Below are 53,905 nucleotides of genomic sequence, written 5' to 3' on the forward strand. Positions count from 1 at the left end.
CAGTTTCTTCCTTTCCACCCACAGGAGTGGGGTGGGCCCTCCCCCCCGCCCCCACCCCCGCCCCCGGCCAGTGGGTCAGTAGGCCGCTGGGCCGGTGGGCCGGTGGTTCAGTAGCCGTAGCCGGAGTCGCTCGCGCCGGGGCTGGGGGCAGCGGCGGCCGCGGCGGCCTTCCCGCCGGTCGCGGTGGAGGCGAACCAGGTGCCGCCGACACCCTGGCCCTTGGTGTCGCCGGGCTTGGTGTCGGGCGCGTAGCGGTACAGCGGCCAGCCGTTCAGGGTCAGCTGCTTGCTGCCGTCGGCCCGGGTGACGGTACCGACCAGCTTGGCGTCGATGCCCTTGAGCTGCGGGGTGTCGGTGGCGACGGCGGGCGGCCAGGTGGTCGCGCAGGCGCCGTTGCAGTTGGACATCGGCGGCTTGGCGGTGTCCTTGTCGAAGCGGTACAGGGTGAAGCCGGCGCCGTCGGTGACGATCGTGCCGAGGGTGGCCGAGGTGGCGGTCTGCAGCGCGCTCTTGCCGCCGTCCGCCGGCGCGGGGTTCTGCGCGCCGCCCGACGAGGCGGCGGGGGCGGGGGCGGACGAGCCGTACGAGCTGCCCGACCCGGAGGTCTCCGGGTCGCAGGCGGTGACGAGCCCGACGACGGCGAACGAGGCGACGGCGAGAGCGGCGGTGCGGCTGAACTTGGGCATGGCAATTCCCCCACGTGGCGTTTCGGATTGAGGATTCGGGCGGCTGTGGTGCCCCCGGGGGCACCTGTCCCGGTGCCCGCTCATCCAGGGATACGAGCGATTCGGGGTCCGTGTTCAACGGGTCGGAAAGTTTTTTCGGAATAGACCGGGCAGGCTCTCCGTTGACGCCACCGAGTCACTACCGAAGGGCAGGGAGAAACCGATGAGCACGGTCGAACTGACCAAGGACAACTTCGACGAGCTGGTCCAAGGGGCCGAGGGCAAGGAGTTCGTCCTCATCGACTTCTGGGCGGGCTGGTGCGGCCCCTGCCGGATGTTCGCGCCGGTGTACGAGCGCGCGGCGGAGCGGCACAGCGACCTGACCTTCGCCAAGGTGGACACCGAGGCGCAGCAGGAGCTGGCGGCGGCCTTCGACATCCAGTCGATCCCGACCCTGGCCATCATCCGGGAGGGCGTGCTGGTCTTCGCGCAGGCCGGGGCGCTGCCGGAGCCCGCGCTGGAGGACCTGATCGCGCAGGCCCGCAAGCTGGACATGGCCGAGGTGCACGCCAACGTGGCGGAGCAGAAGGCGCAGGCCGAGGCGCAGGGCTGACCGGGGGCCGGGTACCGGGGTACCCCGGGTAGGACGGAGCGGCGGAGGCCGGGGCGAGAGCCGGCCTCCGCCGCTCGGGCGTTCCCGGGCCCGGGCCGCAGGCGCGGGAGCGGTGGGAGGGGCGGGACGGATCAGGGGCGGGAGGCGGCGGCGCGGGCCGCGAGTCCGTCCAGCAGCAGCCGCAGGGCCAGCTCGAATCCGCGGTCGTCGAGGCCGGGGCCGCGGTCGGCGGCGGCCTCCAGGGCGCCGGCCAGTGCCGGGTAGCGCGGGCGGTAGGCGGCGCCCTCGCGGGTGAAGCCGGCGCTGAAGGTCTCCAGGGCCGAGCCGAGCACCAGGTAGTCCAGTGCGGCGGCGGCCTCGGCCGCGTCGGCGGGGGTGAGACCGGCCCGGGTGAGCGCGGCGAGCAGGGTGTCGTAGGTGAGCAGCTGGCGGCCGGCCTCGACCCGGCGGCGGGCGAGCAGTGCGATGGTGTTGGGGTGGCGCAGGAACACCGCGCGGTAGCCGCGGGCGTACTCGGCCAGGCCCGCCGGCCAGTCGGTGCGGGCCAGCGGGGTGAGGTCGATCTCCTCGTTGACGAGTTCGGCGAGGGCGTCCAGGAGCTCGTCCTTGCCGGTGACGTGGTTGTAGAGCGAGGCCGCCTTCACGCCGAGGCGGTCGGCGAGGGCCCGCATGGTGAGGCCGTCGGGGCCGTGTTCGTCGGTCACCTCCAGGGCGGCCCTGGCGATGATCTCCCTGCTCAGCAGTGTCCTGCTCGGTCGCCCCACGCCCCGCCCGTCCTTCCGCCGCTTCCGTCGACGCGGTCACGTTACATCCTGGTGTCGGCCTCTTCCCTCCCCCGCGTGGAGCCGCTACCGTCCCCGACTAACAAAGTTAGTTTTAGTCGACGGCAAGGTGGCCCGGACATGACCGAGAACCCTCCCAGCGCGCACGCCCCGAACCCGGCGGCCGACCGCGACCAGTTGGCCGCCCTCGGTTACCGGCAGGAGCTGCGGCGCAGCCTCGGCGTGCTCGGCAACATCTCGATGGGCTTCGCCGTCGTCTCCCCCGTGGTCGGCCTCTACGCGGTCGCCCAGGTCGGCATGGGCGTGTTCGGCGGCGCCTGGGTGTGGGCCCTGCCGATCTGCCTGCTCGGACAGCTGCTGGTGGTCTGCGTCTACTCCGAGCTGGCGTCCCAGTGGCCGCTGGCCGGCGGCGCGTACCAGTGGAGCCGCCGGCTGGCCTCACCGTCGTTCGCCTGGATGACCGGCTGGATGTGGCAGTTCGCGGTGATGTTCGCCAACACCACGGTGGCGTACCTGGCCGCGCCCTGGTTCTTCGCACTGTTCGGCGCCACCCCGACGCCGGCCCGGCTGGTGCTGGTGTCCGCGGCCTTCCTGCTCGTCTGCACCCTGGTCAACGCGTACGGGATCAACCTGCTGCGGCGGATCGTCTCGCTCGGCATCGCCGCCGAGGCCGTCGCCTCGGTGCTGGTCGGCCTCGCGCTGGTGCTGTTCCACCGGGAGCACGGCCTCGGACTGCTGACCGACACCCTCGACGCGCCCGCCGCCACCGGCACCGGCGGCCTGATGTCCTTCCTCGCCGTGGTCGCGGTCGGCGGGTGGGCCTTCATAGGCTTCGACGCCTGCGTGTCCACCGCCGAGGAGACCAAGGACGCCGCCCGCCAGGTGCCGCGCGCGATGCGCTGGGCCCTGCTGAGCGTCGGCGCGGCCGTGATCCTGAACGCCGTCTCGGTGGTGCTCGCCCACCCCGACCCCGCCGCCGTGGTCGCCGGGAGCGACCTCGACCCGGTGACCACCGCCGTCACCGCCGGCTTCGGCTCCTGGGCCGACAAGCCCTTCGTGGTGGTGGTGCTGGTCAGCTTCACCGCCTGCCTGATGGCCTCACAGGGCGGCGCCGCCCGCGGCCTCTACTCGCTCGCCCGCGACGGCGTCTTCCCGTTCGCGTCCCGGGTCCGCAAGGTCAACCGGCACAAGGCCCCGATCGGCGGCCTGGTCGCCGCCACCCTGATCAGCGCCGCCGCCCTGCCGCTGGGCCTGGAGTCCACCGCGATCGGCAGCCTGATCACCTTCGGCACCGCCGCCACCTTCCTGCCGTTCTTCCTGCTCAGCCTGGCCGCCCTGATCGCCCGGCTGCGCGGCACCTGGCGCCCGGCCGGCGCCGTCTCGTACGGCCGCTGGGGCACCCCGCTGAACGCGCTCGCGGTGCTGTGGACCGGCCTGGAGGTGCTGAACATCTGCTGGCCGCGCGCCATCCTGACACCGCCCGGCGCCCCCTGGTACCAGATCTGGGCCGCGCTGCTGGGCACCGGCGTGGTGACCCTGATCGGGACCGGCTACCTGCTGGTACGCCGCCCGCAGCGGCTGATGCGGGACGCCGCCGCGGAGCGTCCCGGCACCGACGAGCTCGCGCCCGCCGTGCTCTGACGCCCGCTCGCCCGGGGCGGCACCCCGACGCAGGATGAAGGCGGGGTCCGGGGTCCGACGTCGAGGGAGCGCAGATGTCCGCACAGGCCGGGTCGGTGGCGGCACAGGCCGACGAGTACGACGTGGTGGTCCTCGGCGGCGGTCCGGCCGGTGAGAACCTCGCCGACCGGACCGCCGCCGCCGGGCTGCGGACGGTCCTGGTGGAGGGCGAACTGGTCGGCGGCGAGTGCTCGTACTGGGCGTGCATGCCCAGCAAGGCACTGCTGCGCCCGGGCAGCGCGCTCGCCCACGCCCGCGCGGTGGCCGGGGTGGCCGACCCGGGCCCGCTGGACGCGGCGGCCGTGCTCACCCGGCGGGACGACGCCGCCGACGAGTGGAAGGACGACGACCAGGTCGCCTGGCTCCGCTCGGCCGGGATCGAACTGGTCCGCGGCCACGGCCGGCTGGCGGGCGAGCGGGCGGTGCGGGTCGGCGACCGGCTGCTGACCGCCCGGCACGCCGTCGCGGTCTGCACCGGCACCCGCGCCGCACTGCCCGAGGTCCCCGGCCTCGCCGACGCCCGGCCCTGGACCAGCCGGGACGCGACCAGCGCCGAGCGGGTACCCGGACGGCTCGCGGTGATCGGCGGCGGCGTGGTCGCGGTGGAGATGGCGACCGCCTGGAACGCGCTGGGCGCCCGCGTCACCCTGCTGGTACGCGGCGGCGGGCTGCTGGGCCGGATGGAGCCGTTCGCCGGCGAGCTGGTCGCGGACGGGCTGCGCGCCGCGGGGGTGGACGTCCGCACCGGGACCGTGGTCACCGCGGTCCGCCGGGTCGACGGAGCCGCCGAACTGCGGCTCGGCGACGGCGGGTCGCTCACCGCCGACGAGGTGCTGTACGCCGTCGGACGGACCCCCAACACCGGCGACCTCGGGCTGGAGACGGTCGGCCTCGAGCCCGGCGGCTGGCTGGCCGTGGACGACGGCTGCCTGGTCGAGGGGGTGCCCGGCGGCTGGCTGTACGCGGCCGGTGACGTCAACCGGCGGGCGCTGATGACCCACCAGGGCAAGTACCAGGCCCGGATCTGCGGCGCGGCGATCGTCGCCCGGGCCCGCGGCGAACGGACCGACACCGGGCGCTGGGGCGCGCACACCGCGGCGGCCGACACGGCCGGCCCGCCGCAGGTCGTGTTCACCGAGCCGGAGGCCGCCGCGGTCGGACTGACCGCGGCCGAGGCGGCCCGGCGCGGGATGGACGTCCGCACCGTCGACCACGACCTCGGCGCGGTGGCGGGCGCCTCGCTGTACGCGGACGGGTACACCGGCCGGGCCCGGATGGTGGTCGACCGGGCGCGCGGCGTGGTGGTCGGCATGACCTTCGTCGGCCCCGCGGTGGCCGAACTGCTGCACTCGGCGACCGTCGCCGTGGTCGGCGAGGTGCCCCTGGAGCGGCTCTGGCACGCGGTGCCGTCGTTCCCCACCGTCAGCGAGGTGTGGCTGCGCCTGCTGGAGGGCTACCGGGACCAGGACTGACGAGCGGTCCCGGTCCCGGCGCGCCGGGTCAGCCCAGCTGCACCGCGGCGTCCATCTCCCACTGGAGCACCTCCGCGCCCTCGGGACCGGCGGTCACCCGCTGGCCCTCGGCCCCGGTGATCCGCAGCGCGTCGCCCTCCCCCAGCAGGCCCGCGCCCTCGACGGACAGCTCCCCGCGCGCCACGTACAGGTGGACGAACGGCGCGGTGGCCAGTTCCAGCGTCTCGCCGGCCCTGACCCGGGCGACGTGCAGCGCGGCGTGCTTCTGCCGGATGCCGATCGCCCGCTGGGCGGAGTGCTTGGGCATGCCGGACGCCAGGGTGGTCCAACCGCCGCGGGCCAGCTGGTCGTTGATGTCCAGCTGCTCGTAGCCGGGCACCGTGCCGGCCGCGTCCGGGATGGTCCACATCTGGACGAAGCGCACCGGGTTGCGGTGCTCGGGCGAGCCGTCGAGGGTCCAGGAGTCGTTCTTCTCGCTGTGCAGGATGCCGGTGCCGGCGCTCATCCGCTGGGCCAGGCCCGGGTAGACGATGCCGTTGTGACCCTCGGAGTCCTGGTGCACCAGGGCGCCGTCCAGCACCCAGGTGACGATCTCCATGTCGCGGTGCGGGTGGGTGTCGAAGCCGGTGCCGGGCGCCACCACGTCGTCGTTGGAGACCAGCAGCAGCCCGAAGTGGGTGTTGGCCGGGTCCCAGTGCCGCGAGAAGGAGAACGAGTGGTGGGAGTCCAGCCACCCGGTCCTGGTGTGGAAGCGCTCGTCGGCGCGGCGCAGGTCGATCGTGGCAGCCATCTGGATCTCCTCCGGTGTTCCGTTGCTCTTGTTGAATCCTAAACTAAAGCGGCGGCCGAGTCATTCCCACGGCCGCCCGGATGATCCCGCGTCGCATCCGCCAGCCCCGGGCCGGACCCGGCCCGGCATCTGCGAACCGGCGCCGAACTGCGGCTCCGTCCCTGCCTACAGTGGCGGTGGCACGTCCGGAAACACCGGTTCACCCGACTTTCCCAGCGACGAAATCGAGGCACGGCATGAGCCTGAGCATCCGCAACCAGATCCCCGGCACCGTCACCGCCATCTCCGCCGGCGCCGTGATGGCCACCGTGAAGGTGGCCGTGGCCGGCGGGCAGGAGCTGACCGCCGCGATCACCGTGGACGCCGTCAAGGACCTCGACCTGCACACCGGGAGCGCGGTGCGGGCCCTGGTGAAGTCCACCGAGGTCGCCCTGGCGACCGCCCGGGTCAGCGGCGTCAGCATCCGCAACCAGCTGGCCGGCACCGTCACCGAGGTGGCCAAGGGCGGGGCGATGGCCGGGGTGAAGGTCTCGGTCGAGGGCGCCGAGCTGACCGCCGCGATCACCGCCGACGCCGCCGACGAGCTCGGCCTGCGGGCCGGCTCCCCGGTGGTGGCGCTGATCAAGTCGACCGAGGTCTCGCTCGCCTCCGCCTGACGCCCTTCCCCCGCCCGGTACCGCCGCACGGCGGCGGTACCGGCTGGGGCGACCGCCTCAGCGCAGTTCGCCCGCCAGCAGGCCCATGGTGAACATGTCGTACCACTCGCCGTCCCGGCGGAAGACCTGGCGCAGCCGGCCCTCCCGCACGAAGCCCAGCTTCCCGTAGAGGTGGACCGCGGCGTGGTTCTCGGTGACCACGGTCAGCTGGATCTTGTGCAGCCGCATCTGCTGAAAGCCGTACCGGCACATGGTGCGCATCGCGTCCTGGGCGTAGCCCTGCCCCCAGGCGTCCTTCTCGCCGAGGTAGACGTCGATCTCGGCGATCCCGGTCTCCGGTTCGGCGCCGTGCAGGCGCACCAGGCCGAGCAGGCGGGCGTCGGCCGCGGCCTCGACGCCGTAGAGGACGTCCTGAAAGCTGTTGCGGGCACGCTCGGCCAGCGAGGCGGCGACCCGGGCGAGGGTCTGGCGGTAGCCGTCCTGCATCCAGCGCATCACCTCCGGGTCGCTGTTCCAGCGCCACAGCGCCTCGGCGTCCGACGGTTCCATCGGGCGCAGCCGCACCAGCTCTCCCGGTATCACGGGCCCTCCTCGGGGTTCGGTCCGGCGGGTGCCCGCGGGGCCGCGGAGGTGCCGGTCGTCCGGGCCACCCAACACCGGGCGGCTCCCGCGCTCAACCGGCTTGCCGGCGGGCCCGCCGGGCGTCGGCCGGGCCGGGGGCCGCTCACGCCAGCGGGCCGACCCAGACCTCGGTGATGCCGCTGATGTAGCGGGCGCCGCAGTGGTCCGAGGGGACCACCAGCTGCGGGCCGGTCCGGTCGAGCGGGGCGCCGTCGATGCTGGTGGCCAGCAGGATCTGCTGCCCGCCGAAGTCCGGGTCGATCTCCGCCCAGGACAGCACGGCCCGGTGGCCGTCCGCCCCGGTGACGGTGAGCAGGAAGCCGAGCCGCTGCTTGCGGCCGGTGAAGTCGATCCGCGGCCGGGCGGCCCGCAGCACGTCCCAGAGCATGGGGCCTTCGAAGCCGTGGCGCCGGACGCCGCTGCCGAGGCAGTCGAAGCTGACCTCGATCCGGTGGGAGGGCAGCTCGCGCAGCTCGGCGACGGTCAGCCGGAGCGGCTCGGCGAGGCTGCCGTGCAGATGGACGGTGGCCGGGCGGTTGGGGGCTGCGGCAGGACTGCTCATCGGCGCGTTCCCTCCCGGGCCGCACCGCTGCGGCCCGGGAGGGGAGGTACCCGGGTGCGCACGCGGGTACCCGTGTGTGGGTGAACTTTCACTCGCAGCTGCGATGAAGAACCACCCGGCAGCCTGGCAACCGCTGCCTCGACCGGCCCTCGGGCGAACGGTCCGGTGAGGGGTCCGGACGCACCCCCGAGGGGCCGGTGCCCCGATTCAAGCACCGGCGCAACTGGCCGGACGACTGGTGCCGAGCACCAGGTCACAGGGGGTTCCCTGGATGATCGAACAAGGTGTCGCTGCACCTTGCTACCTTGCATTTACGATGCCTGTGCGCACCTGCCCCTCGCTTTCGCCATGGGAGGCGGTGGACGGGTCCGGCGCGGAGCACAAGGAGCGAGACATGATCGTCGGGGATCTGCTGGAGCTGGACAGCCTGCACATCGGTGTCGCCTGGGCCACCCCCGAGCTGCTGGGCCGCCAGGTCACCGGCGTGACCTCCACCGACCTCCAGGACCCGGCCCGCTACCTGCAGCCCGGCGAGCTGGTGCTGACCGGCCTGGTGTGGTGGCGCCCCGGCGACGCCGCCGCCGCGGTCCGCTTCGCGACCTCGCTGCGCAGCGCCGAGGTGGCCGGGCTGCTGGCCGGCGAGGGCACCCACGGCACCGTGCCCGAGGCGCTGGTGAGCGCCTGCCGCACGCACGGCATACCGCTGCTCTCGGTGCCGCCCGGCACCAGTTTCCGGGCCGTCACGGACCGGATCTACCTGCGGCTGTGGGGTGATCTGCAGGCCCGCTCGCAGGGGGTGGCGGCGGTGCCGGACGCGGTCCGCCGGGAGCTGGTCGGGATGATGCACTCCGACGCGCCGCTGACCGGCCTGCTCGGCCACGCGGTGGCCCGGCTCGGACTGCCCGACTGCTCGATCCTCACCGGTGGCGGCCGGGTCCTGGCGGCCTCGGCGGAGGGCGGCGGGAGCCGGGCCAGTGTCCAGGTCGGCCCGCCCGGCGACTCGCCGTTCGACGGCTGGGTGCTGCAGCCGCACACCGAGCCGACGCCCGCCGCGGCGACCGTGCTGCACGGCCTGGCCGACCTGCTGGCACCGCTCGCCACCCGGGCCCGGGCCACCGCCGCCGCCCAGCGGCAGACCGCCGCGCGGGTGCTGGACCTGCTGCAGCACGACGGTCCGGGGCTGGCCGACACGCTCGGCGCCTGCGGGCTGCCGGACGGTGCGCCGCTGACCCCGGTCACGGTCCGGATCGAGGGCGGCTCGACGGTGTGGGCGGCGGCCGCGCTCGCGGACGCCCTGCACCGGCTGGGGGCGCCGTTCGCGGCGGCGCCGTACGGGCCGGGCGACCCGGGGGGCGCGGCCGGGCAGGTCCCGGTGGGCCAGGGCGGCCCGGCCGGGGCGCACGGGACGGTCGGCGCGGTCGGCCTGGTGGCGGCGCCCGCGGACCGGGTGACCGCCGCGCTGCGGGAGGCCTGGCCGGCCATGCAGGCCAGGCTGACGGCCCGGCAGCTGCTGCGGGCGGGCGTGGGCCCGTGCGTGCCGCCGGAGGCCGGCGCGCTGCGCGGGGCGCTGGTGCAGGCCGGGTACGCGCTGGACTCGCGGGTCGGCGGCGCGGTCGGCAGCAGTGGCGAACTCGGCTCGCTGGCGGCCCTGTTGCGGGGTATCCCGGCGGAGGTCACGGCCGCGTTCCACGCCCGGCTGCTGGCCCCGCTGGCCGAGCACGACCGGCAGAACGGCGTGTCGCTGCTGGGCACCCTGGGCACCTTCCTCGACCACGACGGCTCCTGGTCGCGGACCGCCGAGGCGCTGCACATCCACGTCAACACGGTGCACTACCGGATCCGCCGGATCGAGGAGCTGACCGGGCGCAGCCTGGCGCGACTGGAGGACCGGATGGACCTGCGGGCCGCGCTGCTGTGCGCGCCGCCGGCGCCGGCCCGCTGAGCCGCCCGGCGGCGGGCGCCGGGGGCCGGCGGTGCGTCAGACCGGTTCCTCCAGGCCGGTGAGGAGGGCGGCGATGTCCAGGCCGACCTCCAGGTACTGCACGAACACCTCGTTGTTCAGGGCCCAGGGCGAGCGGCCGCGCCGGACCAGGCCGACCGCCTCGGGGACGCCGTGGCCGAGCAGGCGCAGGGTCTCGGCGGCCACCAGGCCCGAGCGGTTGTAGCCGGAGTGGCAGCGCACCAGGGTGGTGCGGCCGCCCCGGACGGCGTCGGCGGCGAGCGCCGCGAGTTCGCGCACCCGGGCCAGCTCGCGTGAGCCGAGCGGTGCGTCGGGCATCTCGCCGAGGTGGTGCTCGACCCCGGGGGCGGGCCCGTGGCCGGGCCGGACGAACAGGCTGAGCACCAGGTCGAACTCGTCCTCGACCACGACCGGCCGCATCTCGCCCGCCGGGTCGAACCAGTAGTGGCCGCCCATCCACAGGCCGGGCCGGATCTCGCTCCACGGTGCCCGGGGCGGCTGGATGTCGCGGTCTCGCTGCCGGGTCCTCATGGTCCGTCCGCCCTCTCGCCGCGGGTCGCCCGTGGTGACGGGCCGTCCGCCGGGGTCAACGCCGCGGTGACCACCCTGGTTCCCGGCGGGGCACGCCGCAAGGCCCGTACGGGGCCGGGGAGGTGGGCGCGGGCCGGGTCAGCGGTCGGTGGAGCGCAGCCGGTCGGTGACGGTGCCGAGGCTGTCGGCGAGGGCGGCGAGCTGGTCGGGGGTGAGGACGTCGATCAGGGCCTCGCGGACCGCGGCGACGTGGCCGGGGGCGGCGGCCCGCAGCGTCTCCCAGCCGGCGTCGGTGATCTCCGCGAAGACGCCGCGGACGTCGCTGGCGCAGGACCGGCGGCCGACCAGCCCGGCCTTCTCCAGCTGGGTGACCTGGTAGGTCAGGCCGCTCTTGGAGGTGACCAGCCGGTCGGCGAGGTCGGTCATCCGCAGGGACCCGCCGGGGGCGGCGGAGAGCTGGACCAGGATCTCGTACTGCGTGTGCGAGAGTCCGGCGTCCTCCTTGAGCTGGCGTTCGAGGTGGCGGGCGACCAGGTTGGTGGCCGCGACGAACCCGCGCCAGGCGGCCATCTCGCGCTCGTTCAGCCATCGGGGTTCGTCCATGACTGCATCGTACTCTGTTGTTCAAATTCGAACTCGGGTGTACCTTCGGGACCATAAGGTTCAAATTTGAACCATCGGACGCGGAACCACCGCCCGCCGCCCCGCCACCGCCGGAGGAGAACCCCGATGAGCACCGCCACCCCCGGGCGCATGCCCGCGCTCTACCTCTCGCACGGCGCGCCGCCGCTCGCCGACGACCCCCTGTGGCCCGGCCAGCTGGCCGCCTGGTCGGCCGCCCTCCCCCGGCCGACGGCCGTCCTGATGGTCTCCGCCCACTGGGAGGAGGCCCCGCTCGCGCTCGGCGCCACCACGGCCACCCCGCTGGTGTACGACTTCTGGGGCTTCCCCGAGCGGTACTACCGGGTGACCTACGCCGCCCCCGGCGCCCCCGCGCTCGCCGACAGCGTCCGCAAACTGCTGCGCACCGCCGGCACCCCCGTCCAGGACATCCCCGACCGGGGCCTGGACCACGGCGCGTACGTGCCGCTGGTGGAGATGTTCCCGGCGGCGGACGTCCCGGTGCTGCAGCTCTCGCTGCCGACCCTCGACCCGCGGCGGCTGATGGAGATCGGCCGCCGACTCGCCCCGCTGCGCGACGAGGGCGTGCTGATCGTCGGCAGCGGCTTCTTCACCCACAACCTGCGGGCGCTCAGCACGGACGGCCGGGTCACCTCGGTGATGGCGGAGTTCGACGACTGGGGCCGCCGCGCCCTCGACGCCCAGGACCTCGACGCGCTGCTCGACTTCGAGCACAAGGCCCCCGCCGGGCGCCTCGCCCACCCGCGCACCGAGCACTTCGCCCCGCTCTTCGTCACCCTCGGCGCCGGCGAGGCCGACCTCGGCAGCCAGCGCAGCGTGATCGACGGCTTCTGGATGGGCCTGGCGAAGCGCTCGGTCCAGCTCGGCGGCTGAGCGGCCCGGACGGACCGCAGGGGCGGGCCCGGCGGCCGGGCGAGTGGTCCCTTCGGGTCATACCCCCGATCGGGGGTGTCCGCGGCCCGGACCGGACGGGCAGAGTGACGGCATGCAGACTCCACTCTCCGTGCTGGACTTCCTCCACCGCGCCGAGCAGGTCTACGGCGACCGGGTCGGGATCGTCGACGAACCCGACCAGCCGGCCGCCTCCTGGGGCGAGGTCACCTACCGTCGGACGGCCGAACTGGCCCGCGCCCAGGCCGCCGGGCTGGACCGGCTCGGGGTGGGCCCGGGCGAGCGGGTGGCGATCGTGTCGCACAACTCGGCCCGCCTGATGACCTCGCTGTTCGGGGTGAGCGGCTACGGCCGGGTGCTGGTACCGGTCAACTTCCGGCTGAAGGCGGAGGAGGTCGCGTACATCGTCGAGCAGAGCGGCGCGTCCGTCCTGCTGGTCGACCCGGAGCTGGACGAGGCGCTGAGCGGGATCGCGGTCCGGCACCGCTTCGTGCTGGGCGCGCAGAGCGACGCCCTGCTGTACGACTTCGACCGGGAACCGGTCCCGTACCAGGTCGCCGAGTCGGACACCGCGACGATCAACTACACCAGCGGGACGACCGCGCGCCCCAAGGGCGTCCAGCTGACGCACCGCAACCTCTGGCTCAACGCCGTCCTGATGGGCCTGCACTTCGGCGCGAGCGACCGCGACGTCTACCTGCACACCCTGCCGATGTTCCACGCCAACGGCTGGGGCATGCCGTTCGCCCTGACCGGGCTCGGCGCCCGGCACGTGGTGCTGCGCAAGGTGGACGGCGCGGAGATCCTGCGGCGGGTCGAACGGCACGGGGTGACCTTCCTGTCCGGGGCGCCCGCGGTGGCCGCGATGGTGCTGGACGCGGCGGCGGAGTGGGACGGACCGGTCCCCGGCCGGGACCGGGTGCGGATGATCGTGGCCGGCGCTCCCCCGCCCACCTCGATGGTGCAGCGCATCGAGAGCGAGCTGGGCTGGGAGTTCATGCAGATCTACGGGCTGACCGAGACCTCCCCGCTGGTGACGGCCAACCGCACCCGGGCCGAGTGGGACGACCTGCCGCCCGCCGAACGGGCCGAGCGGCTGGTCCAGGCGGGCGCGCCCGCGCTCGGCAGCCAGGTGCGGGTGGACGGCCAGGGCGAGGTGCTGGTGCGCTCCAACGTCGTCCTGGAGGGCTACTGGCAGCAGCCCGACGCCACCCGCGAGGCGATCCGCGACGGCTGGTTCCACACCGGCGACGGCGGCACCCTGACCGACGGCTATCTGTCCATCTCGGACCGCAAGAAGGACGTCATCATCTCCGGCGGGGAGAACGTCTCCTCGATCGAGGTGGAGGACTGCCTCTACGGCCACCCGGCGGTCGCCGAGGCCGCGGTGATCGGCGTGCCCGACGAGAAGTGGGGCGAGACGGTCAAGGCCCTGGTGGTGCTCCGCGAGGGCCGGACCGCGGACGAGGCCGAGCTGATCGCGCACTGCAAGCAGCGGCTGGCCGGCTACAAGGCGCCCACCTCGGTGGAGATCCGGGACTCGCTCGCCCGGACGGCCACCGGCAAGCTGCAGAAGTTCCGGCTGCGCGAACCGTACTGGCAGGGGCGCGACCGCCAGGTCAACTGAGGCCGGGCCGGCGGTCAGCCGGCCAGGCCGACGTCGCGGGCGGCGAGGGCGAGTTCGACCCGGTTGCGGACGCCGAGCTTGTGCATGGCGCTCTTCAGGTAGCCGGTGACGGTGTTGCTGGTCAGACCGAGGTGGCCGGCGATCTCCGGGTTGGTCCGGCCGGTCGCCGCCCACCGGATCACCTCCCGCTCGCGCGGCGTCAGCCGGACCGGCACCACCACCGGGTCCGGGGCCTCGCACCACGCGGCGGCCCCGGCCAGCGCCCGGGTGGCCGCGGCCGCCAGCCGGGCGACCGCACCGATCCGCACGTCACCGAGCGGGACCACCGCCCGCAGCGAGGCGTACACCACGCCGTGCACGGCCCGGCCCTGCACCAGCGGCACGGTCAGCATGGTGTACAGGTCCTCGGCGCAGACGGCGGCGTCGTACTGGTGCGAAATGGTGGTGGCGGCCCGGTAGTCGGGCACCCAGGTGGGTGTCAGCTCGGCCAGCGCACGGCCGCCGAGCCCGGTGCCGACCGGCACGTCCAGGCCGTGCAGCAGCTCGGCCCTGGTCCCGGACCAGTGCCGCAGGACCATCCGGCCCGGCCGCTCGGGCCGGTCCGGGACACCGACCAGGCCGACGTCGGCGCCGCACTCGTCGACCACCCGCCGGGCCAGATCACCGAGCACGGCCTGCCGGACCAGTTCGGCGGCCCGGGCGTCGACCTCGCACGCCCGGGTAGGAATGGACTCCATCGCCGCGGTCACCGGGCGATTGTCACACGGGTCACGGGAGTTGGGGAGTCCCGCGGACCATCCACCCACCCACCGAGGAGCACCCGGGATGACACCGCTGGACACCCTGCTGGCCGACCTGCGGGCGGAGAGCACCGAACTCGACGCACTGGTCGCCGGACTCGACGCGGACGGGCTGGCCACCCCGACCCCGGCCGTCGGCTGGACCATCGCGCACCAGCTCTCCCACCTCGCCTGGACGGACCGCTGGTCGCTGCTGGCGGCCACCGACCCCGAGGAGTTCGGACCGGCCGTGCAGCGCGGGTTCACGGCCGGCTACGACGCCGTCGACGAGGGCGCCGCCGAAGGCGTCGGCGAGGACCCGGCGAAGCTGCTCGGCCGCTGGCGGGACGGCCGCGAGCGGCTGGCCGCCGCACTGGCCCGGGTGCCCGCCGACGTCAAGCTGCCGTGGTTCGGGCCGCCGATGAAGGCGCCGTCGATGGCCACCGCCCGGCTGATGGAGACCTGGGCGCACGGACAGGACGTCGCGGACGCCCTCGGCGTCGTCCGGGAGCCGGGCGACCGGCTGCGGCACGTCGCCCACCTCGGGGTGCGCACCATGGGGTTCGCGCTGTCGCTGCACGGCCTGCCCGCGGACCGGCCGGTCCGGGTCGAGCTGGTCACGCCCTCCGGCGAACCGTGGACCTGGGGGCCGCCGGACGCGGCGGACCGGATCAGCGGCCCGGCGCTGGACTTCTGCCTGCTGGTCACCCAGCGGCGCCACCCGGACGACCTGGCGCTCACCGCCGTCGGCCCGACCGCCCGCGCCTGGCTGCCGGTCGCCCAGACCTTCGCCGGCCCGCCCGGCGCGGGGCGCGCACCACAGGGGTGACGGACCCTCGGCGCCCACCCGGTTCGCCGGTCCCGCCCCGACTGCTCTACGCTCCGTCTCCGACTGATCACTCGGTGGCGCCCGCAGGCCCACCCGGGCGGAGGGTGGCACGGATGTCGGGGATCGACGTGGTGCGGGAGTCGGCCCGGGCCGGCCGGATGGTGCTGTTCGAGGAGTCGGCGCGCGACGGCGCGCAGGCCAAGACCCTGATGAGCGCGGAGTTCCGGGTGCGCCTGGCCCGCGCACAGGGCGCGGTGTTCGGTGCGGACGGGCCCCGGCACGTGGTGTTCGCGGCCGGCTTCCCGTCGGTGTGCGCCCAGGAGTACGAGGCGACCCGGCGGGTCGCGCTGGAGGCCGAGGGGTCGGTGAGCCCGTCGGCGGTCTGCCGGGGCACCGAGCAGGACGTCCGGCTGGCGCTGTCGGCGGTGCGGGGCGCGGCGCACGCCCGGGTGATGGTGATCGTCGCCGCCTCGGAGGCGACCGCCCGGGCGCTGGTGCACCGCGGTGCGCGGGAGGCGCTGGCCGACGGTCTCGACCTGGTCAAGTCGGCGGTCGACCGGGCCGACGGGGTGGCCGTGGACGTCTGCCTGGTCGACGCGCCGCGGGCGGACCCCGGCCTGGTCGCCGCGTACGCGGGGACGATGACCGCCGCGGGCGCCGGGACGGTGGTGCTGGCCGACACCGTCGGGGACCTGCTGCCCGGCCGGGCCCGCGCGCTGTTCGCCCGGGTGGCGGCCGGGGCCGGCCCGGACCCGGTACTGGTCTCCCACCTGCACAACGACCTCGGCCTGGGCCTCGCCAACACCCTCGCCGCGCTGGAGAGCGGGGTACGGGTCGCGGCCTGCTCCTGGCTCGGGATGGCCGAACGCAGCGGGATGGTGGCGACCGAGCAGCTGCTCTTCCTGCTCGCCCACGACCCCGCCAAGGCCGAGGCGGTCCTCGGCACCGGTTGCCGGCCCTGGTGGAGCACCCCCGACCTGACCCGGCTGCCGGGCATCGCCCGGATGGTCTCGGCCGAGACCGGTGTCCCCCTCACGGTCACCACCCCGATCGTGGGCACCGGCGTGGGCACCATCTCCACCGGCACGCCGTTCACCCACCCCGCGACCTTCCAGCCGTACGACCCGGAACGCCTGCTCGGCGTACGGCCGACCGTGGTCCTCACCCAGCTCGCCAGCGGGCGGGTGGTCCGGGCCGTGGCCGACCGCCTCGGTCACCGGCTCGACCGGGAGGCGACCGCGGCCGCCCTGGCCTGGGTGAAGGACCGCGCCTACCGGGACAACCGGGCCGTCGTCCCGGATGCCGACTTCGCCGCCTACCTGGACGGCCTGACCGCCGCCCGCCGACCGACCGGAGCCGCCCCCGATGCCCGACCCTGACCTGCCCGGCGCCGCCGCCGTCCGCCGCGCCCTGGCCGGTGGCCGCGCCGCCATCCTGCCCAACCCGAGCCCGTTGACGTACGTCGTCGCGGCCGGTGCCCCGCACACCGTGAACGCCGCCAAGGGACGTCCGGCGGAGCAGGAGGTCGCCGCCTGGGTGCACGCCGACACCGCCTGGCAGGACCTGGTGCCGGCCCTCGACCTGGCGCCCGGGGCCGTCCGGTCGGCCACCCTGCTGCTGCGCCGCCACCTGGTGACACTGCTCGTCCCGCTGCGCGCGGGCGCCGCGGCGCCCGGCTGGATCGCCCCGGCCGTCCGCGACGGCCACGCCCTGCTGTTCGGTGCCCGGTGGGCGCCGCTGGCCGGACTGCTCGCGGACCACCCCCGGCTGTACGTCAGCAGCGCCAACCGCACCGGCCGGTCCCCGGCCGCGACCGCCGCCGAGGCCGCGGCGATGTTCGGAGACCACGCCCCGGTGCTCGACGGCGACGCACTGCGCGACCCCGGCCGCCCGCACGCCGCGACCACCATGCTGCGGATCGCCGCGGACGGACGGCCGGAGCTCGTCCGGCGGGGCGCGCAGGACGCGGCGCACGGCCCCGACCCGGCCGCCTACCTGCGGTGGCTGGGCGGCCCGGCGGCCGGCCTCGGGCAGGGCCGGGCGGGTGTGCCAGAGTGACCCGATGAAGACGATCGGGCTGCTCGGCGGCATGAGCTGGGAATCCACGGCGGAGTACTACCGCCTGCTGAACGTGCTGACGCGGGAGCGCCTGGGCGGCCTGCACTCGGCGAAGTGCGTGCTGTACTCGGTCGACTTCGCGGAGATCGAGCGGCTGCAGGCGGCCGGGCGGTGGGAGGAGGCGGGCGAGGTGCTCGCCGGGGCCGCGAAGTCGCTGGAGGCGGCCGGCGCGGACCTGCTGCTGATCTGCACCAACACCATGCACAAGGTGGCCGGCCAGGTCGCGGCGGCGGTGTCGGTGCCGCTGCTGCACCTGGCGGACACCACCGCCGAGGCGGTGCTGGCGGCCGGGCCGCGGAGGGTCGGGCTGCTGGGTACGGCGTTCACCATGGAGCAGGACTTCTACCGGGACCGGCTGGCCGGCCACGGCCTCGAGGTGCTGGTCCCGGACGCGGCCGGCCGGGCCGAGGTGCACCGGGTGATCTACGAGGAGCTGTGCCGGGGCATCGTCCGGGAGGAGTCCAGGGACGCGTACCGGCGGGTGATCGCGGACCTGGTGGCGGCCGGGGCGGAGGGCATCGTGCTGGGCTGCACCGAGATCGAGCTGCTGATCGGGCCGGAGCACAGCCCGGTGCCGGTGTTCCCGACCACCAGCCTGCACGCCCGGGCCGCCGTGGAGCGCGCGCTGGCGGACTGACGGGGACGGGGGGTACCGGGGTCCGGGAGCCGCCTGCGGCGCGGGCCGGGGCGGACGCGCCGCCTCGGCCCGGCCGCGCGCCGGGCGCGGGGCGGTGGGACTGGTCCACCGGAGTGGTGCGCGGGCCGTCGGGGTGTGACACGGCGTGCGCCGGTGAGAAACCCGGGGACCGACCGTACCAAGGAAGGACCGCCCATGATCGTCTCGATCTCCGCCGTCGTCTTCTTCGGTGTCCTGCTCGTCTTCCTGCTCCGTGCCCAGCGGTCCACCGTCCCCACCGCGCTGGTCGCCGTCGCGTTCGGCTTCCTGCTGGCCTCCACCGGGGTGGCCCCGACCGTCAACGGCATGCTGCTGAGCCTCGCCCAGGCGGCCCACTGGAACGCCCGCTGACGGCCCCCGCCCGCGGCCGTTCACGCCCCGATCCACAGCGGGACCAGCCGGGTGGCCACCAGGTTGGTGGCGCCGTGGTCGCGTTCGACCTGGCCGTGCACCAGCAGCCCGGCGCGGTCGAGGGCGGTGCGGCGCTGGGACTCCCAGACCGGGCGGCTGCAGATCACGTTGATCAGGCCGGTCTCGTCCTCCAGGCTGAGGAAGAGCACTCCGCCCGCCGTGGGAGGCCGCTGGCGGTGCGTCACCAGACCGCCCACCATCACCTGGGTGTGCGGAGCGGCGGCGTGCAGTTCGGCGGCGGTGAGCGCGCCGGCCCGGTGCAGGACGGCCCGCAGGTGCTGCATCGGGTGGCTGGTGGCGGACGCACCGGTGGCCCACAGGTCGGCGATGGTCTCCTCGACCGGGGTCATCGCGGGCAGCGCGGGCGCGGTGCCGCCGGGCGCGGTGCCGGGGATGGTGCCCGGGTCGGTGGCGGCGTACACCCCGGCCAGCCACAGGGCCTGACGCCGGCCCAGTCCGAAGCAGCCGAAGGCGCCGGCGGTGGCCAGCGCCTCCAGCAGCGGCGCGGACAGCGCGCTGCGGCGGGCGAAGTCCTCCAGGTCCGCGTACGGCTGCCCGGCGGCGACCGCCTCGGCCTGCGCCGGGCCGAGCCCCCGGACGGTCCCCAGGCCGAGCCGGATCGCGGGCTGCGGTTTGCCCGCGGTGAGCGGCGGCGGGGCGGAGGGCTCCGGCCCGGGTTCCAGGGTCGGCCCGGCCGCACTGGCGTTGACGTCGACCCCGCGCACCCGCACGCCGTGCCGGCGGACGTCGGCGATCAGGCTGAGCGGCGAGTAGAAGCCCATCGGCTGGTTGGCCAGCAGGGCGCAGGTGAACGCGGCCGGGTAGTGGTACTTGAGCCAGGCGCTGATGTAGACCAGGTGGGCGAAGCTGATCGCGTGCGACTCCGGGAAGCCGTAGTTGGAGAAGGCCTCGATCTTGGTGTAGACGTCCTCGGCGACCTCCGGCGGGATGCCGCGCGCGGCCATCCCCGCCAGCAGCCGGGTGCGCAGTTCGGCGACCCGCTGGTGGGAGCGTTTGGCGCCCATCGCCTGGCGCAGCCGGTCGGCCTCGGCGGGGCTGAACCCGGCGCAGTCGATGGCGAGCTGCATCATCTGCTCCTGGAACAGCGGCACCCCGAGGGTCTTGCCGAGGGACTTCTCCATCAGCGGGTGCGGGCAGTCGGCGGCCTCCACGCCGTCCCGGCGGCGCAGGTACGGGTGGACCGAGCCGCCCTGGATCGGGCCGGGGCGGATCAGCGCGACCTCGACCACCAGGTCGTAGAACTCGCGCGGGCGCAGCCGGGGCAGGGTGGCCATCTGGGCGCGTGACTCGACCTGGAACAGGCCGACCGTGTCGGCCCGGCAGAGCATCTCGTACACCTGCGGGTCGTCGGGCGGGACGCCGGCCAGGTCGTAGCGGTCGCCGTGGTGCTCGGCGATCAGGTCGCAGGCGTCGTGCAGGGCGGCGAGCATGCCGAGGCCGAGCAGGTCGATCTTGACCAGGCCGGCGCCGGCGGTGGACTCCTTGTCCCACTGGAGCACCGAGCGGCCCGGCATCCGGGCCCACTCGACCGGGCAGACCTCGCCGATCGGCTCCCGGGTGAGCACCATCCCGCCGGAGTGGATGCCCAGGTGTCTGGGCAGGCCGTGCAGTTGCTGCCCGAGGTCGAGCACGTCGGCGGGGATGACGGCGTCCGGGGCGGGGGTGGAGTGGAAGTCGACCTGCCGGGTGAAGGCCTCGACCTGGCCCATCGGGTAGCCGAGCACCCGGGCCGCGTCGCGCAGGGCCAGCCGGGGGCGGTAGGTGATCACGTTGGCGACCTGGGCGGCGTGCTCGCGCCCGTAGCGGCGGTAGACGTACTGGATGACCTCCTCGCGGCGGCGGTTCTCGATGTCGAGGTCGATGTCGGGCGGGCCGTCGCGTTCCAGGCTGAGGAAGCGTTCGAACAGCAGGCCGTAGTGGACCGGGTCGACGGCGGTGATCCCGAGGGCGTAGCAGACGGCGGAGTTGGCGGCCGAGCCGCGGCCCTGGCACCAGATGTCCTGCTCGCGGCAGAACTCGACGATGTCGTGGACGATCAGGAAGTACCCGGCCAGGTCGAGCTCTTCGATCACGTCGAGCTCGCGGGCCAGCTGCCGGAGGGCGGGCCGGTTGCCCGCGCCGAAGCGCGCCGGTCCGGCGGCGGCCACCAGGTCGCGCAGGTGGCCGGCCTCGGTGCCGCCGTCGGGGACGGGGAAGCCGGGGAGTTCGGGTTTCAGGCCGCCGAAGTCGAACGCGCAGGCCCGGCCGAGTTCGGCGGTGGCCTCCCGGACGCCCGGGAAGCGGGCCAGCCGGGCGGCCATCTCGCGGCCGGAGCGCAGGTGGGCGGTGCCGGCGGCGAAGGTCCAGCCGGCCGCGTCCTGGAGGGTGCGGCGGTCGTGCAGGGCGGCCAGGCTCTGGGCCAGCCGGGCCTGGGCGGGGGCGGCGTGGTGGACGTTGTTGGAGGCGACGGCCGGAAGTCCGGTCCGGGCGGCGAGGGCGGCCAGCCGGTCGTTGCGCGGGTCGTCGCCGGGCAGCCGCTGGTCGGTCAGCTCGACGAAGACGTTGTCCCGGCCGAAGGTCTCGGCCAGCGCGCGCAGTTCGCGTTCGGCCGCGTCCTCGCCGGTCCCGGCCAGCGCGCGGCGGACCCGGCCCTTGCGGCAGCCGCTGAGGACCGCCCAGTGCCCGCCGTGCGCCTCGGCGAGCTCGTCGGCCCGGTACGCGGGGCGGTTCTTGGCGCCGCCCCTGAGCTGGGCGGCGCTGATCACGGCGGAGAGCCGGCGGTACCCCTCGGGGTCGCGGGCGAGCACCAGCAGGTGTTCGTCCGGGCCCAGCGAGAGTTCGGCCCCGAAGACCGTGGCCAGGCCGGTCCCCTTCGCGGCGGCGGCCAGCCGGACCACCCCGTACAGACCGTCGTGGTCGGTCAGGCCGAGGGTCTCGATCCCGAGCCGGACCGCCTCCTCGGCCAGCGCCTCGGGGTCGCTGGCACCGTCCAGGAAGCTGAAGGCGGAGTGGGTGTGCAGTTCGGCCCACGGGACGGTGTCCCCGGGGCGGTGCCCTGCCTGCGGCGGCGGGGCGGGTGGCGGGGCGGACGGCTGCGGGCCCGGTGCTGGGCGGCGCAGCGGCAGGACGTTGCCGTCGGCCGCGCCGGTCATCCGGCGCTGCAGTTCGCTCCAGGGGAGCGTGGGGTGGCTGGTGAATCCCATCGCGGGTGGTGCTCCGTCGTCGTCTCGGGGTGGTCCGGTGCCGCTCGCCCCCCGGCAGCGGGCGGATGTCAGTCGTAGGCGCCCTCCAGGTACCAGCGCCCGCCCTCCACGGTGAGCAGCAGCGCCCGGCCGTCCGCGACCTCGATCTGGAAGCGGGCCCGGCGCCGCGCCCGGGCCTGGTCCCACCAGTACTCGACGGCCGGCCAGGGGCCGGTCCAGGCGGTCACCGGGAGGGGGCGGCCGGCCAGGCGCAGCCGGGCCGGTGCGGCGGACACCTCGGCCCGGCCGCTGACCGTGACCGGCTGTCCGGCCGCGTCCAGCACCTCCACCGGTACGGGGGTGCGCGGCACCACGGTGGGTGAGGGGTCCTCCAGCCGGCCCGGCCAGGGTGCGGGCGCGCCGGGGCCGTTGGTGCCGGAGGTGCGGGTGGTGCGGGTGGTGCTGGTGGCGCCGGGGCCGGGGGTGCCGGTCGGGCGGGCAGCCGGTGGGGAGGTGCCGGGCGGGGGTGCCTCGCCCCAGGGGGTGCGGGCCACCTGGTCGGCCGGGCCCCGGCCGCCGGCCGGGTCGACCCGGCGCAGCCCCGCGTACCCGAGCAGCGACTGCACCCGGGCGACGGCCCGTTCCACCCGGTCCTCGGCGACGGCCTGGCCCCACAGCGCCAGCTGCCGGCCCCGGTCGGGCACCAGTTCGTCGGGGACCAGCCGCAGCGCGGTGAACCCGGAGGTCACGGCGTCGTCCCCGAAGGTCCCTGCCGACTGCCAGGCCTGCAGCTGCCAGCGGACCCGTTCGGCGAGGGCGGCCGCGGACAGCCGGCCCTCGTGCCGCCAGAGCCGGGCCGCCGACGTGCCGTCGGCGCAGCTCACCTCGACCGAGACCCGGCGGCAGGCCAGGCCGGCCGCGCCGAGCCGGGCGTGCAACTGCTCGGCCAGTCCCCTGGCGACGAACACCAGCGGTTCCGCCAGCCGCTCCGGCGGGTCGAACAGCTGCTCGGCGGTGAGGTCGAGCCCCTCGGGCCGGGGTGCCAGCGGGCGGGCCTCCAGCCCCCGGGCCAGCCGGTGCGCGGCCGTGCCGGTCGGGCCGAAGCGGTCGGCCACGGCGGCGGCGGGCAGCGCGGCGAAGGCCCCGGCGGTCCCGATCCCGAGCCGGGTCAGCAGCTCGGCCAGGTCCGCGTCGCCGAGCGCCGCCACCGGGTACGGGGCCAGGAACTCGGCGGTCCGCCCGTCCGGGACCAGTACCCCGGCCCGGGCCGCGAGCGCGGCCGCGAACAGGCCGTCCGCAACGCCGACGTGGCTGCGCGGCGGCGGGCCGACGGTCTGCCCGGCGCCCGGGCCGACGGGTCCCGGACCCACGGGTCCCGGGCCGGGCCCGACAGCTTCGGGCTCGGCGGGGCCGGGCTCGACGGGGCGCTCGGGGCGGACGGGCTCGGGCTCGGGCTCGGGGCCGGGTGTTCGAACGGGGGCCGGGGGCTCCGGGCCGCGGGCGGGCTCCTCCCAGCCGCGGGCCAGGGTGGCCGCCACCGCCGCGTGCACCTGGGCCGCCAGGGACTCCTCCCCGCCGAAGTAGCGGCCCGGGCCCTTCACCGGGATCGCGCACATGCCCGGACGCAGCACCTCGACCCGGGGGGTGAAGGCCGCCACCGCGGCGATCACCGGTTCGAACCGGCGGGTCTCGGCCTGGGGGTCCCGGTCCCGCAGCCGGAGCCCGGGGCAGAGCCGCTGGGCGAGCCTGAGCCGCTGTCCGCGCCGCACCCCGGCGGTCCGGGCCCCGTCCGAACACGCCAGCACCTTGCCCGCCTCGACCACCGCCACCGGGCCGTCGTCACCGGTGTCCGGGGCGGTGGCGACCACCGGCCAGTCCGGGCACCACACCACCAGGACCCGGGGCGCTCCCGGTTCCCGCCCCCCGGCCGTGACCTGCTGCGTACCGGTCATGTCACACCGCCGCCAGGTCGACCCGCGCCACGGCCGGGGCAGCGACACCGGCAGCGACAGCGATATCGGCAGCGGCACCGGCACCGACACCGCTTGCGGCGATGGCAGCAGCGGCGGTGGCGGCCGGGACGAGGGGCACCACCGGGGCCGGGGCCGGGGTCCGGGCCGGGGCCGTCGCGGGCAGTTCGGCGGCCTCGACCGGCCGGGCGGCGCCGTGCTCGTCCGGCAGCCAGAGCCTGGCGGTACGGGTCCGGTCGGCCGCGCCGCGGCCCTCCGCCGCCACCTCGACCTGCCGGCCGCGCAGTTGGCCGTACCCCTCCCCCAGGCCGAACCAGCGCCCCGAGCGGACGCTCAGCCGCAGCCCCGCGCCGGGCCAGACCCCGGCCACCAGCAGGGCGCAGCCGCCCCGCCGCAGGACGGCGGTCAGCCGGGCCGCCAGCTGCGGGGCGACCGGGCCGGTGGGGCGCAGCAGGATCAGTCCGACCGCGCCGGCCAGCGCGGAGACCACCTCGGGCCAGTGCGGGCCCGGGTCGTCGACGAGCAGCAGCCGGCCCAGGTCCAGCCCGTACCCGGCGGCGGCGGCCAGGCCCAGGTCGGGCAGGCCGATGGTGGCCGCCCAGGCACCGTCCGAGGCCGCGCCGGCGGCCAGGGCCAGCAGCAGGCCGGTGTCACCGCCGTCCACCGAGACCGCCGCGCCGCGCCGCAGCCCGCCGCCGGGCAGCAGCGGGGCCAGGGCCGGCAGGGCGGGCAGCAGGTCCCCGCCGGCCGGGGCCGGTCCCTGCGATACTGAATCGAACATGTGCACGGATTAAGCATCGAACATATATTCGTAGATGTACAAGTCCGTAAATCTGATCGAGCCGCAGATCCACCCCGCCCCCGTACACCGCGTGACATTCACCCCAGCGGCTTGCGGAAGCAGACCGCCTCCGGGTCCCGGTCCAGGGGCGGCCACGGCGGCACCCGCCGGTACCCGGTCCGCTCGTACAGCCGGATCGCGGCCGGCTGACGGATCCCGGTGTCCAGCCGCAGCTCCCGCGCCCCGAGCTCCCGGGCGAGCCGTTCCGCCGCTGCCACCAGCGCCGCGGCCGGCCCGCTCCCCCGCAGGTCAGGCCTGACGTACATCCGTTTGAGCTCCCACACCCCGGGCGCCGCCTCCTGCACCGCGCAGCAGCCGACCGCCACCGGCCCGCACCACGCCGGCAACCCCCGGGCACCCGCGCCCAGCGGCGACGGCACGGCATCCGCCGCCAGGCCGTACAGCGGCACCAGCTCCGCCGTCATCGCACCGACCAGCCCCTCGAAGGCCGGGTCGTCCGCCGCACAGTCCCCGATCCGGTCCATGCCCGGCATTCTTCCGGGAGAATTTCCGACGATCGGTCAATTCATCGAAGTGATAAGCAATTTCGCGCACCATCCCCCGCCGGGTGCGGACGGGCGGGTGCCCGCGCAACGGTCCGGTCACGATCGGCGCCGCCGCACCCGCAACGGCCGTTCGCTCACGCAGGATGGCGGGATGAGGATCTTCGGGGGTGTCCGCCCGGCCGCCGCGGGCGTGCTGGTGCTGGTGCTGGTGCTGGTGGCGGGCTGCGGCAGTACGGTGACCGACCAGCGGGCCGGGACCAGGATCGGTGGCAGCCAGAGCCCGCGCGCCGGCGGCAGCGGGACCCCCATCCCGTTCTGCCCGGCCCCCGAGGCCGGGCCCGCGCCGTCGCCCTGCATCTCGTACAGCGAGGAGCAGCGGTACGCCGACAACCACGCGTACAAGCAGGAGATGCCGCTGTCCGAGTCCGCCCGGGCCGACAACCAGCCCCGCGTCCAGGCCCTGCAGGCGGCCCTGGCCGAGCTGGCCGGCGGCCCGCTGGACGAGGAGGGCCTGCGCCGCGCGACCGCCGAGGCGACCGGCACCGAGCCGGTGACCGTCCACGTCGAGCTGTGGCGCGACCGCAGCTACGCCCAGGTGGTGGTGGAGGCCGGCAGCGGCTGCCTGAAGGGGACGATCAACGAGGGCAGGGTCACCGCCGAGATCACCGGTTTCATCGCCGACGGGGGCTGCGTCCCGGCCGTCGGTCACTGACCCGGCCGGGACGGGGGCCCGCGGCCGGCGGGTTCCCCCGCGACTGTCGGTGGCCGGTGACAGGCTGGCGGGATGAGTGAGCTCCCACCGCAGGACCTGCCGCCGCAGGACGTCGCGCCACAGGACGTCGCGCCGCACGACCTGCCGCCGCAGAACTACGCCCAGGGCTGGGCCGGGGCCGACGACCGCCGGACGCCGCCGCTGGTGGGCGACGAACGCGAGATCCTGACGTCCTTCCTGGACTTCCACCGCGAGACCTTCGCGCTCAAGTGCGCCGGGGTGCCGGCCGGCCGGCTGTCGGAGTACGGGCTGCCGCCGTCCGGGCTGAGCCTGCACGGGCTGCTGCGGCACCTGACGGGGGTGGAGCGGTGGTGGTTCCGGATCCAGTTCGCGGGGGACGACGTGCCGCTGCTGTACTACTCAGACGAGGACCCGGACCAGGACTTCGAGCGCCTCGACGGTGATCCGGAAGCGGCGTTCGCGCTGTGGCGCGAGGAGTGCGAGCGCTCCCGCGCGATCGTCGCCGCCGCGGCCTCGCTGGACGAGACGGGGGTGCACCGGGCGACCGGCGGTCCGGTCTCACTGCGCCGGATCCTGGTGCACCTGATCGCCGAGTACGCCCGGCACAACGGCCACGCCGACCTGCTGCGCGAGCGGATCGACGGCGCGACCGGCTACTGACCGCCCCCGGCCGAACAGCCCCGAGCAGCCACGAGCGGCCCGGAGCGGCCCCGCGCGCTCAGTCCCGGGCTGCGGCCACGAGCAGCGGCGAGTCCGCGTAGCCGGCCGCGAGCCGGGTGAAGCCGGAGGCGAGGACGGCGCGGACGGCGGCGCCGATCCCGGGCAGCGGGTCGCCGGCGGCCAGCCGGATGCGCATCTCCTCGAAGGCGGCAGCCCCGGCGGCGCCGGCCGACCAGGCGAACAGGGCCAGTTCGGCCCGCACCGCCGGGTCGCCGCCGGCTTCGCCGGCCCGTTCGACCAGCAGGTCGAGCAGCATCGCGCGGCGCTCGTCGACGACCGCGAGGTGGAAGCGGTGCAGCGCGGGACTGGCCAGCAGGATCCGTGCGAAGGTCCGGGACGCCTCCTCCTCCTCGGGGGCGAGGACCAGCGCCACGTTGGCGGCGTAGTAGCCGCGCAGCCCCTCGACCAGTTCCGCCCCGGTGCGGGCCGTCACCACGGCCCCCGGGAGGGCTTCGGCGAACTCCTGGCGCCGGCTGAAGAAGATGTCGTCCTTGGACGCGTAGTGGGTGAAGACGGTCGCGGGGGCGACCTCGGCCTCGGCGGCGATCTGGGTCAGCGTGACGCCGTCGAACCCCCGCTCGGCGAACAGTCGGAACGCCGCGTCGGCGATCGACCGGCGGGTCCGCTCCCGTTTCCGCCCGCGCAGCCCGGACCGGACCCCGGCGCCGCCCCCGGCTGCGAGGTCGGACGCGGGGTCGGGCACGGGAGCGGCGGAGGCGGCGGCGGTGGCGGTGGCGGCGGTCGCGGTCATGGGCTCAGAATAATCCACGGCGGCGAAAAAGTAGAGGTGCTACATTTTTGGAGACTCTCCAGAAATCACCCTCCCCGAAGGAGCCCGCGTGGGCACCAGCCCGTCCGCCGTCCGGCCCCCGGCCGGCACCGGCCGCACCCCGTCCCCAGCCCCGCCGGCCGCGCGCCGGCTGTCCACCACCGCCGTCCTGGTGATCGCCTGCGCCGCCCAGTTCATGGTGGTGCTGGACGTCTCGATCGTGAACGTGGCGCTGCCCGCGATGCGCGCCGACCTGCACCTCACCCCGGCCGGCCAGCAGTGGATCGTCAACGCCTACACCCTCGGCTTCGCCGGGCTGCTGCTGCTCGGCGGCCGGCTGGCCGACCTGATCGGGCCGCGGCGGGCGTTCCTGACCGGGCTCGGCGTGTTCACCCTGGCCTCGCTGGCGGGCGGGCTGGCCGACGGGGCCGGCCCGCTGATCGCCGCCCGGGCCGCCCAGGGCGTCGGCGGTGCGGTGCTGGCGCCGGCCACCCTCACCCTGATCATGACCACCTTCACCGAGCCGCGGGCGAGGACCCGGGCGATGGGCGCCTGGAGCGCCGTGATGGCGGCCGGCGGCGCGGCGGGCGCGGTGGTCGGCGGGCTGCTGACCGAGTACGCGGGCTGGCGCTGGGTGCTGTTCGTCAACGTCCCGGTGGGCGTCGCCCTGTTCCTGGCCGCGCTGGCGTACGTCCCGGCCGGGGCCGCCCGGCGCGGCGGCCTGCGCCGGATGGACCTGCCGGGGGCGGCCACCGTCACCGCCGGGCTCACCGCCCTGGTCTACGGGATCATCTCCACCGAGTCGCACGGCTGGGGCTCGCCCGTGGTCTGGGGTCCGCTGGCCGCCGCCGCCCTGCTGCTGGCCGCGTTCACCGCGATCGAGTCCCGGGTCGCCCATCCGCTGGTGCCGCTGGGGATCCTGCGCCGGCGCACCCTGGTGACCGCCAACCTGGTCACCATGCTGGCCGGCGCGGCGATGTTCGCGATGTGGTTCGTGCTCTCGCTCTACTTCCAGCAGGTGCTGGGCTACAGCGCGGTACGGGCCGGGCTGGCCTTCGTCGCCGGGTCCGCGGCGATCATCGCCGGCTCGCAGATCGCCACCCGGACCATCACCCGGACCGGTCCGCGCCCGCTGCTGGTGGCCGGGACCCTGACCAGCACCGTCGGGTTCGTCTGGCTGTCGCGCTTCACCCCGGACGGCGGCTACCTGACGGACGTGCTCGGCCCGTTCGTGCTGTGCACGCTCGGCATGGGCCTGTCGATGATGCCGGCCACCGTCGCCGCCACCGGCGGGGTCCCGCGCGAGGAGGCCGGGCTGGCGTCCGGGCTGGCCAACACCTTCCGCCAGGTCGGCGGCGCGGTCGGCCTGGCCGTCCTGGCCACCGTCGCCTCGCACACCACGGCCGCCCGCCTCGCGGAGGGCGGGGCGGCCGTCCCGCAGGCGCTGACGGCGGGCTTCGGGCGCGCCCTGCTGGTGGGCGCCCTGTTCACCGCCTGCGCGCTGCTCGGGGCGCTCACCCTCCCCACCCGGCGCGCCACCGCCGCGAAGGCGGCGGACACCCCCGCCTGAGCCCGGCCCGAGCCGGGCCCGGGCGGGGCCCGACCCCCGCCCGACCCGTCCGGCCGCACCGCCGCCCACCGTGTTGACGTGCGCACCGGCCGTCCCTGCGCGCTGTCTTGACGAACCGTCACCGTTGACCAAGCCTGGTCAAGTACCCTCAGCCAGGAGGTCAACGGTGACCGAGCAGCCGTCCCACGCCCGCGGCGGTACCGAGGTCCCGCTGCTCTCCGAGACGATCGGCGAGCGGCTGGACCACGCCGTCGCGGTGTTCCCCGACCGCGAGGCCCTGGTCGACGTCCCCAGCGGCCGGCGCTGGACGTACACCGCGCTGGCCCGGGACGTCGACCGCCTCGCCCGCGGCCTGCGGGCCCGGGGGGTGGCCAAGGGCGACCGGGTCGGCATCTGGGCCGCCAACTGCCCGGAGTGGGTCCTGGTCCAGTACGCCACCGCCCGGCTCGGCGCCGTCCTGGTCACCGTCAACCCGGCCTACCGGACCCACGAGCTCGCCTACGCGCTGAACCGCTCCGGGGTCTCGCTGCTGGTCGCCCTGGCCGACGAACGCGGCCCCGGAGCGGCGGCCGGCCGCGGCGGAGACCAGCACGGAATGGTCGCCGAGATCCGCGGGCGGTGTCCCGGGCTGCGCGAGACCCTGTGGATCGGCGAGGACCCCTGGCACCGGCTGGACGGCCCCGACGGTGACTTCCCCCGGCTGCACCCCGACGAGCCGATCAACATCCAGTACACCTCGGGCACCACCGGCTTCCCCAAGGGCGCCACCCTCTCGCACCGCAACATCCTCAACAACGGCCACTGCGTCGGCGCCCTGCTCGGCTACACCGAACAGGACCGGATCTGCGTCCCGGTGCCGTTCTACCACTGCTTCGGCATGGTCCTGGGCAACCTCGCGGCGCTCTCCCACGGCGCCTGCGTGGTGGTCCCCGCCCGCTCCTTCGACCCCGCCGCCACCCTGCGCGCCGTCGCCGCCGAGCGGGCCACCTCGCTGTACGGCGTGCCGACCATGTTCATCGCCGAACTCGCCCTGCCGGACTTCGCCGAGCACGACCTCTCCTCGCTGCGCACCGGCCTGATGGGCGGCTCGCCCTGCCCGGTCGAGGTGATGAAACGGGTGCAGAGCGACCTCGGCATGACCGAGGTCGCCATCGCGTACGGGATGACCGAGACCTCGCCCGTCTCCACCCTGACCCGGCGCGACGACGACCTGGAGCACCGCACCGGCACGGTCGGCCGGGTGCTGCCGCACGTCGAGGTCAAGGTGGCCGACCCCGCCGACGGCCGGGTGCTGCCACGCGGCGCGGTCGGCGAACTGTGCACCCGCGGCTACTCCGTGATGCTCGGCTACTGGGACGAACCGGAGCGGACGGCCGAGGTGGTCGACCGGGACGGCTGGATGCACACCGGCGACCTGGCGGTGATGCGGCCGGACGGCTACCTGTCCGTGGTGGGCCGGATCAAGGACATGATCATCCGGGGTGGGGAGAACATCTACCCCCGCGAGATCGAGGAGTACCTGCACACCCACCCCGCCGTCGCGGACGCCCAGGTGGTCGGGGTGCCGGACGAGCACTACGGCGAGGAGGTCTTCGCCTTCGTGGTGCTGCGCGACCCGGCCGGCGGGACCGGCCCCGCGGAGCTGACGGAGTTCTGCCGGGCCGGCATCGCCCGGTTCAAGGCGCCCCGGCACATCCGGGTGGTGGACGCGTTCCCGATGACGGTGAGCGGCAAGGTCAGGAAGACCGAGCTGCGCGAACTGGCGGCCCGGGAACTCGGTCGGTGAGGGCCGCCCGGCCTCGGGCACCGCACCGTGTTCGACCGCCGCCCCGACGGTCATCTAACCTGGTGACGTGCTCATACTCGTCAGCCGTCGCCACGTGGACCTGCTCCGCGTCACGAGCATGTCCTGTCGACGCTCCGGCTGACCTCTCCTCCCTCTCCCTGCCCTTGGGGCACACACCCTCCCCCGGCCCCGCCGCACCCGCCCCATCCGGCGCTCGGCGGCCGCGTTCCCGGACACCTCCGGGCACCGCCGGGGCATCGACCACAGCGGATGTCACCCATGACACAGCAGTCCCAGACCACCGGTCTCCCCGTGATCGACCTGTCCCTCGCCGACGGCACCGACCACGACCGCACCCGCCTGCACGACGCACTCCGCTCGGCCGCCACGGACGTCGGCTTCTTCCAGCTGACCGGTCACGGCATATCCCCGGACGAGACCAAGGCCCTGACCACCGCGATGCGGGCCTTCTTCGACCTCCCCGAGGCCGACCGGCTGGCCGTGAGCAACCTCAACTCCCCGCACTTCCGCGGCTACACCCGCACCGGCGACGAACGCACCGGCGGCAGCCAGGACTGGCGCGACCAGCTGGACATCGGCGCCGAACTCCCGCCGCACGTCCCCGGCCCCGGCGACCAGCCGTACTGGTGGCTGGAGGGCCCCAACCAGTGGCCCGAGGCCCTGCCCGAGCTGCGCACCGCCGCCCTCAGCTGGATCGACCGGCTCGGCGCCGTGGCCCACCGGCTGCTGCACGAGCTGCTCACCTCGATCGGCGCCCGGCCCGACTTCTACGACGACGCCTTCGCCGGCCACCCGCACCTGCGGCTGAAGCTGGTCCGCTACCCGGGCACCGCGCCGGACGGCGCCGGACAGGGCGTCGGCACGCACAAGGACTACGGCTTCATCACCCTGCTGCTGCAGGACACCGTCGGCGGCCTGCAGGTCGAACGGCCGGACGGCTCGTTCCTGGAGGTGCCGCCGATGGAGGGCGCCTTCGTGGTCAACCTCGGCGAGCTGCTGGAGGTCGCCACCGACGGCTACCTCAAGGCCACCAGCCACCGCGTGGTCAGCCCGGCCGGGGCCCGCGAACGGTTCTCGGTGCCGTTCTTCTACAACCCCCGGCTGGACGCCCACATCGAACCGCTGGACTTCCCGCACGCCCACCACGCGCCCGGGGCCACCCAGGACCCGTCCAACCCGCTGTTCGCCGAGTTCGGCCGCAACGAGCTCAAGGGCTACCTGCGCGCCCACCCCGAGGTGACCAGGCGGCACCACACCGAGCTGCTGCCGCTCACCGGCGCCTGAGCCCGGGAGCCCGTCCTCCGCTCCACCACCGCGCCCCGGTCCCCGCGAGGGGGCCGGGGCGCGGCCGTACGCCCGGACCCGGGGCGCCCGGCGCCGGGGTGCCGGGCGCCGTGGGCGGTGTTATCAGTGGGAGTGGCCCGCAGCGCACCGCCGGCGCCCGTCCGGCGGCCCGCCGGGCCGCTCGCGGGGACGACGGCCGTCCCGGCGTACGAGGATCGGTGAGACGGCATGGACGACTACCCGCTGCTGAACCTGTTCTGGACGATGCTGTGGTTCTTCCTCTGGATCATGTGGTTCTTCCTGCTCTTCAAGATCATCACGGACATCTTCCGCAGCCACGACCTGGGCGGCTGGGGCAAGGCCGGCTGGCTGATCCTGGTGCTGATCCTGCCGTTCCTCGGCGTCTTCGTTTACCTGATCGCCCGCGGCCAGAAGATGGGCGAACGGGACCTCCAGGACGCGCAGAAGCGCGAGGCCGCCCTCCAGGACTACATCCGGCAGACCGCCGGGACCGCCGACGGCGGGAAGGGCGGCGGTACGGGCGGCGGCGGCAAGGCCGACGAACTCGCCAAACTCGCCGAGCTCAAGCGCAACGGCGACCTCAGCCCGGAGGAGTTCGAGCAGGCCAAGGCCAGGCTGCTGGCCTGACACCGGAACACCCGCCGCTTCACCCGAACGGCTCTACGGGCGGCCGGGGAATGTGCCACCGCACCTCCCCCGGCCGCCCTCCGCGTACCCGGCGGGGCTCACCACTCGCGCCAGCGGTCCGTGATCTCGTACCGGCCGAGCCCGTGCCGCCCGGCCAGCGCCCCGACGTCCACACCCGCCTCGGCGAGCGACGCGTCGACGTAGTCGCAGAGCCGCTCGCGCTCGTCGGTCTCGTACCCGGCGCCGCCGTGCTCGTCGTTGACCGCGTTGAGCGCCAGCACCACGCGTTCGACCGCGCCCAGCACCTCCCCGTCGGAGGGCCCGGCCCACCCTCCCAGCTCGGCCTCGAAGGCGGCGAGCACCTCGTCGGTGCGGCACAGCAGCGACTCGGGGAACAGCCGCGACGCGTACGCCTCGGCGGGGTCGAGCGTCCCCGCGGCGAGGGCGCGGGCCTCCTCGGCGCGCCGCCGCCACCAGTAACGGGTGGGCCGCTCCGCCGTACCCGCGGAGGTGTCCGTCGCCGACTTCCCCGCTGTGCTCTCCGTCATGCCGACACGCTAGCCGCCGGGGCGGACAGCGAGCGCCGGGCCCGGCCTACCGGGCCGCCAGGCGTCTGCGGACGGCATGCAGGCGCCAAGGGGTCAGCCGGACGGCCATGAGCCCGGCAGCCGTGCTGACCGCAGCCAGCGTCCAGCAGACGGCGTCGGACGGCGGCTGCCACGTCCAGTCCCACCACAGGGCCCGACCCTGCTCGTCCGCCCCGAGGTAGGTGAGCGGAAACACCGTTGCGACCGGCAGGATCCACGCCAGGCGCCGGCCGAACACCCGGCCCGAGAGCAGGGCCAGTCCGGTCCATACCAGCAGGGCGCGGACCAGGACCACCGCCGTTCCGGGCCCGGCCGCCGAGAGTTCCACCCCGCCGACCAGGAGCACCGTCGCGGTGTACATCACCGCCAGGTGGAGCCCCTCGTAGCGGTCCATGACGCTCGACGCCGTGGCCTCCAGGTCCGCCATGCGGCTGTGCAGGCTCCCGGCCGTCAGCGCCGCGTAGGCGATCGGCAGCTCGCGGCGCATCGGGAACCCGGCACTGCGGCCCCCGTGCTGGAAGGGGAACGACAGCGTCAGCGAGCCGAAGGCGGCCTCGCACCCGGCGACCACGGCGAGGCACAGCACCACGACCGCGAGGTCGTGCGCCCGGGCGTAGCGCCGCGGGGCGTCCGACCACGGGGCACTAACCGCAGTAGGCACGTCGGATCACCTCGATGCGCTGCCCGGCCCAGGCGAACTGGTCGGCGTCCGGCCGGCGGATGACCTCCGCGACGGCGCCCGGGTCGACCGACGGCGGTCCGCCGTGCATGGTCGCGGGCATCGGCCCGCCGTAGATCCGCATGGCCAGCCACATCAGGAGTTCACCGGAGGCCTGGTAGAACCCGGGGGTGAAGGCGGCCGGGTCCGGCTCCGGACATCCCCGCGGGCGGGACGACTCCATGATGTCGCCGGCCATCGTCTGGGACGGGTCCCACATGTCGCCCTCGAGGATGTAGAAGCCCTCCGGGTCGTGGCTGCTGCCACCGTGCAGGCCGAGTTCGGCGATCGGCCGGTCGGGCAGCGTGACCAGACCCGCGGGAAGCTGCCGCATGCGGTCGGCCATCGCCTGCGCCCGGGGCAACTGGTTGCGGTCCTCGGGCCACAGGCAGACCGCCGGCGCGCCGGTGGTGCACAGCGGCCGGGCCGGTGCCGCGCGGTCCACCTGGAGCGGAGCCGTCAAGGCGAGGGCCGTGGTCACGACGAGGAGGGCGGCGCCGAACGCGACGGCCGACAGGGCACGCCTGCCTGCGTTCCGGCCGACCGGCCGGCGCAGCCCGACGGCTCCCACGAGGAGCAGTCCGGCGAGGGCCGTCCGCACGGCCAGCGCCGTCCAGGAGACGGTCTTGAAGGGCGCGCCGTTGATGACGAAGAGTCCGAGCTGCTGGGGGCCGGACGCCCAGGCGATGACGATGAAGCCACCGAGTCCGCACGCCACCGGGGTGGCGAACCCGCCGGAGAAGGCCCGGCCCGCCAGATGACCGGCGGCCGCGAAGGACACCATCAGCGCCGCGCCGAGCAGCAGGTAGCCGGGCCACAGGAACCCCGGGCCGGCGGTCGGCAGGCTGGCCGCGGCCGTGACCGCGGCTCCCAGCGCATAGGCCAGGAGTCCGTACGTCAAGGCCGCCGCGAGCTGCGCGAACTCCACCTGCAGGCGGGGCCGGGCCCCGGCTTCGAGCTGGTCCCGCAGGCGGTGGCGGCCCGTACGGCCGGCGGCCCACGCGGCGGCGGCCGCAAGGAACGGCGCCAGGTAGAACGCCGGTATCTGTGCCTGGACGCTGGTCAGCGGCCACTCGCCGATCCACCACCGACCGCGGCCGAAGACCGTCGCCAGGTCGAGCACGACCAGCAGCGGAAACCACCAGCGCAGTGGGGAGGCCCTCAGCTCCGTCCGGTAGACGCTCACCGGCCCGCCTCCAGCACGCTGATGTACCCGCGTTCGAGGGCGGTGTCGCCCTGGCTCCCGGGGGAAGCCAGGGCGGTCATCTCCGCCGGGGTGCCGCGGAACACGAACCGTCCCGCGGCCATGACCGCAACCTCCCGGCAGACCGCGGACACGTCCTCCACCAGGTGGGTGCTGAGCACGACGGCGGTGTCCTCGGCGAGTGACCTGATCAGCTCCCTGAACTCCAGGCGCTGGGCCGGGTCGAGGCCGACGGTGGGCTCGTCCAGCAGCACCAGCCGGGGCGATCCGACCAGCGCCGAGGCGATCCCGGCGCGCCGGAGCATGCCGCCGGACAGCGCCTTCATCCGGTCGTTCCGGCGGTCGCCGAGGCCGACCTGGTCGACGGCCCGGAGAGTGTCCCGGTGCACCCTGCGGGCCGGAACCTCCCGCAGCCAGGCGCAGTAGGCAACGAAGTCGTGCACCGTGAAGCCGGGGTGGAATCCGAAATCCTGCGGGAGGAACCCAATCTCCCGGCGGGCCAGGCGGGCCGACCGCTCGGAGGTGATGCGGCGGCCGAGGACCTCCACGGTCCCGGCGCCGGGCGGGGCGATCGTCGCCAACGTGCGCAGCAACGTGGTCTTCCCCGCCCCGTTGGGCCCGAGCAGTCCGAACGCTCCCACTCCGACATCGAGATCAAGGCCCTCGATGACCGTTCCCGACTTGTACCCCTGGGTCAGGCCGGAGACCCGGACGACAGGATCCATATCAATTCCTCGTGCAAGGGCGGTGTGCCAGGTGGTCCGCCGGGCACACCGCCGCTCTCTGCTCAGGGCGCGGCGAATTCGATCCAGGACCGCGTGATGCTGAATGTGCAATCGATCGCGCTGCTGTGCCGGCCGCCTAGGCGGCAGGTGCGACTCCGAATGCCGCGGTGGCCGCGCGGAGTCCTGCGAGGGCAACCGCGGCAGTGTCCTAGCGAACAGTCCGGGAACGGATCATGCGCAACCCCCCATTTGTCGCGCGCAGATCATTTGCGCCGAGCGATGGTATGACATGACGGACCGTCAGGCAAGGAAGATCGGTGACCCGCTGCGCCGGCCACGGCACGGTTCGGCAACGGCACGCGGTTGCTGGACCGGTGGCGACGGGCGGTGTCACACTGCTGCTGTCACAGCGCCGCTGCATCACCCTCCCGAGGACCGACCATGACGGCCACACCGGCCACACCCCCGGCCACACCCCCGGCCTCGCCGCCGCACCTGACCGTGGACGAACTCGCGGCCCGGGCCGGGGTGACCGTGCGGACGCTGCGGTTCTACAGCGCGAAGGGGCTGCTGCCGCCGCCGGAGCTCGGGCCGCGCCGGGTCGGGCAGTACGGGCCGGAGCACCTCGGGCGGCTGGAACTGATCGAGGAACTCCAGCGGCAGGGGCTGACCCTGGCGGCGATCGAACGCTACCTGGCCCAACTGCCCGAGGACATCAACTCGCTCGACCTCGCCATCCACCGGGCCCTGGTGGCGTCCTGGACACCGGAGGCCGCCGAGGAGGCCACCCGGGCGCAGGTCGAACGGCGGGCCGGACGGGCGCTGACCGACGCCGACCTCGACCGGCTGACCGCGATGGGGGCGCTGCACCGCACCGGGCAGCCGGAGGTCTTCAAGGTCGACCCCGGGCTGCTGCCGCTCGGGGTGCGGGTGCTGGACGTGCCGATCCCGCTGGAGACGCTGGTGGCGGCGCGGGCGGTGGTGCGACTCCACAGCCGGGCGACCGCGCACGACCTGCAGCGGCTGTTCCGCGAGACGGTGTGGAAGCCGTACCGGGAGAGCGGCCCGCCGGCGGAGGAGCTGGAGCGGATGAAGACGCTCACCGACCAGATCCAGCCGATGGTGGTGCAGGCCCTGGTGACGGCCTTCCAACGCTCGCTCGCGGAGGAACTGGCGGCCCGGCGGACAACGGACTGAAGGGGCCGCGCCCCGGGGCACTCCCCGGGGCGCCGGGGGTCCCCCCAGCGCCCCCGAGAGAGAGCCGGGTGGCTCAGTCGGTGAAGGTGCGGCCCTCCGCGGACATCCGGTCGAGGAGGGCGGGGGGCTGGAAGCGGTCGCCGTAGGCGGCGGCGAGTTCGCGGGCGCGGGCGGTGAAGCCGGGGAGGCCGCCGCGGTAGCCGTTGATGTACTGGAGGACGCCGCCGGTCCAGGCGGGGAAGCCGATGCCCAGGATGGAGCCGATGTTGGCGTCGGCGACCGAGGTCAGGACGGACTCCTCCAGGCAGCGGACCGAGTCGAGGGCCTCGGCGAAGAGCATCCGCTCCTTCATGTCCTCGAACGGGATCTCGGCGCCGGGCCGGGTGAAGTGTTCCCGCAGGCCGGGCCAGAGGCGGGTGCGGCGGCCGTCCTGGTAGTCGTAGAAGCCGGCGCCGCCGCTGCGGCCGGGGCGGTCGAACTCGTCGAGCATCCGGTCCATGACGGTGTCGGCGGGGTGCGGGGCCCAGCTGCCGCCGGCGTCCTCGACGGCGCGGCGGGCCTCGTTGCGGATCTTGCGGGGCAGGGTGAGGGTGAGCTCGTCGAGCAGCGAGAGCACCTTGGCGGGGTAGCCCGCCTGCGCGGCGGCCTGTTCGACCGAGACCGGGTCGAGGCCCTCGGCGACCATCGCGACGCCCTCGTTGATGAACTGGCCGATCACCCGGGAGGTGAAGAAGCCGCGGGAGTCGTTGACCACGATGGGGGTCTTGTTGATCTGGCGGACCAGGTCGAAGGCGCGGGCGAGTGCCTCGTCACCGGTCTGCGGGCCACGGATGATCTCGACCAGCGGCATCTTGTCGACCGGCGAGAAGAAGTGCAGGCCGATGAAGTCGGCGGTGCGGGTGACCCCTTCGGCGAGCAGGCCGATCGGGAGGGTGGAGGTGTTGGAGCAGAGCAGGGCGTCCGGGGCGACGACGTCCTGGACCTCCTGGAAGACCTTGTGCTTGAGCTCGGGGTTCTCGAACACCGCCTCGATCACGGTGTCGCAGCCGGCCAGGTCGGCGGCGTCGGCGGTCGGGGTGATCCGGGCGAGCAGTTCCTCGCGCTGCGCGGGGGTGGTGCGGCCGCGGGCCACGGCCTTGTCCAGCAGTCCGGCCGAGTAGGCCTTGCCGCGCTCGGCGGCCTCGAGGGTGACGTCCTTGAGCAGGACCTGGATCCCGGCCTTGGCACAGGAGTACGCGATGCCGGCGCCCATCATGCCGGCGCCCAGCACGGCGACCTTCGCGGCGGTCCGGGGTTCGACGCCCTTGGGGCGGCCGGCGCCGGAGTTGACGGCCTGGAGGTCGAAGAAGAAGGCCTGGATCATGTTCTTGGAGATCTGCCCGCAGGCCAGCTCGGTGAAGTACCGGGCCTCGATCACCATCGCGGTGTCGACGTCGACCTGGGCGCTCTCGACGGCGGCGGCCAGGATGTTGCGGGGCGCCGGGTAGTCGGCGCCGGCCAGCTGCTTGCGCAGGTTGGCGGGGAAGGCCGGGAGGTTGGCGGCGAAGGCGGGGGTGCTGGGGGTGCCGCCCGGGATCTTGTAGCCCTTGGCGTCCCAGGGCTGGGCGGACTCCGGGTTGGCGTCCACGAAGGCGCGCGCCTTGGCGAGCATCTCCTCGGCGGTGGCGGCGAGTTCGTGCACCAGGCCGTTCTCCAGCGCCTGGGTCGGGCGGTACTGGCGGCCCTGCAGCAGGACCTTGAGCAGGGCGTCGGTGATGCCCATCATCCGGACCGTGCGGACCACTCCGCCGCCGCCGGGGAGCAGGCCGAGGGTGACCTCGGGCAGGCCGATCTTGCTGCCGGGGGCCTCCAGGGCGATCCGGTGGTGGCAGGCGAGGGCGATCTCCAGGCCGCCGCCGAGGGCGGCGCCGTTGATCGCGGCGACCACGGGCCGGCCGAGGGTCTCCAGGCGGCGCAGGGCGCGCTTGATCCGCATCGAGTTGGCGAACACCTGCTCGGCGTCCTCGGGCCGGGCGGCGGAGATCAGGCGCAGGTCGCCGCCGGCGAAGAAGGTCTTCTTGGCCGAGGTGATGATGACGCCGCGCAGCTCCTCGGTGGCGGCCAGCCGTTCGACCGTGGCCTCCAGGGCGTCGGTGAAGGCGGCGTTCATGGTGTTGGCGGACTGGGCGGGGTCGTCGAGGACGAGGGTGACCACACCGTCCTGGTCCTGCTCCCAGCGGATGGCAGTCGTGTTGCTCATGGAAACGTGTCTCCCGGGAGTCAGATGCGCTCGATGACGGTGGCGACGCCCATGCCGCCGCCGACGCAGAGGGTGGCCAGGCCGTAGCGCAGGTCGCGGCGCTCCAGCTCGTCGATCAGGGTGCCGATCAGCATGGCGCCGGTGGCGCCCAGCGGGTGGCCGAGCGCGATGGCGCCGCCGTTGACGTTCACCTGGTCGTGGCGGAAGCCGAGTTCGCGGATGAAGCGCAGGGCGACGGCGGCGAAGGCCTCGTTGATCTCGACCAGGTCGATGTCGTCGGCGGTCAGCCCGGCCTTGGCGAGGGCCTTGCGGGTGGCGGGGGCCGGGCCGGTGAGCATGATGGTGGGCTCGGAGCCGGAGACGGCGGCGGAGACGATCCGGGCGCGCGGGCGCAGCCCGTACCGTTCGCCGATCTCGCGGGAGCCGATCGCGACCAGGGCGGCGCCGTCGACGATGCCGGAGGAGTTGCCGGCGTGGTGGACGTGGTCGATGGACTCGACCCAGTGGTACTTCTGCAGGGCGACTGCGTCGAAGCCGCCGGCCTCGCCGATGCCGGCGAAGGAGGGCTTGAGGCCGGCCAGGGTCTCCACCGTGGTGCCGGGGCGGATGAACTCGTCGCGCTCCAGGACGACCAGGCCGTTGCGGTCCCTGACCGGGACCACCGAGCGGTCGAAGTGGCCGTCGGCCTGGGCCTTGGCGGCGCGGGCCTGGGACTCGGCGGCGAAGGCGTCCACGTCGGTGCGGGACAGCCCTTCGAGGGTGGCGATCAGGTCGGCGCCGATGCCCTGCGGGACGAAGCCGGTCTCGAAGCTGGTCATCGGGTCCATCGCCCAGGCGCCGCCGTCGGAGCCCATCTTGACCCGGGACATCGACTCGACGCCGCCGGCCAGGATGAGGTCCTCCCAGCCGGAACGGACCTTGGCGGCGGCCAGGTTGACGGCCTCCAGGCCGGAGGCGCAGAACCGGTTCTCCTGGACGCCCGCGACGGTGTCCGGCAGGCCGGCCGCGATGGCGGCGATCCGGGCGATGTCGGAGCCCTGGTCGCCGATCGGGCTGACCACGCCGAGCACGATGTCGTCGATCGCGGCCGGGTCCAACGACGGGAACCGGGCCTGGAGTTCGTGGATCAGGCCGACCACCAGGTCGATCGGCTTGGTGCCGTGCAGCGAGCCGTTGGCCTTGCCTCGGCCGCGTGGGGTGCGGATAGCGTCGTAGACGTACGCTTCGGTGGTCACGGTGGGTGCCTCTCCGGGAAGTGCCAGGTCGGGAAGTGCCGGTCGGGGGGTCTGGTGCCGCGTCAGGCGAGGAGGGAGCGGCCGATGATCTCTTTCATGATCTCGGTGGTGCCCCCGTAGATGGTCTGGATCCGCCCGTCGGTGAACGCCCGGGCGACCGGGAACTCGCTCATGTAGCCGTAGCCGCCGTGCAGTTGCAGGCAGCGGTCGGCGGTGCGCTTGTGCAGTTCGGTGGCCCACCACTTGGCCATCGAGGCGTCCACCGGGGTGAGCGCGTAGCGGTTGTGCTCGGTGATGCAGCGGTCGACGAAGGTCCGGGTGACGGCGCACTCGGTGGCCAGTTCGGCGATCTCGAAGCGGATGTGCTGGAGCTTGGCCAGCGGCCGGCCGAAGGCGGTGCGCTGCTTGACGTACTCGGTGGTGAGCTCGACCAGGTGCTCGGCGCCGGCGATGGCGGCGACCGCGATGGCGAGGCGCTCCTGGGCGAGGTTGCGCATCAGGTACAGGAAGCCCTGGTTCTCCTCGCCGAGCAGGTTCTCCTTGGGGACGCGGACGTCGGTGAAGAACAGCTCGGCGGTGTCCTGGGACTTCTGGCCGATCTTGTCGAGGTTGCGGCCGCGTTCGAAGCCCGCCGTGCCGCGCTCGACCACCAGCAGGCTGAGCCCGTGCGCGCCGCCCTCCGGGGTGGTCCGGGCGACCACCACGACCAGGTCGGACAGGATGCCGTTGGAGATGAAGGTCTTGCTGCCGTTGAGCAGGTAGTGGTCGCCCCGGTCGACGGCGGAGGTCCGGATGGACTGCAGGTCCGAGCCGGTGCCGGGTTCGGTCATCGCGATGGCGGTGATCAGCTCGCCACTGCAGAACCCGGGCAGCCAGCGCCGCTTCTGCTCGTCGGTGGCCAGCGAGGTCAGGTACGGGCCGATGATGTCGTTGTGCAGGCCGATCGCCAGTCCGCTCACCCCGGCGCGGGTGAACTCCTCGGCCAGCACCGCCGCGTGGCGGAAGTCGGGGGTACCGCCGCCGCCGTACTCGGCGGGCACGGCCATCCCGAGCAGGCCCTGCCGGCCGGCCGCGAGCCAGGCGCCGCGGTCGACGATGCCGTCCTTCTCCCAGCGCTCGTAGTGCGGCAGCACCTCCTTGGCCAGGAAGGCCTTGACGGTCTCCCGGAACGCCTCGTGCTCCTCGGTGTAGAGCTCTCGTTGCACCTGGGTCGGTCCTCTCGGGGCGGGGCGGGGATGGTGCCGGGTCAGGGGTGGCGCCGGGGTCAGGGGGTGGCTGCGGGGCCGGGGGCGCCGGGTCCGGCGGCGGGGTCGAGGGCGGGGTCCGGGGCGGCGGGGTCGAGGGCGGGGACGCCCCAGTCCGCGGCGACCTCGGCGGTGTGCGCCCCGGGCCGGGTGGGCGGTCGGCGCAGTGCGCCGGGGGTGGCGGAGAAGCGGGGGGCGGGGGCGGGCTGGGTGATGCCCTCGTGGGTGGTGTAGGTGGCGCGGGCGGCGAGGTGCGGGTGCTCGGCGGCTTGGCCGAGGGTCAGCACCGGGGCGACGCAGGCGTCGGTGCCCTCGAACCGGTCGGTCCACTCGGCCTGGGTGCGGGTGGCGAAGCGGTCGGCGATCAGCTTGCGCAGTTCGGGCCAGCGGGCGGGGTCGTACTGGGCCGGGGCGTCCGCGCCGAGTTCCAGCAGGGCGGCGAACTCGGCGTAGAACTGCGGTTCCAGGGCGCCGACGGCCATGTAGCGGCCGTCGGCGGTCCGGTAGGTGTCGTACCAGGGGGCGCCGCCGTCGAGCAGGTTGACGCCGCGGCGGTCGTGCCACTGGCCGGCCGCCAGCAGGCCCCAGAGGATCGAGGTGAGGTGGGCGGTGCCGTCGACGATGGCGGCGTCGACCACCTGGCCCCGGCCGGTGCGTTCGGCGTGGCGCAGGGCGGCGAGCAGGCCGATGACCAGGTAGAGCGAGCCGCCGGCGTAGTCGCCGAGCAGGTTGGCGGGGATGCCCGGGGGGCCGTCGGCGGGGCCGATCAGGCCGAGCGCGCCGGCGGTGGCGGTGTAGCCGATGTCGTGGCCGGCCCGGGCGGCGAGCGGACCGCTCTGGCCCCAGCCGGTCATCCGGCCGTAGACCAGAGCGGGGTTGCGGGCGAGGCAGGCGTCCGGGCCGACGCCGAGGCGTTCGGCGACGCCGGGGCGGTAGCCCTCGATCAGCAGGTCGGCGCGGGCGGCCAGGTCGAGGACGAGGGCGGGGCCGCCGGGGCTCTTGAGGTCGACCAGGACCGAGCGCTTGTTGCGGTTGGTGAGGTCGAAGTCCGGGTCGGGGCCGATCGGGGGCGGGCCGGGACGGTCCACCCGGACCACGTCGGCGCCGAGGTCGCCGAGCAGCATGGCGGCGAACGGGCCGGGGCCGATCCCGGCCAGCTCCAGTACCCGCAGTCCGGCCAGCGGGCCGGGGGCGGTCGTCTCAGCCACTGCTCGGCCTCCTGGCACTGCTCGGTGTCCTGGCACTGCTCGGCGTCCCGGGTCCGGGCCGGTCCGCCCGGCCGGGGCGGCGTACGGCCATGTTTGACAGTGAAGCTGTCACAGTCGTGATGATAGGCAGTTGACCCGCCGGTAACAAGGGTCGCACCCGGGCCCGTCCGCCCTCGTTGCGAACCGCCCCGGGCAGGCGGATTCTGGGGGCTGAGGCTCCACCCACCGGAAGGTGACCGCCATGCACAACCACTGGACCGTCGACCTGGACTTCGACGAGGACGATGACCGCACCACCTGCACCGCCAAGCTCAGCGGCTTCAGCGCGCCTGGCGCCGTCGGCACCGGCTCGGCCCGCCGCAGCCCCGACGACACCCCCGACATGGCGGTCGGCGAGGAGCTGGCCGCGGCCCGGGCCTGCTCCGACCTGGCGCACTCGCTGATCGAGAAGGCCGCCTCCGGGATCGAGGCGCACACCCACGAACCGGCCCGGCTGATCTTCTGACCGCCGGGCACCGGCCCTGCCCCCGGCCCCGAACCCGGGGCGCCACCGCCACCCGCCGCCCGCCGTCCGGCACCGCCGGGCGGCGGGCGGGTCGGCGGGCGGGCGCTTCCCCGGCCGCGCTACCGGCGGGTAGAGTCGCGTCGACCCGCCCCAACGCCCGGTGAATCCCCCCGAACGAACTGGTGAACGCATGTCGGTCCGCACCCGCCCCGCGCTCTGGTGGCGCCTGGCCGTCGTGCTCTCCGCCGGACTCGGGCTGATCCTCGGCAACAGCTCACTGGTGTACTTCACCACCGAGAGCAACGTGATCGTGCTCGGCTACTTCGCCGCCGCGGCCTACTGGATGGTCCGGCGCGGCACCGTCGACGCCCCCGCACCCCGCCTGCGCGGCGCGGTCACGCTGTACATCACCATCACCGGCCTGGTCGCCCACATCCTGCTCAACCACGGCGCGAACCCGCTGCCCGGCCTCGGCCCCGGCCCGGACCGGCTGCAGAACTGGTCCAGCTTCCTGCTGCACTACACCACGCCGCTGATGGTCCTGGCCGACTGGCTCTGCCTGAAGCCGCGCAACGCCTCGCGCTGGCGCGACCTGCCGCTGTGGCTGTCCTTCCCGCTCGGGTACGCCGTGGTCACCGAGGTCCGGGCCGCCCTGTTCCCGTCCTTCCCGCTGAAGTACCCGTACTTCTTCCTCGACCCGACCACCAACGGCCACGCCTGGGTGGCGGGGCAGATCGCGCAGCTGACCGTCGAGTTCGTGCTGCTCGGTGCGGCCGTGATCGGCCTCGACCGGCTCGGCACCCTCGCCCACCGCAGGCTCCGCCCGACCACCGCCCCGGCGACCCAGCCCTAGCGAGGCGCCGTCTCCCGGAGCCACCCGGGCGGCGGGGTGACCTGACAGACCGCCACGAGCTCGATGCGGGGGACGACGTAGTACGCGAAGAGGCCCCCGGCGACATCGACGTACCTCATCGGTTCGCCACTGCCCTGGTAGGTCGCCCCGTCGAGGTACAGGGCCTCCGCCGCCCGGACGAGCTCGTCCGCCTTGTGCCCGACGGCAGCGCGGGAGGCCGCCGGTGCGCCGCGGGTGACGTGTTCCTCGCCGGGAAGGTACTCCCGGCTCCGGCTCACCCGTTCACCGCCGCGGAGGCCGCGCGGTAGAGCTCGGCGACGGCCACGGCATGAGCACGGCGCTCCTCCACCGTCTCGGCGTGGTTGGCGAGGTAGTTCGCCCGGCGATAGGCCTTCGCGGTGTCCGGGAGCGGCTCGATCTCCACCACGGCGGCCCAGTGGGCGACAAAGGCGCGGATGGGGTTGACGCTGCCTTCCTCGATGGCCTTCGCCATGGCTCCGGTCTGCCCCTCCACCATCTCCGCGAGGCGGTCCGCAGCGACGACGGCCAGCGCGGCCCTGACTGCGGCGGGGTTCTTCGCGGGCCGGGGAACGAGCGGGATTCCCTCGTGCACGGGCCGGCTCATGGTGGCGCTCCCCTCTCGTGGGTGGGGCTACTCGCCCTAGGCCCCCGCTCCCGTACCCGACAGGGCGCCGGGCGCCGGGGCGGGGTGGGGCGCCGCCGGTGGTCGGGCGGCGGGTGGTCAGGCGGCTGCGGACCAGGCGGCGAAGGCGCGGTGGAAGTCCGGGAAGGTCTTGCGGACGCAGCCGGGGTCGTCGAAGGTGACCGGACCTTCGGTGCGCAGGCCCGCCACCGCGAAGGACATCACGATCCGGTGGTCGCCGTGGGTCTCGATCTCGGCGCCCCGCGGGGTGCCGGGCCGGATCTCGATCCAGTCCCGGCCGGTGGCGGCGTCGATGCCGAGCCGGCGGAGGTTGTCCGCGCACGCCTGGAGCCGGTCGCACTCCTTGACCCGGGTGTTGTGCACGTCCTCGATCCGCACCGGGCCGTCCGCGAACGGGGCGATGGCCGCCAGCGTCGGCATGGTGTCCGAGATGTCGCGCATGTTCACGGTCAGGCCCGAGAGCCGGCCGCCCGGCGCACCCGCCACCGTGACCCGGTCGCCCCGCAGCCCGACCCGGGCGCCCATCCGCTCCAGCACCTCGACGAACCGCAGATCGCCCTGGAGCGCCCCCGCACCGAGCCCCGGGACGGTCACCTCACGGCCGGTCAGCGCGGCGGCGGCGAAGAAGTAGCTCGCCGTGGACGCGTCCGGCTCGACCGGGTACTCGGTCGCCCGGTAGCCGCCCGGCGGCACCGAGAAGACATCGCCCTCCCGTTCCACCCGGACGCCGAAACTGCGCATCATCGCCAGCGTGATCTCCACGTACGGCGCGGAGACCAGGTCGGTGACGGTGATCCGCAGGCCGTCCCGGGTCAGCGGGCCGAGCAGCAGCAGCGCGGTCAGGTACTGCGAGGACAGCCCTGCGTCCAGCGTCACCTCGCCGCCGCGGACCCCGCGGGCGGCGATCCGCAGCGGGTGGTGCCCCTCCCGTTCCTCGTGCTGCAGCTCGACGCCGAGCGCGCGCAGCGCCTCGGTGAGCGGGGCGAGCGGACGCCGTCGCATCTGCGCGGAGGCGTCGAAGCGGAACGAGCCGTGGCCCGCCGCGGCGAGGACGGGCAGGAAGCGGGCGGTGGTGGCACCGTCCCGGCAGTACACCTCGGCGTCCTTGGCCGGGCCCTGCGGGCGGCCCTCGATCCGCCAGGCGCCGTCCGTCCGTTCGACCCGGTAGCCGAGCGCGGCCAGGCCCTCGGCGAAGCCCTCGGTGTCGTCGGAGGCCAGCGGGCGCAGCAGGGTGGTGGTGCCCTCGGCCGCCGCGGCCAGGAACAGGGCCCGGGCCGTCACCGACTTGGAACCGGGGATCTCGACGGTGGTCACACGCTCTCCTGGTGTCTGCGGCGCTCGTCTGCCGCCGCCGGCACGGGCGGCCTCGGCCGCCATCCTGCCCGCCGGCACCGAGCCCGCGCCCGGGCGTGTCAGCTGGTGGACGCGGCCGTCCACGGCCGGCCGGTCTCCCGGGGGCGGCGGGCAAACGCCTCGGGCCGCGGGGTGGTGAAGCCGTCCGGCGCCGGGGCCGGGCCGGGCGGACCGCTGTGGTCGTACCCGGTCCGGCCGCACCCGGTCCCCCGCCGGGGGCGGTCGGTCAGCGGTAGGCGACCTGCGCGAACGGCCAGTCGGCGGCGAGCCAGTCGGCCACCGCCCGGTGCAGCGGTCCGTCCAGTGCGGCGCGGTCCGCCCGGACCCAGGAGCTGACCTGTGCCGTCCCCGGCTCGGTGCGGGACGGGTAGATGTACACGCAGCCGACCACGTCGGCCTCGGTCGGGCCGTCGAGGACGCTGAAGGTGAAGCCGGTGCGGCGGGCGAAGTCCTCGGCGTGGCGCTCGAGGTCCCGCCGGTTGTCCGCCGGGGTCATCCCCTGCGCGGGCGGCCAGCCGCCCTCCGTGAAGCCGGGGGTGGCGCGGATGTGCTCGATGCTGCTGGTCCAGGCGGTGTGGTCGGCCGCGTTGTGCTGCGGGCCGAGCGGCTCCAGGCGCAGCGGCCCGGCGGTCAGCGTCCGCGGCGGCGTGAATCCGTCCGGGACGAACGGCGCGGGCGGCTGCGTCCCGGCCGGTTCGGCGGAGGCGGGGGTCGGCGTGCCGGGGTCCGGCTCGGTGGTGGGGTTCGGCATGCCGCGACGGTACCCGGCGCCCGGCCCCGCCCACCGCCGGTTTTCGGGCCGCCCGCGCCCGGGCGGCGCCGGTCCCGGTGACGGTCTGCTGTCCGGGCCCGGGCGCTGCTACTGTCGCGCCATGGACAGGACCGAGATCGACGCGGTGACCGCCGAGTTCTTCGGCGCCTTCGACAACCGGGCGGGCGGGCCCGCCGACGTCGCCCGGATCCGCCGGCTGATGATCCCCGGCGGCGTGATCGTCAACTCCGGCCCGCCGCTCACCGTTTACACGGTCGAGGAGTTCGTCGAGCCGCGCGAGAAGCTGCTGGCGGAGGGCCGGCTCACGGGCTTCCACGAGTGGGAGACCTCGGAGCGGACCGAGATCGCCGGCGGGGTGGCCTCGCGGATCGGCGGGTACCGCAAGTCCGGGACGCTGGACGGCGAACCGTTCGAGGGCGGCGGGACCAAGGTGTTCCAGTTCGTCCGTACCCCGCAGGGCTGGCGGATCGCGGCCTTCTCCTGGTCCGACCACCTCTGACCGGCGGCTCAGCGGGCGGGCCGGTCCCGGCCGAGGGCGTGGAGCAGCAGGTCCATCGGGTCGGCGGCACAGCCCACCATGATCAGGGCGTTGTCGTCCCGGCACTCGGCGACCCGCCAGAACGGCCGGATGGTGCTCGGGTCGGACCTCAGCCGGTCGCGGACCAGCACCACGTCGAGCCGGTGCAGCGGCACCGGCCGGCCGTCGGTGCCGGCCCCGGCCGCCGGGACGGCGAGCAGCCCGGCGCGGGACAGGTGCAGGACGCCGACGGCGGGCAGGCAGTACGGCTGGGCGCCCAGCACGCTGGCCTCGAAGGTCACCACCCGCCCCGCCTCGAAGGCCCGGCGGCGGCGCCGCCCGGGGCGTCCGGTGCGCCGCAGCGGGGACAGCGCGCCCAGCATTCCGCCGAACTGGTCCAGGATCACCGACGCCCCTTCAGATCCGCCGGGCACGGGGTGCGCCGGCCGCCGCGAACACAGGCGTACAGGTTGCTGCGCACCGGAAGCGGTTCCGGCAGGGCGATCGTATGCACCGGTACGGCCGCGCACCAATCGGGCCGGTCGGCATCGCGCCATGTCGGTTCCTGGCTAACGCCGGTGACGGAGCGTCACCGGTGGGGCGGTCCCAGCCCGCGGCCCACGGTACCGGAGCGGGACCGCGGGCGGGACCCCTCCGGCGGCCCTCCGGTGGCGCCTCCGGAAGGGCCTTCCGGCGAGGCCCGCCGGAGGGGCCGGTGCCGCGGGCGGCCGGCCGTCAGAGTGCGTCGACGGTGCGCACCTCGCCGTCCGCGACCTCCAGCCAGCGGGTGATGCCGAGCCCGTGCAGGAACGGCACGTCGTGGCTGGCCACGATCAGTGCGCCGCGGTAGCCGGACAGCGCCTGGGTGAGCTGGCGGACGCTGGCCAGGTCCAGGTTGTTGGTCGGCTCGTCCAGCAGCAGGAGCTGCGGCGGCGGTTCGGCCAGCAGCAGGGCCGCCAGCGTCGCCCGGAACCGCTCGCCGCCGGAGAGTGTGCCGGCGAGCTGGTCGGCCCGGGCGCCGCGGAACAGGAACCTGGCCAGCCGGGCCCGTACCGCGTTCTCCCCCGCCCGCGGCGCGAACGCCCGGACGTTGCCGACCACGGTGAGCCCGTCGTCCAGCAGGTCGAGCCGCTGCGGGAGGTGGCGCAGCGGCACCGGCGTGTCCACCTCGCCCCGGACCGGGGCGAGTTCGCCCGCGATGGTGCGCAGCAGGGTGGACTTGCCGGTGCCGTTGCCGCCGACCAGGGCGATCCGCTCGGGTCCGCGCAGCTCCAGGTCCACCCGGGTGCCGTGGGCGAGCCGGACCTTGTCCAGGGTGAGGACGGTGCGGCCGGCGGGGACCGCGGTGTGCGGCAGGTCGATCCGGATCTCGGCGTCGTCGCGGATCGCCTCCTCGGCCTCGGCCAGCCGTTCCTTGGCGTCGGCGAGGCGGTCGGCGTGCATCCCGCGCAGCCGGCCCGCGGTCTCCTCGCCCTGCCGTTTGAACGCGCCCGCGAAGATCTTCGGGTCGTTGCGGGTGACCGAGCGCTTCTTGCCGTACGCGGCGCTGCGCTCCAGCCTGATCCGGGCGTCGGCGAGGTCCCGCTGCTGGCGCCGGACGTCGGCCCCGGCGTTGCGGACCAGCCGTTCGGCGGCCTCCTGCTCGGCCTCGAGGGCCGCCTGGTAGTCGTCGAAGTTCCCTCCGTACCAGGTGACTTCGCCGTCGCGCAGGTCGGCGATCCGGTCCACGTGGGCGAGCAGTCCGCGGTCGTGGCTGACGATCACCATGACGCCCTGCCAGCCGGCCACCGCCTCGTACAGCCGGGCGCGGGCCGCCCGGTCGAGGTTGTTGGTGGGCTCGTCGAGCAGCAGGACGTCGGGGCGGCGCAGCAGCAGCGCGGCAAGGTGGAGCAGGACGGCCTGGCCGCCGGAGAGCTCGCCGACGGTGCGGTCGAGGTCGAGGTGCAGGCCGAGCCGGTCGAGGGTGGCGCGGGCGCGTTCCTCGACGTCCCAGTCGTCGCCGACGGCGGCGAAGTGCGCCTCGTCGGCGTCGCCGGACTCGATGGCGTGCAGGGCCTCGCGGGCGGCCCGGATCCCGAGCGCCTCGTCCACCCGCTGGTCGGTGCGGGCGGTGACGTCCTGCGGCAGGTAGCCGAGTTCGCCGGCGATCCGGACGGTGCCGCCGGCCGGGGTGAGTTCCCCGGCGATCAGCTTCAGCAGGGTGGACTTGCCGGCCCCGTTGAGGCCGATCAGGCCGGTGCGGCCGGGGCCGACGGCGAGGTGGAAGCCGTCGAGGACGGTGGTGCCGTCGGGCCACTCGAAGGAGAGGTCGGAGCACAGGACGGACGTGACGGGATGGGACATGCAGGTCTCCTGGACGGGTTGCCGTGGATGGTCGGAGCAACTCGGGAGACACCGCTGGTGCGGCACGACGGGCACAGCTGAGGAGGCGCCCGCGGATCCGGGACCGGCTCGCCGCCGAGGTCGCACACGCACGCCGCACGCCGGGTACTCAGGCGGCGGGGGCGGTGTCCGGTGACCTCAGACGAGCAAGGGCCTTCTCCAGTCTTGCGGGGTGGCGGCCGGGGCGTTCCACCGGACGGCTCCCACCGTAGGCAGGCCCAGAACGGCCCGCAACGGATTTTCCGCGTGCCCTGCCGTCCCCCGCCCGGGGCGCCCGGCCCGGGGCGGGGCCGCGCCGGGCGGCGATCGGTGCCGCGTCGGGCGGCGACTAGGATCGGGGCATCATGAGTGCCACTCTCGTCGTCAAGGATCTCAGCGCCGGCCACGGCGACCGCACCCTGTTCTCCGGGCTGGACCTGGTGGTCGCCCCCGGTGAGGTGATCGGTCTGGTCGGGGTCAACGGTGCCGGCAAGTCCACCCTGCTGCGGCTGCTCGCCGGGCTGGACACCCCGGAGGGCGGTTCGCTGCGGCTCAGCCCGGCGAGCGCCAACGTCGGCCACCTGCCGCAGGAGCCGGAGCGCCGCGAGGGCGAGTCGGTGCGGGCGTTCCTGGCCCGCCGGACCGGTGTCGCCGCCGCCCAGGCCGCGCTGGACGAGGCCACCGAAGGCCTGGTGGAGGGCCGCCCGGGCGCCGACGACGCGTACGCGGAGAGCCTGGACCGCTGGCTGGAGCTGGGCGGTGCGGACCTCGACGAGCGGGCCGAGGAGGTGGCCGCCACCCTCGGGCTCAAGGTCGGCCTCGACCTGCCGATGACCGCGCTGTCCGGCGGCCAGGCGGCCCGGGCGGGCCTGGCCTCGCTGCTGCTGTCGCGCTACGACGTGTTCCTGCTCGACGAGCCGACCAACGACCTCGACCTGGACGGCCTGGAGCGGCTGGAGTCCTTCGTCAAGGGCCTGCGCGCCGGCACCGTGCTGATCAGCCACGACCGCGAGTTCCTGGCCCGCACGGTGACCCGGGTGGTCGAGCTGGACCTGCACCAGCAGCAGGTCAACGTGTACGGCGGCGGCTACGAGGCATACCTGGAGGAGCGGGAGATCGCCCGCCGGCACGCCCGCGAGGAGTACGAGGAGTACGCCGACACCAAGGCCTCGCTGGAGGCCCGCGGCCGGATGCAGCGCAACTGGATGGAGCACGGCGTCCGCAACGCCCGCCGCAAGGGCCCGGACAACGACAAGATCGGGCGCGCCCAGCGGCAGGAGTCCACCGAGAAGCAGGCGTCCAAGGCCCGGCAGACCCAGCGCATGATCGAGCGGCTGGAGGTGGTCGAGGAGCCGCGCAAGGAGTGGGAGCTGCGGATGGAGATCGCGTCCGCGCCGCGCTCGGGCTCGGTGGTGGCGACCCTGCGCGGGGCCACGGTGCGGCGCGGGGAGTTCGCACTCGGGCCGGTGGACCTGCAGGTCGACTGGGCGGACCGGGTGGCGATCACCGGGGCCAACGGCGCCGGCAAGTCCACCCTGCTGGCGGCGCTGCTGGGCCGGCTGGAGCTGGACGGCGGCAGCAGCGTGCTGGGTTCGGGCGTGGTGGTCGGCGAGGTGGACCAGGCGCGCGGGCTGTTCCTCGGCGGGGAGCCGCTGCTGGAGGCGTTCGCCGCGGCGGTGCCGGACACCGCACCGGAGGAGGTCCGCACCCTGCTGGCCAAGTTCGGGCTGAAGGCGGCGCACGTGCTGCGCCCGGCGGCCACGCTGTCGCCCGGCGAGCGGACCAGGGCGGCGCTCGCCCTGCTGCAGGGCCGCGGGGTGAACCTGCTGGTGCTGGACGAGCCGACCAACCACCTCGACCTGCCCGCGATCGAGCAGCTGGAGTCGGCCCTCGCCACGTACACCGGCACGCTGCTGCTGGTGACGCACGACCGGCGGATGCTGGAGACGGTGTCGGTCAACCGGCGGCTCACCGTCGAGGGTGGTCTGGTCCACGAGACCCGATAGGTCTGGACCTTCCGCCCCCTTTCGCCGATGCTCCGTCATGTGCTGTGCTGGGCAGCATGGTTGACAGCCCCCTGGTTGACAGCGCGTCGTCGGCGTCGTACCCGACCGTCGAGCTGAGCCCCATGACGGTGCCCACCCACGAGGCCGGCGGCCGCGCCCGCGCCTTCCACGACCTGATGGCCCGGCGCCGGACGGTGCGCGACTACTCGACCCGGCCGATCCCGGACGGGGTGGTGGAGTGGGCGGTGCGGACCGCCGCCACCGCCCCGAGCGGCGCCCATGTGCAGCCCTGGCGGTTCGTGGTGATCACCGACCCGGACCGCAAGCGGCGGCTGCGGGAGGCCGCCGAGGCGGAGGAGCGCGAGTTCTACGGGCACCGGGCCTCCGCGGAGTGGCTGGCCGCGCTGGCGCCGATCGGCACCGACTGGCGCAAGCCGTTCCTCACGGACGCGCCCGCCGTGATCGTGGTCTTCGAGGTGCACAAGGGCCCGGACTCGCCGCGGCCGTACTACACCAAGGAGTCGGTCGGCATCGCCGTCGGCCTGCTGCTGGCCACCCTGCACCAGGCGGGGCTGGCCACCCTCACCCACACGCCGAGCCCGATGCGCTTCCTCAACGAGGTCTGCGGCCGGCCGGCCGAGGAGCGGGCCGCGTACGTCATCCCGGTCGGCTACCCCGCCGACCACGCCCGGGTACCGGATCTGCACCGCAAGGACCTCGACCAGGTCCTGGTGCGGCTCTGAGCCGCGGGCGCCGGGGCCGGGGCAAAAGCGCTGGTGGGAGCGGATCCGGTGAGGCGATAATCCTGTCATGAGCCGCACAGCCGACACCCCTTGGCGCGACCCCGGGCCACCGCCGCCCGCCGCCGTCACCGACGGACGCCCGCCCGAGCTGATCGCCCTCGACGGCGGCGTCTCGCTGCGCCGCCGCCGCGAGGCGGACGGGCCAGCCGTGAACGAGGCGGTCCTGGCCAACCTCGCGCACCTGCGGCCCTGGATGCCCTGGGCGCAGGAGCCGCCGACCCTCCAGCACAGCATCGAGATGTGCCGGGCCGGCGAGGAGGTCTGGGACCAGGGCACCGACTTCATGTACCTGGTCGGCCTGGACGCCCGGCCGGGCAGCGTGGTCGGCGCGTTCGGCCTGCACGGCCGGATCGGCCCGGGCGCGCTGGAGATCGGCTACTGGGTGGACGTCGACCACGTGGGGCGCGGCATCGCCACCGCGGCGGCCCGCGCGCTGACCGGGGCCGCCCTCGCGCTGCCGGGCATCGAGCGGGTGGAGATCCACTGCGACGAGTCCAACACCGCCAGCGCGGCCGTCCCGCGCAAGCTCGGCTACCGCCTGGACCGGGTCCGGGATGCCGAGATCACGGCGCCCTCCGAGACCGGCCGCAACCTGGTCTGGATCATGGAGCGCTGAGCCGGTCAGGTGCTGCCGACGCGGCGGGGCCGCCGCGTCGGCAGCACCCGCCGGGCCAGCGGCGCTCGCCGGATCAGCGGCGCTCGCCGGGTCGGCAGCACCCGCCTTGTCAGTAGCGCTCGCCGACCGGTGCCGGGACGGCGTCCAGGGCCGCGAGCTCCTCGGGGCCGAGCACCAGATCGGCGGCGCCCGCGTTGTCGGCGAGGTACTTCGGCGTCTTGGTGCCCGGGATCGGCAGCACGTACCGTCCCTGGGCGAGCACCCAGGCCAGCGCCACCTGCGCCGGGGTCGCCCCGAGCCGGTCGGCGATCTCCCGCACCGCCGTCACCAGCGCCTGGTTGGCCGCCAGCGCGTCCGCCTGGAAGCGCGGCAGGGTGGCCCGCCAGTCCTCGGCCGGCAGGTCGGCGGCGGAGGTGAAGCGCCCGGCCAGGAAGCCGCGGCCGAGCGGGGAGAACGGCAGGAAGGCGATGCCCTGCGCCTCGGTGTAGGGCACCACCTCGGCCAGCGGGTCCCTGGTCCACAGCGAGAGCTCGGACTGCACGGAGGCCACCGGGTGCACCGCCTGCGCCCGCCTGATCTCCTCCACGGTGACCTCGGACAGGCCGATCGCCCGGGCCTTGCCGGCGGTGACGGCCTCGGCGAGCGCGCCCCAGGTCTCCTCGATCGGCACCTCGGGGTCGACCCGGTGCAGCTGGTAGAGGTCGACGTGGTCGGTGCCGAGGCGGCGCAGGCTGGCGTCGATCGCCTGCCGGACGTGCTCCGG

The 53,905-nt window shown here is 74.9% G+C and carries 53 protein-coding genes (1 of these 53 cut by a window edge); 25 read left to right on the plus strand and 28 right to left on the minus strand.

The features are described from left to right. Nucleotides 1-107: 107 nt before the first annotated feature. Entirely contained in the window at nucleotides 108-686 is a 579-nt protein-coding gene (locus AC2TEW_RS09165) for a hypothetical protein (protein ID WP_484622845.1), read from the minus strand. A gap of 202 nt (nucleotides 687-888) precedes the next feature. Between AC2TEW_RS09165 and trxA the strand changes: the two genes are divergently transcribed. Then, a complete protein-coding gene (gene trxA / locus AC2TEW_RS09170) occupies nucleotides 889-1,278 on the plus strand; it encodes a thioredoxin (protein ID WP_484622846.1) in 390 nt (129 codons plus the stop codon). Between the two features lie 131 nt (nucleotides 1,279-1,409). Here the strand turns inward: trxA and AC2TEW_RS09175 are convergent, their stop codons facing one another. Beyond that, a complete protein-coding gene (locus AC2TEW_RS09175) occupies nucleotides 1,410-2,042 on the minus strand; it encodes a TetR/AcrR family transcriptional regulator C-terminal domain-containing protein (protein ID WP_484622847.1) in 633 nt (210 codons plus the stop codon). Nucleotides 2,043-2,180: 138 nt separating this feature from the next. Between AC2TEW_RS09175 and AC2TEW_RS09180 the strand changes: the two genes are divergently transcribed. Further along, the gene (locus tag AC2TEW_RS09180; RefSeq protein ID WP_484622848.1) at nucleotides 2,181-3,701 is read left to right on the plus strand and encodes an APC family permease; all 1,521 of its coding nucleotides are present in this window, start codon (nucleotides 2,181-2,183) and stop codon (nucleotides 3,699-3,701) included. Nucleotides 3,702-3,775: 74 nt separating this feature from the next. Beyond that, on the plus strand, nucleotides 3,776-5,212 hold the full coding sequence (locus AC2TEW_RS09185) for a dihydrolipoyl dehydrogenase family protein (protein WP_484622849.1): 1,437 nt from the start codon (nucleotides 3,776-3,778) through the stop codon (nucleotides 5,210-5,212). Between the two features lie 28 nt (nucleotides 5,213-5,240). Here AC2TEW_RS09185 and AC2TEW_RS09190 read toward each other — a convergent pair whose 3' ends face one another. Further along, the gene (locus AC2TEW_RS09190) at nucleotides 5,241-6,002 is read right to left on the minus strand and encodes a pirin family protein (RefSeq protein ID WP_484622850.1); all 762 of its coding nucleotides are present in this window, start codon (nucleotides 6,000-6,002) and stop codon (nucleotides 5,241-5,243) included. A gap of 236 nt (nucleotides 6,003-6,238) precedes the next feature. Here AC2TEW_RS09190 and AC2TEW_RS09195 point away from each other — a divergent pair, with 236 nt between their 5' ends. Continuing rightward, complete coding sequence (locus AC2TEW_RS09195; RefSeq protein WP_484622851.1) at nucleotides 6,239-6,658, plus strand: TOBE domain-containing protein; 420 nt, start codon at nucleotides 6,239-6,241, stop codon at nucleotides 6,656-6,658. Between the two features lie 57 nt (nucleotides 6,659-6,715). Here AC2TEW_RS09195 and AC2TEW_RS09200 read toward each other — a convergent pair whose 3' ends face one another. Both AC2TEW_RS09200 and AC2TEW_RS09205 read right to left on the minus strand, forming a co-directional pair. Continuing rightward, entirely contained in the window at nucleotides 6,716-7,240 is a 525-nt protein-coding gene (locus tag AC2TEW_RS09200) for a GNAT family N-acetyltransferase (RefSeq protein WP_484622852.1), read from the minus strand. A gap of 142 nt (nucleotides 7,241-7,382) precedes the next feature. Continuing rightward, complete coding sequence (locus tag AC2TEW_RS09205; protein WP_484622853.1) at nucleotides 7,383-7,841, minus strand: molybdopterin-dependent oxidoreductase; 459 nt, start codon at nucleotides 7,839-7,841, stop codon at nucleotides 7,383-7,385. A gap of 394 nt (nucleotides 7,842-8,235) precedes the next feature. Between AC2TEW_RS09205 and AC2TEW_RS09210 the strand changes: the two genes are divergently transcribed. Beyond that, complete coding sequence (locus AC2TEW_RS09210; RefSeq protein WP_484622854.1) at nucleotides 8,236-9,783, plus strand: PucR family transcriptional regulator; 1,548 nt, start codon at nucleotides 8,236-8,238, stop codon at nucleotides 9,781-9,783. Nucleotides 9,784-9,819: 36 nt separating this feature from the next. Here AC2TEW_RS09210 and AC2TEW_RS09215 read toward each other — a convergent pair whose 3' ends face one another. Together AC2TEW_RS09215 and AC2TEW_RS09220 are read right to left on the minus strand one after the other, a co-directional pair. After that, on the minus strand, nucleotides 9,820-10,332 hold the full coding sequence (locus AC2TEW_RS09215) for a protein-tyrosine phosphatase family protein (protein WP_484622855.1): 513 nt from the start codon (nucleotides 10,330-10,332) through the stop codon (nucleotides 9,820-9,822). Between the two features lie 138 nt (nucleotides 10,333-10,470). After that, nucleotides 10,471-10,935 (minus strand): MarR family winged helix-turn-helix transcriptional regulator, encoded by a 465-nt coding sequence (locus AC2TEW_RS09220; RefSeq protein ID WP_484622856.1) that lies wholly within the window; start codon nucleotides 10,933-10,935, stop codon nucleotides 10,471-10,473. A 126-nt stretch (nucleotides 10,936-11,061) separates the two neighbouring features. Between AC2TEW_RS09220 and AC2TEW_RS09225 the strand changes: the two genes are divergently transcribed. Next, nucleotides 11,062-11,847, plus strand: coding sequence for a dioxygenase family protein (locus AC2TEW_RS09225; protein ID WP_484622857.1), 786 nt, complete (start codon nucleotides 11,062-11,064; stop codon nucleotides 11,845-11,847). A 112-nt stretch (nucleotides 11,848-11,959) separates the two neighbouring features. Beyond that, on the plus strand, nucleotides 11,960-13,492 hold the full coding sequence (locus AC2TEW_RS09230; protein WP_484622858.1) for an AMP-binding protein: 1,533 nt from the start codon (nucleotides 11,960-11,962) through the stop codon (nucleotides 13,490-13,492). Nucleotides 13,493-13,506: 14 nt separating this feature from the next. Here AC2TEW_RS09230 and AC2TEW_RS09235 read toward each other — a convergent pair whose 3' ends face one another. Continuing rightward, a complete protein-coding gene (locus AC2TEW_RS09235; protein WP_484622859.1) occupies nucleotides 13,507-14,241 on the minus strand; it encodes a helix-turn-helix transcriptional regulator in 735 nt (244 codons plus the stop codon). Between the two features lie 76 nt (nucleotides 14,242-14,317). On the opposite strand from AC2TEW_RS09235, the gene AC2TEW_RS09240 reads away from it, so the two are divergent. The 5 genes from AC2TEW_RS09240 to AC2TEW_RS09260 all read left to right on the plus strand — a co-directional run bounded on the left by AC2TEW_RS09240 (nucleotide 14,318) and on the right by AC2TEW_RS09260 (nucleotide 18,245). Further along, nucleotides 14,318-15,100, plus strand: a complete 783-nt coding sequence (locus AC2TEW_RS09240; protein WP_484622860.1) for a TIGR03084 family metal-binding protein — start codon at nucleotides 14,318-14,320, stop codon at nucleotides 15,098-15,100. Between the two features lie 113 nt (nucleotides 15,101-15,213). Next, entirely contained in the window at nucleotides 15,214-16,479 is a 1,266-nt protein-coding gene (locus AC2TEW_RS09245; RefSeq protein WP_484622861.1) for a hydroxymethylglutaryl-CoA lyase-like TIM-barrel protein, read from the plus strand. Next, nucleotides 16,466-17,158, plus strand: a complete 693-nt coding sequence (locus AC2TEW_RS09250; protein WP_484622862.1) for a hypothetical protein — start codon at nucleotides 16,466-16,468, stop codon at nucleotides 17,156-17,158. The genes AC2TEW_RS09245 and AC2TEW_RS09250 overlap by 14 nt, the downstream gene beginning before the upstream one ends. 4 nt (nucleotides 17,159-17,162) lie before the next feature. Further along, nucleotides 17,163-17,855 carry an aspartate/glutamate racemase family protein gene (locus AC2TEW_RS09255; RefSeq protein ID WP_484622863.1) on the plus strand — a complete coding sequence of 231 codons (693 nt, stop codon included), beginning with the start codon at nucleotides 17,163-17,165 and terminating at the stop codon, nucleotides 17,853-17,855. Nucleotides 17,856-18,050: 195 nt separating this feature from the next. Then, nucleotides 18,051-18,245, plus strand: coding sequence for a hypothetical protein (locus tag AC2TEW_RS09260; RefSeq protein WP_484622864.1), 195 nt, complete (start codon nucleotides 18,051-18,053; stop codon nucleotides 18,243-18,245). 20 nt (nucleotides 18,246-18,265) lie between these two features. On the opposite strand, the gene AC2TEW_RS09265 is transcribed toward AC2TEW_RS09260, so the two are convergent. The 4 genes from AC2TEW_RS09265 to AC2TEW_RS09280 all read right to left on the minus strand — a co-directional run bounded on the left by AC2TEW_RS09265 (nucleotide 18,266) and on the right by AC2TEW_RS09280 (nucleotide 24,783). After that, the gene (locus tag AC2TEW_RS09265) at nucleotides 18,266-21,508 is read right to left on the minus strand and encodes an error-prone DNA polymerase (protein WP_484622865.1); all 3,243 of its coding nucleotides are present in this window, start codon (nucleotides 21,506-21,508) and stop codon (nucleotides 18,266-18,268) included. A 68-nt stretch (nucleotides 21,509-21,576) separates the two neighbouring features. Continuing rightward, on the minus strand, nucleotides 21,577-23,439 hold the full coding sequence (locus tag AC2TEW_RS09270) for a DNA polymerase Y family protein (RefSeq protein WP_484622866.1): 1,863 nt from the start codon (nucleotides 23,437-23,439) through the stop codon (nucleotides 21,577-21,579). Nucleotide 23,440: 1 nt separating this feature from the next. Next, nucleotides 23,441-24,238, minus strand: a complete 798-nt coding sequence (gene imuA' / locus AC2TEW_RS09275; protein ID WP_484622867.1) for a DnaE2-dependent mutagenesis accessory factor ImuA' — start codon at nucleotides 24,236-24,238, stop codon at nucleotides 23,441-23,443. A gap of 98 nt (nucleotides 24,239-24,336) precedes the next feature. Next, nucleotides 24,337-24,783 carry a GNAT family N-acetyltransferase gene (locus AC2TEW_RS09280; protein WP_484622868.1) on the minus strand — a complete coding sequence of 149 codons (447 nt, stop codon included), beginning with the start codon at nucleotides 24,781-24,783 and terminating at the stop codon, nucleotides 24,337-24,339. 172 nt (nucleotides 24,784-24,955) lie between these two features. Between AC2TEW_RS09280 and AC2TEW_RS09285 the strand changes: the two genes are divergently transcribed. Further along, nucleotides 24,956-25,516, plus strand: coding sequence for a precorrin-3B C(17)-methyltransferase (locus tag AC2TEW_RS09285; protein ID WP_484622869.1), 561 nt, complete (start codon nucleotides 24,956-24,958; stop codon nucleotides 25,514-25,516). Nucleotides 25,517-25,588: 72 nt separating this feature from the next. Further along, nucleotides 25,589-26,197 (plus strand): DinB family protein, encoded by a 609-nt coding sequence (locus AC2TEW_RS09290; protein WP_484622870.1) that lies wholly within the window; start codon nucleotides 25,589-25,591, stop codon nucleotides 26,195-26,197. A 58-nt stretch (nucleotides 26,198-26,255) separates the two neighbouring features. Here the strand turns inward: AC2TEW_RS09290 and AC2TEW_RS09295 are convergent, their stop codons facing one another. Then, on the minus strand, nucleotides 26,256-27,008 hold the full coding sequence (locus AC2TEW_RS09295; protein WP_484622871.1) for a TetR/AcrR family transcriptional regulator: 753 nt from the start codon (nucleotides 27,006-27,008) through the stop codon (nucleotides 26,256-26,258). Between the two features lie 88 nt (nucleotides 27,009-27,096). Here AC2TEW_RS09295 and AC2TEW_RS09300 point away from each other — a divergent pair, with 88 nt between their 5' ends. The 4 genes from AC2TEW_RS09300 to AC2TEW_RS09315 all read left to right on the plus strand — a co-directional run bounded on the left by AC2TEW_RS09300 (nucleotide 27,097) and on the right by AC2TEW_RS09315 (nucleotide 32,335). Next, entirely contained in the window at nucleotides 27,097-28,596 is a 1,500-nt protein-coding gene (locus AC2TEW_RS09300) for an MFS transporter (RefSeq protein WP_484622872.1), read from the plus strand. Nucleotides 28,597-28,762: 166 nt separating this feature from the next. Then, the gene (locus AC2TEW_RS09305; RefSeq protein WP_484622873.1) at nucleotides 28,763-30,382 is read left to right on the plus strand and encodes an AMP-binding protein; all 1,620 of its coding nucleotides are present in this window, start codon (nucleotides 28,763-28,765) and stop codon (nucleotides 30,380-30,382) included. Nucleotides 30,383-30,661: 279 nt separating this feature from the next. After that, on the plus strand, nucleotides 30,662-31,687 hold the full coding sequence (locus AC2TEW_RS09310; RefSeq protein WP_484622874.1) for an isopenicillin N synthase family dioxygenase: 1,026 nt from the start codon (nucleotides 30,662-30,664) through the stop codon (nucleotides 31,685-31,687). A 228-nt stretch (nucleotides 31,688-31,915) separates the two neighbouring features. Then, a complete protein-coding gene (locus tag AC2TEW_RS09315; protein WP_484622875.1) occupies nucleotides 31,916-32,335 on the plus strand; it encodes an SHOCT domain-containing protein in 420 nt (139 codons plus the stop codon). Nucleotides 32,336-32,433: 98 nt separating this feature from the next. Here the strand turns inward: AC2TEW_RS09315 and AC2TEW_RS09320 are convergent, their stop codons facing one another. From AC2TEW_RS09320 to AC2TEW_RS09335, 4 genes are read right to left on the minus strand one after another with little or no spacing between them, the layout of a single operon-like run. Further along, nucleotides 32,434-32,883: a hypothetical protein gene (locus tag AC2TEW_RS09320; RefSeq protein WP_484622876.1), complete on the minus strand. Its 450-nt coding sequence runs from the start codon at nucleotides 32,881-32,883 to the stop codon at nucleotides 32,434-32,436. A 46-nt stretch (nucleotides 32,884-32,929) separates the two neighbouring features. Then, complete coding sequence (locus AC2TEW_RS09325) at nucleotides 32,930-33,583, minus strand: hypothetical protein (protein ID WP_484622877.1); 654 nt, start codon at nucleotides 33,581-33,583, stop codon at nucleotides 32,930-32,932. Continuing rightward, the gene (locus tag AC2TEW_RS09330; RefSeq protein ID WP_484622878.1) at nucleotides 33,567-34,826 is read right to left on the minus strand and encodes a hypothetical protein; all 1,260 of its coding nucleotides are present in this window, start codon (nucleotides 34,824-34,826) and stop codon (nucleotides 33,567-33,569) included. The genes AC2TEW_RS09325 and AC2TEW_RS09330 overlap by 17 nt, the downstream gene beginning before the upstream one ends. After that, nucleotides 34,823-35,569 carry an ATP-binding cassette domain-containing protein gene (locus tag AC2TEW_RS09335; RefSeq protein WP_484622879.1) on the minus strand — a complete coding sequence of 249 codons (747 nt, stop codon included), beginning with the start codon at nucleotides 35,567-35,569 and terminating at the stop codon, nucleotides 34,823-34,825. The genes AC2TEW_RS09330 and AC2TEW_RS09335 overlap by 4 nt, the downstream gene beginning before the upstream one ends. Nucleotides 35,570-36,010: 441 nt before the next feature. Here AC2TEW_RS09335 and AC2TEW_RS09340 point away from each other — a divergent pair, with 441 nt between their 5' ends. After that, a complete protein-coding gene (locus AC2TEW_RS09340; RefSeq protein ID WP_484622880.1) occupies nucleotides 36,011-36,766 on the plus strand; it encodes a MerR family transcriptional regulator in 756 nt (251 codons plus the stop codon). Between the two features lie 73 nt (nucleotides 36,767-36,839). Here the strand turns inward: AC2TEW_RS09340 and AC2TEW_RS09345 are convergent, their stop codons facing one another. From AC2TEW_RS09345 to AC2TEW_RS09360, 4 genes are all read right to left on the minus strand, one after another. Then, entirely contained in the window at nucleotides 36,840-39,005 is a 2,166-nt protein-coding gene (locus AC2TEW_RS09345; RefSeq protein WP_484622881.1) for a 3-hydroxyacyl-CoA dehydrogenase NAD-binding domain-containing protein, read from the minus strand. A gap of 20 nt (nucleotides 39,006-39,025) precedes the next feature. Continuing rightward, complete coding sequence (locus tag AC2TEW_RS09350) at nucleotides 39,026-40,240, minus strand: acetyl-CoA C-acetyltransferase (protein ID WP_484622882.1); 1,215 nt, start codon at nucleotides 40,238-40,240, stop codon at nucleotides 39,026-39,028. Between the two features lie 62 nt (nucleotides 40,241-40,302). Beyond that, the gene (locus AC2TEW_RS09355; RefSeq protein ID WP_033825694.1) at nucleotides 40,303-41,445 is read right to left on the minus strand and encodes an acyl-CoA dehydrogenase family protein; all 1,143 of its coding nucleotides are present in this window, start codon (nucleotides 41,443-41,445) and stop codon (nucleotides 40,303-40,305) included. Nucleotides 41,446-41,504: 59 nt separating this feature from the next. Next, nucleotides 41,505-42,665, minus strand: a complete 1,161-nt coding sequence (locus AC2TEW_RS09360; RefSeq protein ID WP_484623012.1) for a CaiB/BaiF CoA transferase family protein — start codon at nucleotides 42,663-42,665, stop codon at nucleotides 41,505-41,507. Nucleotides 42,666-42,933: 268 nt separating this feature from the next. Between AC2TEW_RS09360 and AC2TEW_RS09365 the strand changes: the two genes are divergently transcribed. Then, nucleotides 42,934-43,197 carry a dsRBD fold-containing protein gene (locus tag AC2TEW_RS09365; protein WP_484622883.1) on the plus strand — a complete coding sequence of 88 codons (264 nt, stop codon included), beginning with the start codon at nucleotides 42,934-42,936 and terminating at the stop codon, nucleotides 43,195-43,197. A gap of 190 nt (nucleotides 43,198-43,387) precedes the next feature. Next, nucleotides 43,388-44,050 (plus strand): Pr6Pr family membrane protein, encoded by a 663-nt coding sequence (locus AC2TEW_RS09370; protein ID WP_484622884.1) that lies wholly within the window; start codon nucleotides 43,388-43,390, stop codon nucleotides 44,048-44,050. Here the strand turns inward: AC2TEW_RS09370 and AC2TEW_RS09375 are convergent. The 4 genes from AC2TEW_RS09375 to AC2TEW_RS09390 all read right to left on the minus strand — a co-directional run bounded on the left by AC2TEW_RS09375 (nucleotide 44,047) and on the right by AC2TEW_RS09390 (nucleotide 46,818). Next, nucleotides 44,047-44,328: a hypothetical protein gene (locus AC2TEW_RS09375; RefSeq protein WP_484622885.1), complete on the minus strand. Its 282-nt coding sequence runs from the start codon at nucleotides 44,326-44,328 to the stop codon at nucleotides 44,047-44,049. The two genes, AC2TEW_RS09370 and AC2TEW_RS09375, sit on opposite strands and share 4 nt — an antisense overlap. After that, entirely contained in the window at nucleotides 44,325-44,675 is a 351-nt protein-coding gene (locus tag AC2TEW_RS09380; RefSeq protein ID WP_484622886.1) for a hypothetical protein, read from the minus strand. The genes AC2TEW_RS09375 and AC2TEW_RS09380 overlap by 4 nt, the downstream gene beginning before the upstream one ends. 117 nt (nucleotides 44,676-44,792) lie before the next feature. After that, nucleotides 44,793-46,028: a 3-phosphoshikimate 1-carboxyvinyltransferase gene (aroA, locus tag AC2TEW_RS09385; RefSeq protein ID WP_484622887.1), complete on the minus strand. Its 1,236-nt coding sequence runs from the start codon at nucleotides 46,026-46,028 to the stop codon at nucleotides 44,793-44,795. A gap of 265 nt (nucleotides 46,029-46,293) precedes the next feature. Further along, nucleotides 46,294-46,818 (minus strand): N-acetyltransferase, encoded by a 525-nt coding sequence (locus AC2TEW_RS09390; RefSeq protein ID WP_484622888.1) that lies wholly within the window; start codon nucleotides 46,816-46,818, stop codon nucleotides 46,294-46,296. Nucleotides 46,819-46,939: 121 nt separating this feature from the next. On the opposite strand from AC2TEW_RS09390, the gene AC2TEW_RS09395 reads away from it, so the two are divergent. Continuing rightward, on the plus strand, nucleotides 46,940-47,338 hold the full coding sequence (locus tag AC2TEW_RS09395) for a Cif family virulence factor (protein WP_484622889.1): 399 nt from the start codon (nucleotides 46,940-46,942) through the stop codon (nucleotides 47,336-47,338). An 8-nt stretch (nucleotides 47,339-47,346) separates the two neighbouring features. Here the strand turns inward: AC2TEW_RS09395 and AC2TEW_RS09400 are convergent, their stop codons facing one another. Both AC2TEW_RS09400 and AC2TEW_RS09405 read right to left on the minus strand, forming a co-directional pair. Beyond that, nucleotides 47,347-47,763 (minus strand): hypothetical protein, encoded by a 417-nt coding sequence (locus AC2TEW_RS09400; protein WP_484622890.1) that lies wholly within the window; start codon nucleotides 47,761-47,763, stop codon nucleotides 47,347-47,349. A gap of 328 nt (nucleotides 47,764-48,091) precedes the next feature. Continuing rightward, the gene (locus tag AC2TEW_RS09405; protein WP_484622891.1) at nucleotides 48,092-49,699 is read right to left on the minus strand and encodes an ABC-F family ATP-binding cassette domain-containing protein; all 1,608 of its coding nucleotides are present in this window, start codon (nucleotides 49,697-49,699) and stop codon (nucleotides 48,092-48,094) included. A 383-nt stretch (nucleotides 49,700-50,082) separates the two neighbouring features. Between AC2TEW_RS09405 and AC2TEW_RS09410 the strand changes: the two genes are divergently transcribed. From AC2TEW_RS09410 to AC2TEW_RS09420, 3 genes are all read left to right on the plus strand, one after another. Then, a complete protein-coding gene (locus AC2TEW_RS09410) occupies nucleotides 50,083-51,723 on the plus strand; it encodes an ABC-F family ATP-binding cassette domain-containing protein (protein WP_484622892.1) in 1,641 nt (546 codons plus the stop codon). Nucleotides 51,724-51,779: 56 nt separating this feature from the next. Further along, nucleotides 51,780-52,466, plus strand: a complete 687-nt coding sequence (locus tag AC2TEW_RS09415; protein ID WP_484622893.1) for a nitroreductase family protein — start codon at nucleotides 51,780-51,782, stop codon at nucleotides 52,464-52,466. A 67-nt stretch (nucleotides 52,467-52,533) separates the two neighbouring features. Then, complete coding sequence (locus AC2TEW_RS09420; protein WP_484622894.1) at nucleotides 52,534-53,142, plus strand: GNAT family N-acetyltransferase; 609 nt, start codon at nucleotides 52,534-52,536, stop codon at nucleotides 53,140-53,142. A gap of 109 nt (nucleotides 53,143-53,251) precedes the next feature. Here the strand turns inward: AC2TEW_RS09420 and AC2TEW_RS09425 are convergent, their stop codons facing one another. Then, nucleotides 53,252-53,905 carry the 3' portion of an aldo/keto reductase gene (locus tag AC2TEW_RS09425; protein ID WP_484622895.1) on the minus strand. It continues 303 nt past the right edge of the window, so the window shows 654 of its 957 coding nt (coding positions 304-957); its start codon lies off the right edge, out of view; its stop codon occupies nucleotides 53,252-53,254.

The sequence above is a fragment of the Kitasatospora sp. NEAU-CNBT7 genome, from assembly GCF_057220535.1.

What these genes read in the sequence shown, in the direction of transcription:
- AC2TEW_RS09220 (WP_484622856.1), bottom strand. Translation starts at nt 10,935, where the DNA reads ATGGACGAACCCCGATGGCTGAACGAGCGCGAGATGGCCGCCTGGCGC.
- AC2TEW_RS09370 (WP_484622884.1), top strand. Translation starts at nt 43,388, where the DNA reads ATGTCGGTCCGCACCCGCCCCGCGCTCTGGTGGCGCCTGGCCGTCGTG.
- AC2TEW_RS09365 (WP_484622883.1), top strand. Translation starts at nt 42,934, where the DNA reads ATGCACAACCACTGGACCGTCGACCTGGACTTCGACGAGGACGATGAC.
- AC2TEW_RS09415 (WP_484622893.1), top strand. Translation starts at nt 51,780, where the DNA reads ATGGTTGACAGCCCCCTGGTTGACAGCGCGTCGTCGGCGTCGTACCCG.
- AC2TEW_RS09410 (WP_484622892.1), top strand. Translation starts at nt 50,083, where the DNA reads ATGAGTGCCACTCTCGTCGTCAAGGATCTCAGCGCCGGCCACGGCGAC.
- AC2TEW_RS09285 (WP_484622869.1), top strand. Translation starts at nt 24,956, where the DNA reads ATGAGGATCTTCGGGGGTGTCCGCCCGGCCGCCGCGGGCGTGCTGGTG.
- AC2TEW_RS09190 (WP_484622850.1), bottom strand. Translation starts at nt 6,002, where the DNA reads ATGGCTGCCACGATCGACCTGCGCCGCGCCGACGAGCGCTTCCACACC.
- AC2TEW_RS09185 (WP_484622849.1), top strand. Translation starts at nt 3,776, where the DNA reads ATGTCCGCACAGGCCGGGTCGGTGGCGGCACAGGCCGACGAGTACGAC.
- AC2TEW_RS09405 (WP_484622891.1), bottom strand. Translation starts at nt 49,699, where the DNA reads ATGTCCCATCCCGTCACGTCCGTCCTGTGCTCCGACCTCTCCTTCGAG.
- AC2TEW_RS09295 (WP_484622871.1), bottom strand. Translation starts at nt 27,008, where the DNA reads ATGACCGCGACCGCCGCCACCGCCACCGCCGCCGCCTCCGCCGCTCCC.
- AC2TEW_RS09315 (WP_484622875.1), top strand. Translation starts at nt 31,916, where the DNA reads ATGGACGACTACCCGCTGCTGAACCTGTTCTGGACGATGCTGTGGTTC.
- AC2TEW_RS09205 (WP_484622853.1), bottom strand. Translation starts at nt 7,841, where the DNA reads ATGAGCAGTCCTGCCGCAGCCCCCAACCGCCCGGCCACCGTCCATCTG.
- AC2TEW_RS09165 (WP_484622845.1), bottom strand. Translation starts at nt 686, where the DNA reads ATGCCCAAGTTCAGCCGCACCGCCGCTCTCGCCGTCGCCTCGTTCGCC.
- AC2TEW_RS09320 (WP_484622876.1), bottom strand. Translation starts at nt 32,883, where the DNA reads ATGACGGAGAGCACAGCGGGGAAGTCGGCGACGGACACCTCCGCGGGT.
- AC2TEW_RS09260 (WP_484622864.1), top strand. Translation starts at nt 18,051, where the DNA reads ATGATCGTCTCGATCTCCGCCGTCGTCTTCTTCGGTGTCCTGCTCGTC.
- AC2TEW_RS09230 (WP_484622858.1), top strand. Translation starts at nt 11,960, where the DNA reads ATGCAGACTCCACTCTCCGTGCTGGACTTCCTCCACCGCGCCGAGCAG.
- AC2TEW_RS09255 (WP_484622863.1), top strand. Translation starts at nt 17,163, where the DNA reads ATGAAGACGATCGGGCTGCTCGGCGGCATGAGCTGGGAATCCACGGCG.
- AC2TEW_RS09345 (WP_484622881.1), bottom strand. Translation starts at nt 39,005, where the DNA reads ATGAGCAACACGACTGCCATCCGCTGGGAGCAGGACCAGGACGGTGTG.
- AC2TEW_RS09245 (WP_484622861.1), top strand. Translation starts at nt 15,214, where the DNA reads ATGTCGGGGATCGACGTGGTGCGGGAGTCGGCCCGGGCCGGCCGGATG.
- AC2TEW_RS09240 (WP_484622860.1), top strand. Translation starts at nt 14,318, where the DNA reads ATGACACCGCTGGACACCCTGCTGGCCGACCTGCGGGCGGAGAGCACC.
- AC2TEW_RS09335 (WP_484622879.1), bottom strand. Translation starts at nt 35,569, where the DNA reads ATGGATCCTGTCGTCCGGGTCTCCGGCCTGACCCAGGGGTACAAGTCG.
- AC2TEW_RS09225 (WP_484622857.1), top strand. Translation starts at nt 11,062, where the DNA reads ATGAGCACCGCCACCCCCGGGCGCATGCCCGCGCTCTACCTCTCGCAC.
- AC2TEW_RS09395 (WP_484622889.1), top strand. Translation starts at nt 46,940, where the DNA reads ATGGACAGGACCGAGATCGACGCGGTGACCGCCGAGTTCTTCGGCGCC.
- AC2TEW_RS09195 (WP_484622851.1), top strand. Translation starts at nt 6,239, where the DNA reads ATGAGCCTGAGCATCCGCAACCAGATCCCCGGCACCGTCACCGCCATC.
- AC2TEW_RS09250 (WP_484622862.1), top strand. Translation starts at nt 16,466, where the DNA reads ATGCCCGACCCTGACCTGCCCGGCGCCGCCGCCGTCCGCCGCGCCCTG.
- AC2TEW_RS09180 (WP_484622848.1), top strand. Translation starts at nt 2,181, where the DNA reads ATGACCGAGAACCCTCCCAGCGCGCACGCCCCGAACCCGGCGGCCGAC.
- AC2TEW_RS09380 (WP_484622886.1), bottom strand. Translation starts at nt 44,675, where the DNA reads ATGAGCCGGCCCGTGCACGAGGGAATCCCGCTCGTTCCCCGGCCCGCG.
- AC2TEW_RS09215 (WP_484622855.1), bottom strand. Translation starts at nt 10,332, where the DNA reads ATGAGGACCCGGCAGCGAGACCGCGACATCCAGCCGCCCCGGGCACCG.
- AC2TEW_RS09310 (WP_484622874.1), top strand. Translation starts at nt 30,662, where the DNA reads ATGACACAGCAGTCCCAGACCACCGGTCTCCCCGTGATCGACCTGTCC.
- AC2TEW_RS09390 (WP_484622888.1), bottom strand. Translation starts at nt 46,818, where the DNA reads ATGCCGAACCCCACCACCGAGCCGGACCCCGGCACGCCGACCCCCGCC.
- AC2TEW_RS09280 (WP_484622868.1), bottom strand. Translation starts at nt 24,783, where the DNA reads ATGGACCGGATCGGGGACTGTGCGGCGGACGACCCGGCCTTCGAGGGG.
- AC2TEW_RS09290 (WP_484622870.1), top strand. Translation starts at nt 25,589, where the DNA reads ATGAGTGAGCTCCCACCGCAGGACCTGCCGCCGCAGGACGTCGCGCCA.
- imuA' (WP_484622867.1), bottom strand. Translation starts at nt 24,238, where the DNA reads ATGTTCGATTCAGTATCGCAGGGACCGGCCCCGGCCGGCGGGGACCTG.
- AC2TEW_RS09265 (WP_484622865.1), bottom strand. Translation starts at nt 21,508, where the DNA reads ATGGGATTCACCAGCCACCCCACGCTCCCCTGGAGCGAACTGCAGCGC.
- AC2TEW_RS09420 (WP_484622894.1), top strand. Translation starts at nt 52,534, where the DNA reads ATGAGCCGCACAGCCGACACCCCTTGGCGCGACCCCGGGCCACCGCCG.
- AC2TEW_RS09270 (WP_484622866.1), bottom strand. Translation starts at nt 23,439, where the DNA reads ATGACCGGTACGCAGCAGGTCACGGCCGGGGGGCGGGAACCGGGAGCG.
- trxA (WP_484622846.1), top strand. Translation starts at nt 889, where the DNA reads ATGAGCACGGTCGAACTGACCAAGGACAACTTCGACGAGCTGGTCCAA.
- AC2TEW_RS09210 (WP_484622854.1), top strand. Translation starts at nt 8,236, where the DNA reads ATGATCGTCGGGGATCTGCTGGAGCTGGACAGCCTGCACATCGGTGTC.
- AC2TEW_RS09340 (WP_484622880.1), top strand. Translation starts at nt 36,011, where the DNA reads ATGACGGCCACACCGGCCACACCCCCGGCCACACCCCCGGCCTCGCCG.